Genomic DNA, 50,999 nt, shown 5'->3' with positions numbered 1-50,999 from the left:
GCGGCGCACACCCCGAATTGTCTTTCAAGCTGAAAGGTTATCGGTCAGCCACAACGTGGTGGTGAGTGATTACGGGTTCACGCTTTCCAGCTTCCACGTCGTTGGCGAGCTTTACTCGCCACACCATCTGAGCGACGAGGAGCGCTGCCAGTACCCAACCTGCGAGATGAGCGATCATGGATTCGGCAACGAAGATTAAAGCCATGGCAACCAATGTCGGAAGCAAGTCTTGGAACGCTTTCACAACGTATCCGCCGAAGGACGGCATATCGACGCCATCGGCGTCAGCAACTGACTTGACCATGAAGTTCGGACCATTGCCGATGTACGTCAATGCCCCGCAGAAGACTGCACCCAACGAAATCGGGACCAAGTAGTACTCGGGGACACCCGCGATCAGGGTTCCATCGCCACCCAGCGACTTCGCCATTTCGAAGAAAGTCATGTAGGTCGGGGCGTTATCCAAGATCGAGGACAGGCCGCCCGTGAAGATAAAGAAGGTAACGCGGTTCAGGGGGAGGTGCGGTGCAACCTGCTCCAAGAAGCGCAATGCCGGAGCCATCGTCGAGAAGATGCCGATGAACAGGGCTGCAACCTCAAGGATTGGGGCCCACGTAAAGGCATTGTCCTCGTAGCGGATCTTCTTAGAGCCCGCAAAGTAAGAGATTGTTGCGGCGCTGAGCATGACGATCTCGCGCCACGGCACCAGGTCTGCTCCATGCGCGTGGCCTTCAATGATCTCGTGAGCGTTCCACGAGGGGATCTTGGCAACGGCGACGATGACAATGGCGAAAAGAACCAGGTTGAAAGCACCGCGCAGGCGCAGTGGGGTGATCTGGGTATCGTCCCTGACGATTTGCGCTTGAGGCTCCGACGAGTAAAGCAGACGGTCGAGCGAGTAGTACATACCGAGCATCAGCACAAGTACGAACAACCATTCCTTCCACAGCTGGAATGTCCAGGTGAAGGGGACACCGTTCAAGAAGCCTAGGAATAGTGGCGGGTCGCCGAGAGGTGTCAGTATGCCACCGCAGTTAGCAACGATGAAGATTGTAAACAGCACGGTATGTACGCGGTGGGTACGTTCTTTATTCGTCGCAAGAAGAGGGCGAATCAGGAGCATTGCGGCGCCTGTCGTTCCGATGAAAGAGGCAAGCGCGCCACCGATAGCCAAGAAAACTGTGTTGTTCTTCGGGGTTGCGCGAATATCACCTTCAAGGTGGATACCGCCGGAGATGATGAAGAGCGAAAGAAGCAGAGCAATGAACTGAACGTATTCAACACCGACGTCAATCAGCGCTTCATTTCCGATCATGTACACCATGAATGCCAGCGTGGGTAGGCCTAGAACGAGGGCAACCAGAAGCTGGCTGGAGTTACGTTCCCACCACTTGTGTGTGGCGGGGATGATCGGGAAGAGTGCAATGGATGCAAGCATTGCTACGAACGGCAGAAGAGACCACCATTGGAAGGTCATCGGGATCCTTGTCGTCGATTACTAGGGACAGGCACATATTCGTGCGTACCGTTTCAGCCTAACGTGAAACCGCAGTATCTTGCCGAAGATGTCCGTTTTTGATGATTGTGAACACTTTGCCCTGAATGTTCGTCCAGATGTGATTGGGCACAAAAAGTGCCCCGAACAGGATTCGAACCTGCGACCTTTCGCTCCGGAGGCGAACGCTCTATCCACTGAGCTATCGGGGCTTAACGCATTGAGTCTAGCAAAGGTTGATGGTGGGTGAAGAATGGTGCTTGACTGCTTCACTTTCGTGCATAGGCGAACGCCCTGGTGACGCTGAGGGGTGAGGAGTGTCATACTAGGGGAGTTGATTCGCTGATACCCAAGGAAGGGACACAATGCGCGTTCATATTGGAACAGACCACGCTGGCTACGAGCTGAAGGAAAAGGTCGTCGAGCACCTCAAGGAAAAAGGTTACGACGTTGTTGACCACGGTGCCCATGAGTACGACTCACTGGACGACTACCCGCCGTTCTGCATTGAAGCAGCAGAAGCAGTGGTTGCAGATGCCGGTTCTCTGGGTGTCGTTATCGGTGGCTCCGGAAATGGTGAGCAGATGGCCGCGAACCGTGTGAAGGGTGTGCGCGCTGCGCTGGTGTGGAATGATTCGACCGCACGTCTTGCCCGCGAGCACAACAATGCGAACGTCGTCTCTGTTGGTGCGCGTCAGCACACCGTCGAAGAGTGCCTGGCATTCATCGATGCCTTCCTCGAAACCCCGTTCTCTGAAGATGAACGTCACCAGCGTCGTATTTCCGAAATGGATGATTACGACGAAGCGCATCGAAAGTGAGTGGTGTCGTTAGACGCTGAAACTCAATAGAATGGGGTCCCTCGGTTTTCCGAGGGACCCCATTCGCGTTGTCACAGGGCAAGTAGCTCAGTTGGGCCTGCCCCTAGATGTCGAATCCGAAGTAGGGAGCTAAGGTCAGCGCCACAAGGAAAATGTTGAGTGCCACGATTGCGACGGCAATCAGAGTTCCACAAACCTGCGTGATCGTCGCATTCGAGTGCTCGCCCATAATCGAAGGCTGGCGCGTGTAGCGGATCAAAGGAAGAATCGCGAAGGGAATGCCGAAGGACAGGATGACTTGGGAGACGACCAATGCCCACGTCGGTTCTGCCCCTATGCCGAGGATGATGAGGGCGGGGATTAGCGTGATCAGTCGTCGCACAATCAGCGGGATCCGAATGTGAAGCAATCCGGCCATGATTTCTGAACCGGCGTATGCGCCAACGGATGTCGATGCTAGGCCTGACGCGAGGAGACCAACGGCGAAGATCATGGCAACGACCGGTCCAAGTGCACTGGCGATTGCAGTGTGAGCACCTTCAATGGTGTCTGTTCCGCTGACCCCTGATAGTGCGGATGCTGCGAGAAGAAGCAGACCGATGTTGACGATTCCCGCCAATCCGAGTGCCCACACGATATCAATCCGGGTTGCTCGCAAGTAATGTTTCAGGTCCGCGCGAGGAGCTTTTTCGTCGTGGTCGTTCACCAGCGAGGAATGCAGGTAAATCGCGTGTGGCATCACGGTTGCGCCAAGCATGGACGCTGCGACGAGAACCGAGTCCGTGCCAGCAAATCGGGGGACGAGGCCGGCCACAACTGACGGGCCGTCTGGCGGAGCAATGGCCAGTCCTGCAAGGAATCCGATTGTGATGATGACCAAAAGGCCGATGATGACGCGTTCAAAGATCTTTTGTGTCCCGCTACCTTGCAGGGTTAACAACAATGTTGAAACGACACCGACAATGATTCCGCCAGTAAGAAGCGGGAGCCCGAAAAGGAGGTGAAGTGCTAGAGCTCCGCCGATGACTTCCGCTAAGTCAGTTGCGGCTGCAACGACTTCTGCTTGAAGCCAGTAGCCAATGCGTGCGCGTTTTTTCAAACGTGTGCCGAGAAGAGCGGGCAGTGAAAGTCGCGTGACTAGGCCCAGCTTTGCGCTCAAGTATTGAATGAGCATTGCTGCAAGGTTGGATGCTAGAAGAACCCATACCAGCAGGTAGCTGTAGCGTGCGCCGGCGGTAATGTTTGCTGCAACATTCCCAGGGTCCACGTAGGCGATTGCCGCAACGAATGCAGGACCCAGCAGTGTCGCAAGCGACGGGTGATGGGTCTTTGACGTGCCTGGAGCATGCGACTGCATCTCCGTAGAATCAAGTTTCGGCATACCGGAACCCTAACGCGTTTTTATTGAGATGTCACTCAAGAATGAAAAGCATGAACACGCCAAAGCAACGCTAGACCAGCGTGACCAGGGATCAAGATTCGCTCGAAGCCTCGTCAACCTGATCGGTGGAGAGCACGGGGTAGGTAGCGAGCACGCAGACGTACTGGGCGAAGGCAATCCCGAAGACGACGAACCAGAAAAGCAAACGGATAGCCCACGGCAGTGAAATTGATGCCAGCACAAGCGGTCCAGCCACAACGAGCAACGCCAACAGAGTCCGATGAAGCTTCGCCGCGGATGCCAAAAGCGCAGCGCTGGCCAAACGCGGAAGATCTTTGACGCTTACGCGTCCCCTGTATGCCAAACGGTGAGCAAACATCGGCCAGACCCACACGTGCGTAAACGCTGCAATCAGCACCACAAACACAATCAGCGCACGAACGATCAATGCCATTGAGTGGGAAGCAAGATGCGTCGTCACAGACCACTCCCACAACAGTAGGGAGAAAAGAAGACCTTCAATAAGTGCAAGGAGAATCGCGGGCAACGCTGCCTTGCGGATAACCTGAGCGACGGCCGGGGCAATCGCCGTGGACTCGGAAGCAATCAAACGCAACGAAACCAGGGTCATCACACCAAGACCCACACCGAAAGTGACGACGGGTAGCGAAATGAGCAAACCGACAACGTTCGCCATCACAAGCGCCGCAATCCACGACAGCACCTGAGCGATTGGCGAATCAGGCCCAAAACGTGAGCTCACTTGGCTTCTCCGCTCTGAACCAGGGGAGCAGTCGTGCCACCAGCATGAATCGTGGCGGGAACAAAGACGTGGCGGACCGGTGCGGAATCATTGATCTGCTCGAATAAGACATCGCAGGTCAGGCGAGCGATCTCAAGGGGAGGCTGAACGACAGTCGTCAGTTCAGGTTCGACAAACTGGCCGATCGTAATACCGTCGAAACCAATGATGGACATGTCATCAGGAATCGACAAACCCGCTTCGCGAATTGCGCGCATTGCACCAATCGCGAGAACATCCGCGATGGCAAAAATCGCGGTCACATCGGGACGCTCTTGAAGCAGGCGCTTCGCCAAGTGATATCCGTGTTCGTAGGTGTAGGGGTTCATCTGCTCGCGTGTTTCGAAGCGAATCAGATCGTCATCAAGCGGAATACCGGCATTTGAAAGAGCCTGTCGATAGCCGGTGATGCGCTGGGCGCCAACAGAAGCATCCCCTTCGGGAACGCCAAGGGTGGCAATCGTTGTATGCCCCAAGTCAATCAGGTGTTGGACAGCGCGGGTAGCTTCTTCTTGGTCATCAACGGCTACAGACGAATACGCCGAATCATCAACCTTGGGCAGACGTGACACCGTGGAAAGCACGAAAGGCACGTTGAACTTCTTGAAGACGGATGCTTCGTGGCGGAAAGAGCCGCCAAGGAAAATAGCTCCCGCCATCAGTTCTTCATCAACGATCTTCGTGGCCTCTTCGACTTCGTCAGCCCAGTGGGGGACCTTCACGACGGTCAGAAGATAGTTCTTTTCACGGACGATAGCTTCCAATGGATCGAGAACCTGTTGGAAGAACGGATTATCGATACCCTTGATGATCAGGGCAATCGCAGGATTGTGAGAGAGCTTGAGGAAGCGAGCGTGACGGTTGGGGCGATATCCCATCTGATCGGCGAGCGCCACAATGCGTTCGCGAGTGGAGTCGGAGATATCGGGCTTGTTATTGAGTGCACGAGACACTGTCACCACACCAACACCGGCGACTTTGGCGATGTCTTTAATCGTGGGGCGGGAATTCGAGGCTCGCATGATCGCCTTCGTTTCGCTCTCTAGAAAACGGGGGTTAAACGGTGCTCGCCCCTTATCATGGGCCGTGTCACACCAAGTGTGGTGCGACGCATCTTCAGATAAGGGGCGAGTCCGTCATGAGTATGTTCAGCCCTTGACTGCGCCGGCGACGACGCCTTCAATGATGTGCTTCTGGCTGGACAGGTAGAAGATGATGATCGGAATGATCGCAAGAACGAGCATTGCCATCAACGCGCCCATGTCGTTTGAACCGCGCGAGCCGACCAGCTGCTGAACAACAACAGGGATCGTCTTGTACGGGGTCGACAGGCCAATAACCAAGTAGGGCAGAAGGTAGTCGTTCCAGACCCACATCGCGTTGAGGATCGCGACGGTGATCATTACGGGCTTCAGCATCGGCATAACGATGCGGAAGTAGTTCTGAACCGGACCGCACCCATCAATCATGGAGGCTTCTTCAATCTCCAGAGGAATTGACTTCACGAAGCCGGAGATGATGAAGACCGACAGGGGAGCACCAAAGCCCAGGTACAGCAGGATCATGCCGATTGGGTTGTCGAGGTGCAATATGTCAGCGATCTTGACGGTCGGGAACATGACCATCTGGAAAGGAACGATCATCGAGAAGACGAAGAAGAGGTAAAGCAGGTTCGTCCACCACGTCTTCACACGCGTAATGTAGTACGCGGTCATCGCGCAGAAGAAGACGATCAGAATCAAAGAACCGATCGTGATGAAGAATGACCAGCCTGCGGCGGCCAAGAACCCGGTCTGCTCGAGGCCCGTCACGTAGTTCTGAATACCGGCGAAGTAATCGCCCAGTGGCAGAGCAAACGGGTTATCAGAGATGAACAGACGGCCCTTGAACGAGTTCATCAAGATGAAGAACAGGGGGCCAAGGAACACCAGAGTCAGTGCGATCAAAACGATGTAGAGAATCGCCTTGCCGACGGGGTTAGAGCGTTCTTCCGTGGCAACGATGGGGGCAGCCTTTGTGCTCACGCTTCGACCTCCTTGCTACGGGTTGCGCGCAACTGAATGAATGCGATCACGGAAACGATGAGGAAGAAGATCACGGCCTTGGCTTGACCAACGCCCTCGAAACCGACGCGCGAGTAGAATGTGTTAACGATGTTCAGAGCAACCATCTCGGTCATGTCGAGCGGTTGGCCGTTCGTCAATGCGAGGTTCTGGTCGTAGAGCTTGAACGAGTTGGAAAGCGTCAGGAACAAGCAGATGGTGATCGACGGCATGACCATCGGGATGGTCACGTTACGAAGAATCGTCCACTTTCCTGCGCCATCGATTTCAGCTGCTTCAATGAGTTCCTTCGGAACACCCTGAAGACCGGCGATGTAGATGATCATCATGTAGCCGACCATCTGCCAGTTGATCAGGATGATCAAACCGACGAAGCCGTAGGTGGCATTGGTGACCAGCGTGGTTTGCCAGTGCAGCAAGAGTGCGTTCAGAATTGTCTGCCAGGTGTAGCCCAAGACGATGCCGCCGATCAGGTTCGGCATGAAGAAGACGGTACGGAAGAAGTTCGTACCCTTGAGCTTGCGGGTCAGTGCGTAGGCGATTGCGAATGCAAACACGTTGACCGTAATGATGGAAACAATTGTGATGGCGGCGGTGAAGATCAGAGCGGTAACGAAGCCCTGCTTGTCGCTGAATGCATCAATGTAGTTCTGAACGCCGACAAACGTCGCGTTGGTGACGGTCGTGAACTTCGCGAAGGACAGGTACAAACCGATTGCGAACGGGGCAAGGAACGCCAGCGTGTACGCAAGGAATGTGGGTCCGACGAAGAGCAACCCAAATTTCTTAAGAGCTTTAATCATGAAAAGTTCTTCCTTGAACTATGCGAAGGCGGGTGTGCGGGACCCGGTTGGTTCCCGCACACCCGTATTCGGCAGATTAGTGCGGAGCGTTAAGCTCAGGCGCCCTTTTCAGCTGCCCATCCGGTGGTGAAGGTTTCGACGACCTTGTCCCAATCCATCTGGCCTGCTGCGTACTGCGACAGGGCGGCACCGAAGTCATCCTTGAAGGTCTGGCTCGGGAAGGTGGTGAAGACCCACGGAATCGTGGTCAGCTCGGTGTTGGACAGGTAGGAAACAACTTCCTTTGCTAACGGATCGGCCGGCTGCTCAGCATCGGTGAAGGTGTTGAACGGCGGGATGAAGCCGAGGTCTTCGACCATGTACTTCTTGCCCTTTTCGGAGTTGATCAACCAGTTGACGAAGTCGATCGAAGCCTTCTGCTTGGCCTCGGAAACCTGAGAGTTGATCGAGAAGAAGTTCTCAGTGCCGATGTTCAAGCCCTGGGTTTCTTCGCCCTTGTGTCCGGTGTAGATCGGGAGCATCTTGACATCTTCAGGCTTGACAGTGTTGCCTTCGATGTCAGAAATCTGGCCGTATGCCCAGTTGCCATTCTGAACCATAGCGGCCTTGCCGAGGGCGAACTCAGCCATGGAGTCGTTGACTGCCTTGGAGGAAGCGAGCTTCGGATCAATGGTGGAATTCTGCAGGTAGAGATCGAAGATGTTCTTGAACTCATTGCCGTGCGAGAAGGTCATTTCTGCCTTGTCGTCCACGCCGTCGTCCTGGTACTCGAAGTAGACGGGAAGGTCGGCGAGGTGCGTCTGCCAGCGCCAGTCTTCACCGGGCTTGAGTGAGGTTGAAGCAAAGACGCCGTCGATGCCGAGCTCGTCCTTGCGGGCCTGCATGTCCTCAACAACAGTCTTCAGCGTGGCGAAGTTGTTGATTTCTTCCATCGAGGAAGCCTTCGCGCCGGAGAGGGCGAAGTACTTGTCCATGATGGACTGGTTGTAGATGATGCCATAGCCTTCGACGACGTAAGGAACGCCGTAGACCTTGCCATCTTCACCCTTGACTGCCATTGATGGGTCAAGGAGAGCCTTGTTGAAGTCGGTGTCGGTCAGGTCGGCGGTATAGTCCTGCCAGTTCTTCAGGCCGATGGGGCCGTTGATCTGGAACAGGGTCGGAGCGTCTGACTTGGCGATTTCAGACTTGAGGGTCTGTTCGTAGGTGCCGGAAGCTGCCGTGACGACCTTGACCTCGACGCCGGTTTCCTCGGTGTACGCCTTGGCGATTTCCTGCCAGGTGGCATCGGATTCAGGCTTGAAGTTCAGGTAGTAGACGGAGCCGGTGGTGTCATCGGCTGAATCTGAACCTGACGAGCAAGCTGCCAGAGTAGAAAGGGCGGCGGCTGCTGCAACGGATGCTGCGGCGACCTTCATGAACTTCGACATCGCAGGTGTCCTCCTTTGGACGCTTCGAGTTCGTGACGCTACCTGAAGTGCGTCAAGTTGATGCGATAGCGGGGGGCTACGTCTGAAGAATTGTTATCTCCGTCGGTAACGTTTCCGGTGATAGTGAGCATAGGACGATGAAGGTGTTTGCGTCCACATTTTTAAAAGATTGTCAGGTCACAATTTGGTGACGAAAAAATGGCTTGATTGAGTCATTTAATGGCTGTTGGGTTGTTTTTAAATCATTTACGGATACGTTACCGGTAACGATTCCGTTCCTGACCTGCAGATTTGCTTTCAACTCGTCCTATTTCACCTCGGTGCGCGTAGCTAATCGGGGACGAAAACAACTACCCTAGAAGGCGTGACTCCAGAAGAACTTGCACTTGTTATTCGTCAGGCCATCATCGCTGCTATCGATAATGGTTCGCTTACCCTGAATGCTGAAGACGTTCCCGACCCTGTGAAGGTTGAGCGTCCGCGCAACCGCGACCATGGCGATTGGGCAACCAATATCGCGATGCAACTGGGTAAGAAGGCCGGCATGGCGCCTCGTGACTTCGCGCAGCTTCTCACTTCCGCTCTTGTCTCAGTTGAGGGAATCGACGAGGCCGAGATCGCAGGACCGGGCTTTATTAACATTCGGCTCGGTGCCGCATCTGCTGGTGAACTTGCTCGAACGATCCTCGAAGCTGGCGATGCCTATGGCACCGGAGACAAGCTTGCTGGCAAGCACGTGAACCTCGAATACGTGTCCGCAAACCCGACCGGTCCGGTTCACCTTGGCGGTGCTCGCTGGGCAGCTGTCGGTGACTCGCTTGCTCGTCTGATGGTTGCAGCGGGTGCACAGGTAACCCGCGAGTACTACTTCAACGATCACGGTTCGCAGATTGATCGCTTCGCGCGTTCCCTCTATGCCCGTGCAATGGGTCAAGAAGCACCTGAAGACGGCTACGGTGGCCAGTACATCGCCGATATTGCTGCCCAGGTGCGTGCCGATGCGGCTACGGCCGCTCAGCCTGATCCTGTCACCCTCGAAACTGAAGAGGCTGTTGAAGTCTTCCGCGCTCGTGGCGTAGAGCTGATGTTCGGCGAGATCAAACAGCGCTTATCTGACTTCCGTTCTGAGTTCGATGTCTTCTTCCACGAAGACTCTCTCCACGAATCAGGGGCAGTCGCTCGTGCGATTGAAACCCTGCGCGAACGCGGAGAGGTCTTCGACCAAGATGGCGCCGTGTGGTTGCGCACTACCAAGTACGGTGACGACAAGGATCGTGTCCTCATTAAATCGGATGGTCAGGCCGCCTACTTCGCTGGAGACGTTGCCTACTACTTGGATAAGCGTCAGCGTGGCGCAGACGTCGCAATCTACCTGCTCGGTGCTGACCACCACGGTTACATCGGTCGCATGATGGCAATGTGTGAAGCCTTCGGTGATAAGCCGGGTGAGAACATGCAGATCCTCATCGGTCAGATGGTGAACTTGGTGAAGGATGGCAAGCCGGTTCGTATGTCGAAGCGTGCGGGCACGATCGTGACTCTTGATGACCTTGTTGATGCTGTGGGTGTCGATGCGGCCCGCTACTCGCTGGTCCGCGTTTCGATGGACTCCAACCTCGACATCGACCTTGACCTGCTGTCATCGCACACGAATGAAAACCCCGTCTACTACGTCCAATACGCACATGCTCGTACTCGTAACGTTGCGCGCAATGCCGCCGAACACGGCGTGACGCGCGAAGCTGGATTCGAGCCCTCAGCTCTCGATACGCAGGCGGATTCGGATCTTCTGGGTGTGCTTGCCCAGTTCCCTGCCCAGGTCGCCCAGGCTGCTGAGCTACGTGAACCGCACCGTGTCGCCCGCTACCTCGAGGCTCTCGCTGCTACATACCACACGTGGTACGGCCAGTGCCGCGTCACTCCTCGTGGAGATGATCCAGTCGATGCGGGTCACGTTGCCCGCCTCTGGCTGAATGATGCCGTGGCGCAGGTTCTGCGTACCGGCCTTGGCCTGTTGGGCGTCGCTGCTCCGGAACGGATGTGACGTGGGGGAAGCGCCAGCATCGTTTGACGCCCGCCCCATCGGGGACCTGATTTGCCCAGAGCCCGATCAACGGCCCGACATGTGGCCTTGGTCGGCCAAGCGCCTTGACAATGGTGTTCTAGAAATCGGTGGAGTTTCTTTGACGGACCTTGCCGATGGCTTTGCCACGCCCGCGTTTGTCCTCGATCGCGCTGATCTTGCTGGACGCGCGAATGTCTGGGCGACCGCGATGGCCGAAGAATTCTGGGACGGCTACGGAATGAATGGCGGTGACGCCTTCTACGCCGGCAAGGCATTCCTTTCATCCGACGTAGTCCGTGTCGTCACGGACGCAGGGATGGGAGTCGATACGGCTTCCCTCGGCGAGCTGACAATGGTGTTGCGCTCCGGCGTAAACCCCGCCAAAGTGGGGTTGCACGGGAACAACAAGCTTGATAGCGAAATCGAACGTGCGCTGTTGGCAGGCAACAAAGAAGGTATCGAGCGAATCTTCATCGATTCCCTCTACGAAGTCGGCCAGCTCGAACGCATCGCTCAGAAGCTGGGCGTCGTCGCACGTGTCATGGTGCGCGTGAAGACGGGTGTGCGTGCGGGCGGAAACGAATACATTTCCACCGGGCACGAGGATCAGAAGTTCGGCGTTGGTGCCTTCGATGGTCAGCTTGACGAGGTCGTTGACTCGATTGCCTCCTCGGATCATCTTGAGTTGCGAGGCCTGCACTCGCATATCGGCTCGCAGATCATCGGCATTGACGCATTCGTTGAAGCGGCTACGATTATCTGCCGGCTGGCGAAGCAGATCCAGGAGCGTACCGGCCTGACAATTCCCGATATTGATCTTGGCGGTGGGGCTGGCGTTGCCTACACGGGTGATGACGAAACACCGACTTCGCCTATTGAGATAGCGCGCGCAATTGCGGGTGCAGTGCGTGACGCGTGCGCTGAGCTGGACTTCCCCGTTCCGCACGTTTCAGTTGAGCCTGGGCGTTCGGTTGTTGGACCCGCGATGGTGAGCCTCTATCGCGTTGGGGCCGTAAAAGACGCGACCCTAGGAGATGGCCTGAAGCGTCGCTACATCGCGGTCGATGGGGGGATGGCTGACAATATTCGACCGGCTTTATACGGGGCACGCTACACGGCGACGCTCGCGAATCGTGTTTCCGATGTCGAACCAGTGCGCTCGCGAATCGTGGGCAAGCACTGCGAGAGCGGCGACGTTATCGTCTGGGATGTTGATCTTCCGAGTGATGTGCACGCCGGGGACCTTCTCGTTATCCCGGTGACCGGTGCCTACGGTTATTCGATGGCATCGAACTACAATATGTTGACCAAACCGGGTGTCATTGCTGTTGAAAGCGGTCAGGCGCGTTGGATCATGCGTCCTCAAACCATTGATGACCTGCTGGAACTCGATACTGGACTTGCCAGCCTTGCCACCGCCAACGACACGTAGGGGCGAATTCTTCAGCGTATGTCGTTCATGTTTTTCCTTAAAGAAGATCAGCTCACTGTTGAGTCACGCACGTGAAAAGGAAAGGATGCGCAGTGCGTTCATGATCGGCCTATTCAACGACTGCTACGACGGTTTTCAATCCTGATTTCACCATGTGGTGGTGCGAGTCATGCCTGCGCCTCGTTGAGCACCTTGAGTGGGAATTATCGACGAGGTTTCGCGCGCGATGTCGGCTTCGCGCTCATCGGGTCTTCAGGCCATAGATGCTTGGGATAACGACCCCGTAGCTGGGATCGCACCTGCTGGTAAGGCCCTGCCCAAAAACTTGCGAGGTCTGATGTGACGGCAGTGGGTCTGCCCGCGGGGTCCGTCAAGTGAATAAGAAGGGGAAGACGCCCGTTGGCGAAGGTGGGCGTTACAGTCCAACCGAAGGCTTCCTGTACCCGCAGTGTCACCGTTGGAGTGCCAGTTGACCAGTCGATTTTCCTTCGCTCTCCGGTGGGAATCTTAATGTCGGCGGGAGCCCACTCGTCGAAAGAACCCGCATGCCGCCAAGGGATCAAGCTCCTGATGAGCGACGCAGTGTCAATCCTGGCGATCGATTCGCCCTCTGCCAACGCGGAAATGAAGGGAGCACACCACGAGTCAGCGTCGGCAATCAGCGCATCATCGCTCACGTCGGGCCACATATCGGGCGCTACCGCGTGCAACGCTGAGAGACGAGCGCGCATATGTGTCGCAGACTCAGTCCACTTCAGCATTGAAAGACCGTGGGTGGTGAACTCATTGGTGAGTAGGCGCATGACATCCTCAGGGCTGGGCTTCACATTGCGTGGTTGCCCAAGTGCAATGACGCCAAGCATTGTGGTTGCGGTTGCGCGGATTCTTCCACCGCTGAGCGTGCAGTCCGTGCGCTCCGTGATGAGTGAGTGTCCTAGGGATAGTGCGTCTTCGGCGCTAATCGGAACAGCCGCTCGAATGAGACCATCGGCTCGGCCGACACTGCGCGTCACATCCGTGATTGCCAGCCAATCGCTTCCCGCCAGTGGAGACGAAGGTGGGAGGGAAGCTCCCTGCCCGTCAGCAAAAAGATAGGTTCCGCTTTGTCCACCTCGCGCGCGAGCAATCCACGTTGGGTGAGCAAGCCCAGCAACGAGGCCAATCGCCTCTTCGTCAGAGAGCCTACCGGGGTCGGAATGGGGATCCGCCCAGTGTTCGAGGCGCTGTGAAGACTGACGTACCCGACGGGCAATATCGGCGTGCCCCGCCTTCAATCGTCGAGCAAAATGTGCCAGGTCACCGTTGCCAACTCGAGGATTCTCACCGAGAAGAGCGACAAAGTATGCGGCGCGTTTACTCCCGATCAGTGGTGAAGCGGCAATCAAAGCCTTCCCGAGGAAAGGGGAAACAGGCATTCGAGCAACGCGACGACCAAGTGTCGTCGGAGAATAATTGTCGTCCACAAGGTCTGCGGCGTGGAGGCGCTCGTGGGCACGCTTTAATGCTCCAGGCGGGGCTGGGTCAATAAGCGCCAACGCATCCAAACCACCACTGGTCCAGCAACGCGCTTGAAGCTCAGCGTCTGCAAGATCCGTCGACAGGATTTCCGGGGTGATCTGGTCGGGTCTGCGCGCGAAACTCACCTGATCAAAGCAGCGATACACCGTGCCCGGCCCGAGTCTGGCAGAGCGCCCAGCACGCTGATCACAACTCGCGCGAGGCGCTGGAACTGTTATCAATGAACCTGCATCGCGTTGAACGTCATACGACGGAACGCGTGCAAGACCAGAATCCACAACACATCCAATGCTCGGCACGGTCAAAGACGACTCTGCGATCGACGTTGTAATAATGATCCGTCGGACTTTCTGACTATCGTCGACGCTCAGAATCGCGTCTTGCTGTCCGGGAGCGAGGTGCCCGTGCAGGCCCCGCACATCCATCATGACCCCGCCAACTTCGTGGAGGCCGAACCCTCCTAAAGCCTGGGCGGCCTCGTCGATTTCTTTGGTGCCGGGCACGAAAACGAGGATGTCGGAATTGGTCTGGCTGACCGCTTGGCGCGTGACTGACGCGATGTGCGAGATGAACTCACGCGCGACCACCACATTCCCGCTACTTGTCGTTGCAAGAGGTTGGGTAGACGGCGCCATCCAATGCGTCGTGATCGGATGCAGTGCTCCGGGAACATCAACAACGTTGACCTCATTGAGGACGCCGCCAAGGAACGAAGCCAAACGATCAGCATTCAAAGTTGCTGATGTGAGAGTCAGGTGAAGATCTGGGCGTAGGACGCTCATCGTGTCCACGATGAACGCAAGTGACAGATCCGTTTCAAGATGGCGCTCGTGGAACTCATCGATGACCACGGCGCCAACGCCTTCAAGCTCCGGATCGCCCTGTAGGCGACGAAGCATAATACCGGGCGTGACAAATTCGACCCGAGTACGGTCGGAGACCTTGACGTCGCCTCGTACTCGATATCCGGACGTGTCACCCACCTTTTCGCCGAGGAGCCAAGCAAGACGGCGAGCAGCACTACGCACCGCGATCTGGCGTGGCGCACACACGATCACACGAGTATCGAGGATCGCTTCAAGAAGAGGAGGAAGCAAAGTCGTCTTACCGGAGCCAGGCGGAGAAGAAAGAACTAGGGCATGACCTGGCTTGATTGAAGGTGCAATGCGATCCAAAGCGTTGGCGATAGGCAGGCGCGGTAGGTTAGCCAGAAGGGGATCGCACGCACTCATGGGATAAGTATGACGTGAAGTCGCTAGACTGTGGAATACGAAGAAAGAAAGGGAGCATCAGTGACAGACCCTGACGTTGCGCGAATTGTCGCATCAACCCGTCACATTTCAATCCCTGCTGACCTTGATCCTCTGATGCTGCTTGGTACATCAGATCAGGTGTTGCGCGCTCTGGAACACGGTTTCCCGCGCGTGAACTTCCACGTCATCGGCCGCGATATTTCGCTCACCGGCTTTTCTACGGATCTTGGTGTTGCCGGCGACTTGATCGAAGAACTGATTTCTTTGGCGAAGAAGGGGCAGCCACTGGATGCGCAGGCAGTCGAGCACGCCATCTCACTGCTGACCCGAACATTCGCAACGCCCGCTGTTTCCGACGAAATTCTTTCCGTCCGTGGTCGTTCTATCCGCCCGAAGTCTGCTGGTCAGAAGGCCTATGTTGATGCGATTGATCGGTCGACGATAGTCTTCGGACTCGGCCCGGCGGGTACGGGTAAAACCTATCTTGCGATGGCAGCCGGCGTGCAACGTCTGCTTTCCGGGCAGGTCAAGCGCATTGTGCTGACCCGTCCTGCGGTGGAAGCGGGGGAGAACCTCGGTTTCCTGCCCGGTTCCCTGACCGACAAGATCGACCCGTATCTGCGTCCGCTCTACGATGCGCTGAAAGACATGCTCGATCCCGAGGTCCTGCCGAAACTCATGGCTGCGGGCACAATCGAAGTCGCCCCTCTGGCGTACATGCGCGGTCGCACGCTGAACGACTCCTTCATCATCTTGGATGAGGCGCAGAATACGACGCCGAACCAGATGAAAATGTTTTTGACGAGGCTCGGATTCAACTCTCAGATTGTTGTCACTGGCGACGCGTCTCAGGTGGATTTACCGGGTGCTGGTCAATCCGGTCTTGCGGTCATCTCGAAGATCCTGAGTGACATCGACGGAATTGAATTCTGCTACCTGACCAGCGCAGACGTAGTGCGTCATCAGCTGGTCGGAGTAATCATAGACGCCTACGAGCGTTGGGAAGACCGCCTGATCGCTCAACGCTCCATATCTGGGCGAACACGTACGAATGTTTCGCGCTCACGCGCAGTTCGGACGGGCAGGCTGTCATCTGATCGATCACGCACTGGTCACTACCGAGGAGGAACCGATGACTGAAGTCATCAACGAAACTGATTTCGTCATTGACGGGAGCGAATTCGCAGCTCTTGCTGACCACGTGCTGACGCAGATGCACGTTGCCACCGACGTTGAACTGAACATTCTGTTCATCAATCCAGAGCCGATGGAAGACCTGCATTTGCGCTGGCTTGATCTTCCTGGACCGACCGACGTGATGAGCTTCCCGATGGACGAGCTCCGCCCGGGAAGTGCCGACAACCCGACTCCGTCGGGAACGCTTGGTGATATCTGCATTTGCCCGCAGGTCGCCCAGAAACAGGCACTTGAAGCCGGTCACGCGATGGTTGAAGAAATGCTGATGCTGGCCACCCACGGCATGTTGCATCTGCTCGGCTACGATCATGCAGAAGAAGATGAAAAGAAAGTCATGTTTGACCTGCAACGCAAGCTACTGCTGACTTTCCTGGCAACTCGATGACCTCTTCCACCACCTCACTTCCTCTTCCTGCTCTGATCATCATCGCGGTTGTCGGGCTTTTCTTAGCTGCGATGCTTCAGTCGATCGAGGTTGCGTTTTCTCGTATGTCGATTGCGCGTGCAACGGATCTGGTTGAAGAAGAACGCCAGAATGCTTCCGCACTGTTGGCTCTGCTGAACCATCGCAGGCGGGCGACGCTTGTTTTGCGTGGTTTTCGCACGTTTTTCCAAGTGATTGTTGCCGTCTCATTGACGCTTGCGTTTTCTGCGATGTCGTTGGCGTGGTGGGCGACAGCTCTCGTTGCTTTACTAGCGATCACCTTCGTCCATTTCGTCTTCATTTCGCTTGCTCCCTCCCGTTGGGGACAGCGCAGTCCAGAGAAGATTGCTCTGTCGGGAGCACCGTTGGTCTCCTCCCTTGTTACTTTGACAAGATTCCTCGACCCTCTTGTTGAAGCCATCCGTGGGCGTCTTCCCGCATCTGGCCTGACGGAAGCCGAAGCGCGCGCCGAAATGGCAAATGACCTGCGTGAAATGGTCGACCAGGTGGGTGAAACCGAAGGACTTGAAGACGAAGATCGCGCAATGTTGCGGTCCGTTCTGGACCTGGGGCATACGCTTGTCCGCGAAGTGATGGTTCCCAGAACTGAAATGGTGACCGCCCCGGCGGATCTTCCCGCTCATAAGGCCTTGCGCCTGTTTGTCCGCTCGGGCTTTTCACGTATTCCTGTTGAAGGTGACGATGTCGATGACATTCGTGGCATCCTCTACTTCAAGGATGTTGTTGCCCGCTTGCAGACCTACGGGGCGGACATGGACCAGGTGGCAGAGCAGATGATGCGCCCGGTCGAGTTCACCGTCGAAATGAAGCCCGCAGACGATCTGCTTCGTCTGATGCAAGCAGACCACTTCCATATGGCGATCGTCATCGATGAATACGGTGGAGTAGCGGGGCTGGTGACCCTTGAGGACCTCATTGAAGAAGTCGTCGGTGACCTCACCGACGAACATGACAAGGGAATTATTGAGCCCGAACAACGTGACGACGGATCGTGGCGTGTACCTGCACGCTATCCAATTACCGAGCTTGGCGAGCTTTTCGACCTTGAACTTGAAGATGACGACGTGGACTCTGTCGGTGGTTTGCTTGCAAAGGCATTGGGGCGCGTCCCTCTTCCCGGGGCGCAGGGTGACGCATTAGGCATCCACATGCTCGCCGAAGAAGCACGAGGACGCCGTCGCCAAGTTGGTACGATTGTGTGTTCGCTACTCGTGGCGAGCGATGAATCGACCGAAGAAACCAGTGAGGACGCATAATGCATTTCCCCAGCGACGACGAGCTGATGGCAGGCCCGAACGCGTTCGAAAGCGACGAAGTGTGTGTCGATGACAGTGATATTGATGCTGGCGAACTACGCGCATCGGGGGACGAGGTCGCGCACACCACTGAGTTCGATGACGTTGATGACGCGGATAGCCAGGCCTTCGATGACGTCGATCTCGACGACGCAAGTGACATTGACCCCGAAGACGTGTTTGCTGTCGTTGAGGGAATGAAAGCTCTGCGCGACGAAACGAACGTGGGCACCGGCCTGATGATCCCAGACTTTCCGGAGGACTTCCGCGCGGGATTTGTCTCTATCGTGGGTCGTCCGAACGTAGGTAAATCAACGCTGACAAACGCGCTTGTCGGCCAGAAGATTGCGATCACATCGGGTCGTCCTGAAACGACGCGTCACAATATTCGTGGCATCGTCCACGGTGAAAAGAGCCAGCTGGTTTTAGTTGATACCCCCGGATATCACCGTCCGCGAACGCTTTTGGGTAAGCGCCTGAATGACATGGTTCGCGAGGCGCTCGCGGAAGTTGATGTCGTCGTCTTCTGTTTGCCTGCTGACCAGCGTATTGGTCCTGGCGACAAGTTCATTGCCCGCGAATTGAAGGACGTTCGTCGTCCGATTATTGCTGTTGCGACGAAGTGCGATCTGGTGAGTCGAGAGCGCCTGATGAAACACCTGCTGTCGATTGACAAGATGGGTGATTTCGCGGCGATCGTTCCCGTCAGTGCTTTTGACGGAAATGGCGTTGACCAGTTGCTTGATGTGCTGACGAAGACGGTTCCGCTCTCCCCACCGCTCTACCCAGATGGGGATGTGACCGATGAATCGCGTGACACTCTGATTGCGGAGTTCATTCGCGAAGCTGCACTTGAAGGGGTCCGTGATGAGCTTCCGCACTCGCTTGCAGTTCAGGTTGAAGAGATCGTTGCCAGGCCTCGACGGCAGGGTGATACTCGTCCACCGCTCATGAACGTGCACGTCAACGTTTATGTTGAACGCGATTCTCAGAAGGCCATCATCATTGGTAAGAAGGGATCACGCCTGAAAGAGATTGGCTCAAAGTCGCGTCCTTTGATCGAGGACTTGCTGAAAGCGCGTGTGTATTTGGATCTGCATGTGCGAACGGCGAAAGACTGGCAGTCAGATCCGAAAATGTTGGGACGTCTCGGGTTCTAGATGAAGAGCGATTACTCTTCTAGCTCCGCGACGGTTGTTGCTCTAGGAGGTAATGCTCTAGGGCAGACACCCGACGATCAGTTGCACCTGTTGCGTCAGGCTGCGCCAGTCTTGGTGAGTTTGGCTGATGCGGGCCCTCTTGTGATCGCTCACGGGAATGGACCCCAGGTTGGTCAGATCACGCGTGCGTTTTCACTGGGCGTTGCAGCTGACCCCGGTGTGCCCGACGTTGATCTTCCAGAGATGGTTGCGATGAGCCAAGGCTACATCGGCGAGCACCTGGTGCGTTCAATCGACGAGGCTGGGGCGAGGCGCGGATATTCCGGCAAAGTAGTCGCTCTTCTGACTCGTGTGGAAGTCGATCCCAATGATCCAGCATTTGCTGACCCGACTAAACCGATCGGTCAGTTTCTGACTCGGGAAATGGCAGAACAGCGGATGAAGGAAGAGCCCGGATCCGTGTACCGCGAGGATGCTGGGCGTGGATTTAGGAAGTATGTTGCCTCTCCATTGCCACATCGGATCGTTGAAATTGAGGCGGTTCAAGCTCTGACAAACGCCGGCTTCATCGTCATCGCTTCAGGCGGTGGCGGTATCCCAATTATTCGCACCGACTATGGAATGAAAGCCGTGGACGCGGTTATCGACAAGGATCGAAGCGCAGCTCTCATGGCTGATGAGTTGGGAGCCTCTGCTCTGGTTATTCTGACTGCAGTTCCGGCGGTTGCTGCGGGGTGGGGAACACCAATGCAACACTGGCTTCACCACATTTCTTTGGATGAAGGGCGTGCTCTGATTGAGTCGGGGGAACTTGCTGAAGGTTCCATGCGCCCCAAAGTTGAAGCAATCGTTGACTTCGTATCGAAGGCCCCGGCTGGTACGGTTCGCCGTGGTGTCATTTGCGCGTTGGCGGATGCTGATAGAGCTCTGAGCGGTGAAGTGGGAACAACCATCACCTCGGTGTGACCAATGGTTAAACGCGCGTTGCTACGATGCTCGGGACAATAGAGCCATAACATCTTTGACGATTATTGGTCTTGCTGCGACGATCTTTACACTCTTCTGCACTGTTTCATCTTCTATGTGGAAGCCTTTGCCTGGGAAGGGTCGCCCCCGCGCGTTCATTCTTCGGCGATAGCGCTGAAGAAACGCGAAAGTACGCGTTCTACGCCTACAACCAGGGCACGTTCCCCTTGATTGCGTGGCCGGCCTCGTGATTGGGTTGGCGATCTGAAAGGCGAAAATGTCCACATAACGAAGCGGACGCGTACGCTTACCCCCGTCTGTCATACGCTACGAGGCATGAGCCGAGAATGGATGCTCCTGCTTCTTTGCCGTGACGAGGCCTGAAAGGGTCGAAACCTCGCCACGGCTCAACGTGTTTCGACCCGACGCCCACCGATAACCGGGCGAATCAGGATAGCGAAGAAAGAAACACAATGAAGACGACTGGAAACGTCCCCACTCCTGCTGGCTCGCACATGCCGATTGCGAAGTACAAGCCGTTCCTCGACACGAACCCCGTTGTTCTGGACGACCGCAGGTGGCCCTCGAATCGGATTACTCACGCACCTCGCTGGATGTCGACGGACCTGCGCGACGGTAACCAGGCACTGATTGAGCCGATGGACCCGGTTCGTAAGCGCAAGATGTTCGACCTGTTGGTCAGTCGCGGATACAAGGAGATCGAAATCGGTTTCCCCGCAGCATCGCAGACTGACTTTGATTTCGTGCGATCCCTGATTGACGAAGATGCCGTGCCGGACGATGTGACGATTTCGGTTCTGACCCAGTCTCGCCCTGAAATCATCGAGCGCACCCTTGATGCCCTCGTCGGTTTCCCGCGCGCGACCGTCCACCTGTACAACGCGACGTCGCCACTGTTCCGCGAGCTCGTCTTCGGCAATGACAAGGCACAAACGATCGACTTGGCTGTCTTTGGTGCACGCGAAGTGGTGGCGCAGGCAGAAAAGCGTCTGGGCGATGAAACGATCTTCGGCTTCGAATACTCGCCCGAAATCTTCGTGGATACCGAACTCGACTTTGCTCTCGAAATCTGCGAATCCGTTATGGATATTTGGCAGCCCGAAGACGACCGCGAAATCATCTTGAACCTGCCAGCAACCGTTGAACGTGCAACGCCGAACGTTTATGCCGACCAGATCGAATACATGGCACGCAACCTCAGCCGTCGCGACAACATTGCGATCAGCGTGCACCCGCACAATGACCGTGGAACCGGCGTTGCTGCGGCTGAATTGGCATTGCTCGCCGGTGCAGACCGCGTGGAAGGTTGCTTGCTCGGCCAGGGTGAACGCACCGGTAACGTTGACCTGTTGACCCTGGGGCTCAACCTGTTCAGCCAAGGCATTGACCCGGGTGTTGACCTGACGAATATCGATGAGATCCGTCAGACCGTCGAATACTGCACGTCGATGGAAACGTCACCGCGTGCACCTTACGTGGGTGACCTCGTCTACACTTCTTTCTCCGGATCGCACCAGGATGCGATTAAGAAGGGCTTCGTCGCCCGCAAGAAGAAAGTTGGAGAAGCTGGCGGTGACGAAAATGCAGTGGTGTGGGAGTTGCCCTACTTGCCGATCGACCCGCACGATGTGGGTCGTTCCTACGAGGCCGTTGTCCGCGTGAACTCGCAGTCCGGCAAGGGTGGCGTCGCCTACCTCATGTCGACCACTCACAATCTGGAACTGCCACGTCGTCTGCAGATCGAGTTCTCTCGCATCGTTCAGCGACACACGGACTCCTACGGTGGCGAGATCGACGGCGATACCCTCTGGCAGATCTTCGCCGATGAATACCTGCCGAACTCGGCAGCGAAGAACCTCACCGCCTGGGGTCGCTTCGAACTCGGAGCTTCTCACGTGACGACTAACGCCGACGAGCAGGTTGATCTGAAGGTGACACTGACGGATCAGGGTGAGCCCGTCGAGGTCAAGGCACACGCCGGCGGTCCGATCGAAGCATTCGTCAAGGCACTCGGCCAGTTTGACGTGGATGTCCGCGTCCTCGACTATTCCGAACATGCGATGAGCCAGGGCGGTGACGCGAAGGCAGCGTCCTATGTTGAAGCCGCCGTCAACGACCAAATCCTCTGGGGTGTCGGTATCGATTCGTCGATTACGCGCGCAACCTATAAAGCAGTTATTTCTGCGGTGAACAGGGCTTTGCGCTGACATACAGGGGAGAAACGGGGCGGGTACGACCACTTCGTTCCCGCCCCGGCCATTTTCCAGTCGCCGTTTTCTCTCTGCAATTTCAGCCAGGGACTCGACAGTCGCCTCGTCCCCGCATTACATAACGCGCCATTAATGCACCGAAGTGGGACAATTTCACCGTGATGAGAACGTATCGAGACGAAGCGATCGTGCTTCGCACCCACAAACTGGGGGAGGCCGACAGGATCATCACACTGCTCACCGCGAATAACGGTCTGGTTCGCGCAGTCGGTAAGGGCATACGCAGAACAACGTCGAAGATGGGCGCGCGTCTTGAACCATTCGGCGTGATTGACGTGCAACTTCATCGCGGGAGGAACCTCGACATCATTACCCAAGCTGAAGTCATTACCCAGTACGGTGACGCGTTATCGAAAGATTTTGAGCTGTATGCCCGCGCATGTGTCATGATCGAGATCGCAGAGAAACTGACTGCTGATTCTGATGATGGAGTGCGCTCCCAACATCTTCTGCTGATCGGTGCTCTCTACGCTCTTGCACACGTGCGTCACGACCCCAATCTGGTGCTCGCATCGTATATTCTCCGCGCGCTTGCGATAGCCGGCTGGGCACCTTCGTTCTTCGATTGTGCCGTGTGCGGAGCCCAGGGGCCACACGCTGCTTTCTCCATTCAGGAAGGCGGTGCCGTCTGCGAAAACTGCCGACCCGTCGGAGCGTCAGCTCCCTCTTTCGAAGCAATGGAATTGATGGGGGACCTGCTGTCCGGAGAGTGGGGCCGAGCCGATAACTCGCCGGATTTCGCTCGCATTGAGGCATACGGGCTTGTCAACGCCTATGCTCAATGGCACGTTGAACATCGCATTCGTTCATTGCGGGTCCTTGAAAGGAACAGTTGATGGCACCTGAAGCGAATCTGACACCGATGGATCGAGCCGGTGGGGATCCCAGCGCGCCTCTGACCGGGCCGGGTCAGTGGCATCAGCCTGTTCCCGAATTTACTACTGGGGAAGTGCCCGCGCACGTTGCGCTGATCATGGATGGTAACGGCCGTTGGGCGAATTCACGAGGCCTCGCGCGCACCGAAGGACACCGCGCCGGTGAATATGCGCTGATGGATACGATCGCGGGTGCCATTGATGCGGGAGTCCGCTACCTGTCGGTGTACACGTTCTCCACGGAAAACTGGAAGCGGAGCCCAGCAGAGGTCCGTTTCATCATGAATTACGCGACCGACGTTCTTGCTCGCCGTACCGATCAACTGAATGACTGGGGAGTCCACGTGCGCTGGAGTGGGCGTGAACCCCGCCTATGGAAGTCCGTCGTGAAGGCCCTGTTGAAGGCAGACGAAGCCACGAAAGATAACTCCACACTGGACCTCATCATGTGCGTGAACTATGGCGGGCGTGCAGAGATCGCTGATGCTGCGCGAGATATCGCTAGGCAGGTCGCAGCGGGAAAGCTCCGCCCAGATGGCGTGACAGAAAAGTCATTTGCCCATCACCTGTATCTGCCCGATGTTCCTGACGTTGACCTGATGATTCGCACGTCGGGGGAGAAGCGCATCTCCAACTACCTGCTCTGGCAGATGGCGTACTCGGAAATGATGTTCATTGATACGCCGTGGCCTGCGTTCGATCGTGAAGTGCTGTGGGACTGTCTGCTCGAATACGCAGGGCGTGACCGCCGATTCGGGGGAGCGATTGATCAGGTGGGGTCGGCCTCGTAAAAACGAGTCAGTCGACGCGGACGGTAGCAGGCTCGCTGGAGGTGCGCTTGCGCCATGCAATGACTCCAATGGCAACAGCGGCGACGGCAAGGCCTCCCGTGCGACCCCACCAGGAGCCAGCAACTGTGCCAAGCAATGCCATCCAAATAGCCAGCAGCCCCATGCCGTACAGGATTGCCCATGCGATGCAACCAGGAATCATCGCTAGCGTGTATGTGCGCCACTTCATGGAGACTAAGCCGGCACCGGCGTTTACCGCAGTTTGGATACCAACGGTCAGGAAACACAGGGGAATGATGATCAACCCCCATGTGTCCAACAGCTTCGCACCGCGCTTCGGCGTAGGGCCGTTAAACCAGCGGGCAATCGAACCCCGCACACCATCTTTCCCGGCGCCAGCCAACGCGCCACGCGCGGCACCTCGACCCAACCAATAGGTTCCCTGGGCTCGGCAAAAAACGATCACGAAGAGGGCAATAAAAAGCGTCGAGCCGTGATCGGCCCACGAGGGAATCACTGAGCATCCTTAGACGACTGAGCGCCCGCAGGGCCCTCATCATCTGCCACGCCAGCCGAACACGTCTGGCATAGGCCAAACAACTCAACGGAATGCTCGACAGCCGTAAAACCGTGCGCGGACGCATTATCGCGAATCCACTTCTCGGTCATATCCAGTTCGATCTCTTCAGTATGCCCGCAGGTGCGACAGACCAAATGATGGTGGTGCGTTGATGAATGGCATACGCGGAACAAGGATTCTCCATCGGCGCTACGCAACACGTCCACATCGCGGCCGTCGGCAAGAGCCTGCAGGTTCCTGTAGACGGTCGCAAGACCGACCTTGAGTCCCTGCTTGTGCAGGTCTTCGAAAATCTGCTGGGCGCTACGGAAATCAGGTACCCGAGTCAGCTCGGCAAAAACCGCCTGACGTTGCTTGGTCATGCGTTGCATTTTCGGACCTCCAGTTTTGCGTCGAGTCAATCGGGTGGATGGGTGGCTCAGGGGCACAGCCTGAGCATATCGGTTCGGTTCGTTTCTGTCCGACCGTGATAGTGGCACTGTGTCTGATCACAGCCGGGTACGGGAGCGATTCTGTTGTGTTGAGTGGGTGTCTTGGTGTTCGGGGTGAGCGACGTGGGCGCGCACATTCGCCATTTTTGACGCACGCTGGTGCCTGTCGACCAGTCCCTTGATGATGAATCCGATCGCGTACAGGGCAATCGCGAATACGACGATGGATGCGCCCGGGGACAGATCGATGAAGTATGTGAAAGACAGTCCCGTGATGCAGATGATTGCGCCGAAAACCATGGCCCATGCCATCGTTGATCGAAATGACTGTGCCATCAGTTGTGAGATGGCAACGGGAATGATCATGAGTGCGGACACCAGTAGCGATCCCACAACGCGCATCGCAACAGCTACGGTCAGGGCAGACAGGATGGCAATAATCATCGACAGTGTCTTCGTGGGTAGTCCGGTTGAACGCGCGAAATCTTCATCGTTCGTCACTGAGAAAAGAGCTGGTGCAATACCGACTCCCACTGCCAAGATGAGGATTCCGAGGACTGAAATCAGCGTGATATCAGTCCATGTCACGGTTGCAATCGAGCCGAAGAGGTAAGAATTCAGCTGGGCTGAAGTGCCACCGGCAAGACCGATAAGAAGGACACCGCCGGCAATGCCACCATAGAACAGCATCGCGAGCGCCACGTCAGCAGACGTGCGCCCAGACTGGCGGACTAATTCGATCGTGATAGCTCCCACAAGCGAAATAATCATCGCCCCTGGGATCGCCCACGAATCTTGTGGGTTCGCGTTCGCCATTGTGCCGGCAAGCCAGCCGAGCGCTACGCCGGTCAGCGAAATATGCCCGATTCCGTCACCGAGCATTGCCAGTCGGCGATGCACTAAGTAGGTGCCGACAACGGGTGCTGACAAGCCGACGATGAGAGCGGCAAGAAGTGAGCGTTGCATGAGGGACGAGGTCAGCAGTGAGGTGAGTCCGTCGATAATTGTCGCGATCATCATGCCTGCCAAATATCGTCGACGAGGCCTGGCCCGGCCTGCGGATGTGGATGCCCGTGATGATGGCCGCCACCATCGGAATGCTGTTCATGGTCGTCACTGATGTGAGGTGGCCCGTCGTAGGTGACGTGTCCCCCACCGATGTGGAGTTCCCTATCGAGAAGCGGACCGAGTTCGCCGAGCTCGTGGAGTACGACAAGAATCGTTGTTCCCTCAGCTTTTGCTTCGCTAACGATTCGCGCGAGGCGCTCTCGAGATGTCCGGTCGATGCCGGCCATGGGTTCGTCCATGATCAGCAAATCGGGATTGCGGACGAGTGCTCGAGCGATGAGGACTCGCTGTTGCTGTCCACCCGAAAGAATCGACATCGAGTCTTTGGCGCGGTGTGCCAACCCGACTCTCTTCAGCGCAGCCATTGCCTTCTTTGTATTTCCGGGAAGGCTCCACCACTTCTTTGAGCCAAGAAGACCTGACTTCACAACTTCCAGAGCACTGGACGTGACTGCACCACCAACGCTGATGCGCTGAGGGACATAGCCGATTCGATCCCAGTTGACCGCGCGACGCTGAGTGTTATCAACACCGAAGATGTGAATCGATCCGCGGGTAATCGGAGCGGTACCAAGAATGGCGTGGAGAGTCGTGGACTTTCCTGATCCATTCGCACCCGTCAGGGCAACAGTTTGCCCAGGGTGAACATCGAACTCGATCCCGTGGAGAACGAGGTGAGAATCCCACGCAACGTGGACATTATCCAGTGAAATGACGGGAGCGGATATCCCCACCTCAGGGACATCCGCTTCCGAGTTTTTGGTGTTGCTCACTTGCAGGACAGAGCCGTCTGAAGAGCTGTGATGTTGTCACGCATGACCGCTGCGTAGTCCTTGGATGAATCAACCTGGCTTTCGATCGGATCGAGAACCGCGGTCTGGATTCCAAGATCGTCAGCAAGAGTCTGCTCAACCTTTGGGTCGATGAGAGCTTCAGTGAAGATCGTCGTGATACCTTCCGACTTCACGAGCTTGGAGATTTCTTCCAGGCGCGCCGGCGAGGGCGAGGATTCGGGATCCAGACCCGAGATGCCCACCTGGGTCAGGCCAGTGCGGTCTGCAAGGTAGCCGAATGCGGTGTGAGCAGTGACGAAGGTCTGGTGCTTGCAGGTTGCTGTTGCGTCAACGAGTTCGGTCGACAGATCTTTCATGTTCTTGGTGAGTGTCGCAGCATTGGATGTGTAGGTCTGAGCATTCTGAGGATCAGCCTTGGCCAGAGCCTGACCGATAGCCGTTGCTGCCTGGCCCATGCGTTCCGGATCCAGCCAGAAGTGAGGGTCAGTCGTCATGTCGTGGTGGTGATGGTGCTCAGCTTCTTCACCGGACTCAGCGGTTTCGCTCGAGGCCATGTGATGGCCGTCGTCATGATCTGCTTCATGATCGTGCGAATCAGACTCGGTAGCGTCGCCTTCTTCTTCCGCTTCAGCCGGGTGATTGCCGTCTTCTGCAACATCAACAAGCTGAACAGCCTTAGCGACGTCGATAACCGTTTCCGGGCCGTTGTGCTCAACAGCTTCGTCCACTGCGGACTGGAAGCCCCCTAGATAAACGACAGCATCGGCCTTGCCAAGCTGGTCGACGGTGGCGGGAGAAAGCTCAAGATCGTGCGGTTCGGCACCGTCGGGGGTTAACGAGGTGACCTTAATAAGGTCGCCACCGATTTCTTCGGTCAGATACTTCAGTGGGTAGAAGGACGCCATCACATTCAGAGGTGATGATGAACCAGATGCGGAGGTATCTGACGCCGACTGGGTGGTCGTCGTGCCCGAGCATGCGGCCAAAGCGAAAGAGCCAGCGAGCGCGCTAGCGATAACAACAGAACGAGACAGCTTCATGTTTCAAGTTTCACCCTTAATGGTAATCATTGCCAATAGTGGGAAGGGGGGTGTGCGTCACACTGAGCCTGTCAACGAAGCCGTCGCTAAGTTCGATAGACTCCCACTATCGCAGGCTGCGCCAGCCAGGTGTGGCCGCCAAAACAAGGAGCACAAAGTGGCAGCGCCTTCTCGTCTTGATTCCGTTATCTCCCTAGCCAAGCGTCGCGGATTCGTCTTCCCATGTGGCGATATTTACGGTGGTACTCGCTCAGCGTGGGATTATGGTCCGCTCGGCGTTGAACTGAAGGAAAACATCAAGAAGCAGTGGTGGCAGTACATGGTTCGCTCCCGCGAAGACGTCGTGGGTCTGGACTCCTCCGTCATCCTTCCTCGTCAGACTTGGGTTGCTTCCGGTCACGTCAAGGCATTCACCGATCCGCTCGTTGAGTGCACCTCCTGCCACAAGCGCCTCCGTGCAGATAATCTGCAGGAAGCTCACGCTGCTAAGCACGGCATCGACAACCCGGATGACGTCCCTCTCGGAGACGTCGCATGCCCCAACTGTGGCACCCGCGGTCAGTTCACCGAGCCTCGCGCATTCTCTGGCCTGCTCAAGACCTATCTCGGCCCGGTCGACGACGAGTCCGGTCTGCACTACCTGCGCCCCGAAACCGCTCAGGGTATCTTCATCAACTACGGAAACGTTGCGGCAGCCTCGCGCAAGAAGCCGCCGTTCGGCATCGGCCAGATCGGCAAGTCCTTCCGTAACGAAATCACCCCCGGTAACTTCATCTTCCGTACCCGCGAATTTGAGCAGATGGAACTCGAGTTCTTCTGCGCACCGGGCACCGACGAAGAATGGCACCAGTACTGGATCGACTACCGTCGCGACTGGTATACCGACCTTGGCATCAACCCCGACAACCTGCGCTTCTACGAGCACCCAAAGGAAAAGCTCTCGCACTACTCCAAGCGCACCGTCGACATCGAATACCGCTTCGGATTCCAGGGCTCCGAATGGGGTGAACTCGAAGGCATCGCAAACCGTACCGACTACGACCTGGGTGTCCACTCCGAAGCCTCCGGCTCGAAGCTCGACTACTTCGACCAGACCACCGGCGAACGTTGGACTCCCTACGTCATCGAGCCGTCCGCTGGTCTGACCCGCTCGCTCATGGCATTCCTCATCGAGGCCTACCACGAGGACGAAGCCCCCAACACCAAGGGCGGCGTCGACAAGCGCACCGTTCTGCGCCTCGACTCGCGTCTTGCCCCCGTGAAGGCAGCTGTCCTGCCACTATCGCGTAAGCCCGAGCTCACCGGCCCGGCACGTGAACTTGCAGCAGACCTCCGCTCCATCTGGAATGTCGAATACGACGATGCGGGCGCCGTTGGCCGTCGCTACCGTCGCCAGGACGAAATCGGCACCCCGTACTGCATCACCTACGACTTCGACTCGATTGAAGACAAGGCAGTGACCGTCCGCGACCGCGACTCGATGGTTCAGGAACGTATTCCGCTTGAGAACGTCAAGAAGCTCCTCATCGAAAAGCTCGGAGCTTGCTGATTTGATTCCATCCGAATCAACGCTTGGCCCGACCTTAGCTCTTGAGGTCGGGCCACTGCGCGTATGGTCGCCCATCGTTCTTGCCCCGATGGCGGGAGTAACCGATGTGCCATTTCGGCGTTTATGTCGACAGATGGGCGAAGAAGGACTGCCGGATTGGTTGAATCCTTCCAGCTCGAACGCTCAGGTCACTCCAGAAAAAGGCGTGGACGCACTCGCCGGCCTATACGTCTGCGAAATGGTAACGTCGCGCGCCCTCGTTGAAGGTAATGTGCGCACATTGGAAATGGTGCGCCCAGACCCCGCCGAACGCGTGCGCTCCATCCAGCTCTACGGCGTCGATCCAGCAACGATGGCTCAGGCTACATCGATCCTTATTGACCGCGACCTGGTGGATCACATTGACCTGAACTTTGGGTGCCCGGTTCCGAAAGTGACGAAGAAGGGTGGGGGAGCTGCCCTTCCGTGGAAGCGCGACCTGTTCGACGATCTTGTACACGCGGTTGTTGGTGCTGCGGACAGGGCCGGAGCAGCAGCTGGTCGCGATATTCCCGTCACAGTGAAAATGCGCGTTGGTATCGACGACGATCACATTACGTTCCTCGACGCTGCGAAAGTGGCTGAAAATCGCGGTGTCGCAGCGGTTGCCCTCCACGCGCGCACGCAAACCCAGCACTACGCGGGTCACGCTGACTGGACGCAGATCAAGCGTTTGAAAGACGCGATGCGTATTCCTGTCTTCGGCAACGGCGATATTTTCTCCGGCGCAGATGCGCAGCGAATGATGGATGAAACCGGTTGCGATGCAGTTGTCGTTGGTCGAGGATGCCAGGGGCGCCCCTGGCTGTTTACCGACCTGACTTCGACACTGATGGGTGGTCCTGCCTTTAGCGACCCGAGTCTTTCCGATATCGCGGACATCATCGAAAAGCACGCCGCATGGGTCATTGAAGACCAGGGCGATGAACTGCGGGCCCTCCGCGAAATGCGCAAGCACGTCGGCTGGTATCTGCGAGGCTTCGCGATCGGCGGGCCGACTCGTCACGCGCTCTCAATGGTGTCGACCCTCGAAGAACTCCACGATCTTCTCCACATGCTGGACCTCGATCAGGAGTATCCGCAGGCGGCGCTGGGAGCTCGCGGTCGCGCCGGCGGTGAAAAGACGCCACGCCTACCCGATGGGTGGTTGGACTCTCCCTATCTGAGCGATGCTGAACGCCAGACCCTTCATCTTGCTGAATCCGATGTCAGTGGAGGCTGATATGTCGAATCCCTGCGATGATTGCATCCCAACTGAAGTGACGATTGGTCATGCGTCGACTCCGCGAGGAATGCTCAACATCGGAGGGGGCGCTCCAACGGCCGTCATCTCTTCGCTGATGAGCGCCTCACTGGAATCGCTAACAAGCGAGATCACGGATGTCGCCGGCGCTCAGCCCGACCTGATTGAATGGCGCGTTGACCCACTCCTTGCCTCGGTGCAAGCGAGCGAGCGTGAAGGCCTATTACGCACTGGACTCAAGCTCGTGACGGATCAGAGCCCGCTTCCTCTGTTGGCAACAATTCGCACAGTCGCCGAAGGGGGCCTCGTTGATCTTTCTGACGGTCAATACACGGACTTTCTTGCCATCCTGGCCACCTTCGCCGACGCGATCGACCTTGAAATTTGTCACCCGGGTGCAATCGACATAGTTGAAGAGATTCACGAGGCCGGTAGCATCGCCGTGGCGTCGCACCATGATTTCACCCGAACGCCCCTCACCGTTGACATTGATCGAGTATTCGCATCGATGGCAAAAGCTGGCGCCGACGTGCTCAAAATTGCCTATATGACTCATCGGCCCGAGGACGCACTGAGGATCATGGACGCGCAACTAAGAGCGTCACGAACCTATGCCCTTCCTGTTATCGGCATTGGAATGGGTGAATTCGGTGCGATCACCAGGATCTGCGGTCACACATTCGCCAGCGCGGCAACATTCGCTTCAGCGTCGTCCTCTAGCGCCCCAGGTCAGCTCAGCGTTGAAGAAACCCGGCGTGGCCTCGTCACCCTTCAACGCTGAAAGGCGCGCACGAAAGCGGAAATCGAAACGGTGGTCGTGGATCCGTCAGCCAGAGAACTCGGCGGTCGGTGCCGGCTGGATGCGGGCGACACTTACCCACGCGCACGACCTGGGAGCGACCACACCATGGCTACTCTGGGAACTCGCCACAAGGATCTGGGAACCGGGCGGAAGAGCGAGAGGCTGATCGGCGGTGTTCACAACGATCATCACGTCGGAGTTCAGATAGACAAGAGTGTCGGGGCGCGCCCACTCCAACCCGTGCAGTACGCCCAGCGCGTGCGTTCCCAGCTTGCGTTCGGATCGCAGGGCAAGCGCCGTTCGAATGTACGAGGTCGCACTGACCTGCTCGACCACGTTTTCTTCACGAAGGCGACCGTGGAACACACCCGGCAGACCAAGCGCAAGTAGCGTTAACGCACGATCCGCATCCGACTGGCGATCGGCGGGCAGACAATCAACGTTCCATGGAGCAACCGCACCAATACGATCGCGGATAGACAGCGAATCTGAAACAACCAACTCAAGGCTTGGAGCGTCAAAAGAAGCAGTTCGTAGCGCATCATCGTACAGATGATGGAACCACTCGTCTTCAAGGTGAGACATAATGGCGGGAGTGTCAAAGCCAGACAGGCGTGCCGTCACAATCGGCTGAGAATCAAATGTTGCACACTCTGCTTCAACCTGGCGGACAAGAGCAGTGAAACGCTCTCGCGCAAGCGCCCTGCGGATCGGGGAGTCTTCATACTCTTCGGCGCACACGCCCAAATCAACACCATCCGCGCCAGCGTTGAGGGCACCGCGCGTCCTCAGAAGGAGCGTCGTGACGCGGTTTTCCATATCCGCTCCGCGCGCCCCCAAAGACACGAATGTTTCATTCGGGATACGCACAATCACACGCTGGCGGCGCGCTTTCAACTGATGAATAAACTCTGGCAACGGCGACTTCGGATGAACCAGCAGAATCGGGTCATCAAGAGTGACAAGAACGGTATCAAAACCGGCATTGTGTAAGGTCAGTGCATCAGTGGAAATCTGAGCAGCGTTATCCGCAGACAGAGAAGTAGGGATCGTCGCGAGCGCACAGGAATGCCACCAGGGACTAGGACCGCGCCTGGATCGGTGAACGAGCAGGGTGCGGACGGCGTGTGGGCGAGGCTCGTGGTGTTTCACCCTTTCATCGTGTCACAGATGTGGATAACTCGTCTGCCCATTCCCAAGGGATAGGCTTATATGGTGAATGAAAGCCCTGAAATGACTCGGAGTGCCATGGTGCTCGTGCCCGTGTATTCGTCCCAGGATCAGTCACGTATGTGGCCTGAACCTTCGAAGTCAGCGATGCGGACAGCGTTCGAACGCGACAGGGCTCGAATTGTGCACTCGTCGGGTTTGCGTCGTCTGGGTGAGAAGACTCAGGTGTTAGGCCCGGCCACTGACGACTTTGTTCGTACGCGTCTGACGCACTCTCTTGAGGTTGCGCAGGTTGGTCGTGAACTGGGTAAAGAATTGGGCGCGAATCCTGACGTGGTGGATGCAGCGTGCCTGAGCCACGATCTTGGACACCCGCCGTTTGGGCACAATGGCGAGAGGGTTTTGGATGAGCTTGCCGGCGATTGCGGTGGTTTTGAAGGAAACGCGCAGACTCTGCGTCTAGTGAGCCGACTTGAGCCGAAAGTGCTGACCGATGATGGGCATCCGGCGGGGTTGAATCTGACGAAGGCGACACTGGATGCGATCTGTAAATACCCGTGGGCGAAAGGCCAGGGGCCGGATCCGATGAAGTCAGCAAAGAAGTTCTCCGTCTATTCAGATGATGCTCACGTTTTCGAGTGGATGCGTCAGGGAGCACCCGTTGGTCGACGTTGCTTGGAAGCACAGATCATGGATCTCTCAGACGACATTGCCTACTCCGTGCATGACGTTGAAGATGCCATCGCAACGGGTAAATGCGACGTTGCATCCCTCAGCGATGAATCGACACTGAATGAGATTATTGACTCGACGATCAACTGGTACGGGACAGGTGTTGCCCGCACCGATTTGGAACTGGCGATTGAACGTCTGCTTCGTATGCCCGAATGGCCACGATCCTTTGATGGTTCCTATCGTGCGCTCGCGGAATTGAAAGATTTCACATCCGAACTGATCGGACGTTTCTGTGCCTCTACGGTCAGCGCGACTCGTGTTGAGTTTGGTGCCGGTCCGTTGGGACGATACCGTGCGGATCTGGTTGTTCCTCCCGAGGCTCGTGCAGAGATCCAGATCTTGAAGGGGCTGGCTGTTCACTTCGTGATGAGCCCGCGTGAGAACGAGCCGGTGTATTACCAGCAGCGCACGCTTTTGGCGGACTTGGTGGATGCTCTTTTCGAAGCTGGACCGTCGGCTTTGGAGCCTCTTTTTGCTGAAAACTGGCGTCAAACGAACGATGATAATGAGCGTTTGCGCGTGGTGATTGACCAGGTCGCGTCGCTGACGGATGCGTCCGCATCACGCTGGCACGCCCAGTGGTGTGGCATGCTTTCAACCCAATTGTGAGCGTGCGCTAAACGGTGAACGGATCGGTAGACTAGCGTCTATGGCCGGACGCATTCTTGAAGAAGACAAGGAACGCTTACGACAGGCAATTGATGTTGCTCGTGTCGTAGGTGAACACGTCACTTTGCGTAGCGGCGGAATGAACTCTTTGAAGGGGTTGTGCCCTTTTCACGATGAGCGCACTCCGAGTTTCACCGTTAATCCGACGACGGGTCTCTGGCATTGCTTCGGGTGTGGAGAAGGCGGGGACATCTTCGCTTTTGTTCAGAAGATCAATAATTTTTCCTTCCCAGAGACTCTTGAATACCTGTCTCAAATGACGGGTGTCCCTCTTCGGTACGAAGAGGGAAGCTCTCAGACGGTGCGTGAACAGCCCGGCAGGCGCCAGCGTCTGATCGACATGCATCGAATTGCTGAAGAGTTCTATCAACAACAGCTTGAAACTCCAGAGGCCTTGCCTGCCCGTAAGTTCTTAGGCAACCGCGGGTTCGGACCTGCAGAGTGCCGGCATTTTGGCGTCGGTTACTCAGCCGATTCCTGGGACACTCTGACGCGCATGCTTCGCTCACGTGGTTTTACCGATGAAGAGATTGAAAAGTCCGGTTTGGCGTCGCGTGGGCAGCGAGGTCTGATTGATCGTTTCCGCGGTCGCGTCATGTGGCCGATCCGGGATATCACGGGAACAACCGTTGGTTTTGGCGCCAGGCGTTTGAACGACGAAGACAAGCAGAGCCCGAAGTACTTGAATACCCCCGAAACTCCGCTGTATAAGAAGTCCACGTTGCTGTATGGGCTGGATTTGGCGAAGAAAGAGATTTCCAAGAACCGTAAGGTCGTCATTGTCGAGGGATACACGGACGTGATGGCTGCTCATATGGCCGGTGTGACCTGCGCGGTTGCTACCTGCGGTACGGCTTTCGGATCCGAGCACGTTCGCGTTGTCCGCCGACTGCTGGGCGACTCAGCGGATTCTGCTGCCGGGGTTGTCCTATCCAGTGGGCAGGCACGAGGTTCCGAAGTGATCTTTACCTTTGACGGTGACGAGGCGGGCCAAAAGGCTGCTCTTCGCGCGTTTAAAGAAGACCAGAACTTTGCGTCTCAAACGTTTGTTGCAGTTGATCCTCAGGGGATGGATCCGTGCGACATCATGATTAATCGTGGGAAGAACGCGGTTGTTGAATTGATTCGCTCGCGTATTCCACTGTTTGAATTCGTCTTGCGTTCGATCCTTCGCCAATCGAACCTCAATTTCCCCGAAGGACGCGTTCGGGCTTTGGAAGCTTCTGCTCCCATCGTTGCTGACATTAAAGATCGCGCATTACGGATGGAGTACGAACGCCTGCTAGCCGGCTGGCTTGGCATGGATCCTCGTTTCGTGCAAAACCAGATTCGTTCACTATCACGCGGGAGATACCAGCGTTTCGACAGTGCGCAGAATAACCACATGGCTGGAGCTGGTCGCCCGCAACCTCAAGCGCGCCCCGAACCCGAAGATCTCGTCTCGCGCGTGGAACGCCAGGCGTTGGAAGCAGTTTTGCAACAGCCGATTTATTTCATTGGCACGCAGTTCGATTCCATCGATGGTGCGACGTTTACTCATCCAACGCGCAGAGCCGTATTCGATGCGGTTAAAGCGGTTGGTGGCGTCGATGCGTTTGCTCGTCAGCTGAAGAAAGCACAGGACGAAACAGGCGATAGTGTCTATGCGCAAGAGGTGGCGACACGTCGTTTCGTGGATGATATTCGCCAAGAAGCAGGCGAATTGATTGAACCGATTATCACCAAACTTGCAGTCGTCGAACTTCCTCAGGATCGCGAAGACGAAATGCGTTCCTACTGCAAGGGAGTTGTGAACGCACTGGTTCGACTGGACCTGAATCGCAAAACAGCCGACATTCGCTCTCAGCTTCAGCGTATGAATGAAGACGACCCGAAGTATCAAGAAACATTCGAATACCTGGTCACTCTTGAACAGCGACGACGTTCTTTGCGTGAACGCGACTAGATTGTTGATCGTTTCTCGCACTGGCTTCCCCGGTGCCGTGCTACCGACATGTTTGACCCCAAGGAGGCCACCATGGCTGAAGTTGAGAGCTTCGCGCTGGATCACACTGCAGTGAAAGCACCCTATGTTCGCCTGATTGCCGTTGAACACGGCCCGAGGGGGGATGCGATTTCTAACTTTGATCTGCGTTTCGTCCAGCCGAATGAAAACGCGATCCCAACCGGTGGTCTGCACACGATCGAACACCTGATGGCATCCCTTCTGCGCGACCGCATGGATGGAGTGATTGACTGCTCGCCGTTCGGTTGCCGAACCGGTTTCCACCTGATTACGTGGGGCACCCCAAGCATTGAAGAAGTCACACGAGCCGTTGTCTCCAGCCTTGAAGCAATCGCTGACCAGATCACTTGGGATGAGGTTCCCGGCACCGACATCGTGTCCTGCGGTAACTACCGTGATCACTCACTGTTCTCCGCCAAAGAATGGGCGCGAGCCATCCTGGATAAGAAGTTCTCCATTGATCCTTTTGTGCGCACTCTGCTGGACGACTAGAGGCGCGTTGTAGCGACTGAAAAACGTGTCGGCGAGGTCACAGACTTCGCCGACACGTGTATTACTGGGGAATAGACCTAATCGAGGCCCACGCTCTCACGCAAATCGCGTTCGAAGGCATCTGCTTCCTTCTGGGAAGCCTCGTCAAGCGGGCCAAGCGCAATCAGAACAGAAAACAGCTTTCCGTCTTCCGCGCGCCGAATCCATGCCGCTACTTGCGTTCCATTCGACACCTTCAAGGCCTTGTGAATCACGATCGAATGATTGACGCGGTCACTGATGGTCCGCATCAGAACGTGCGGATCTTCAGACACTGTCGTCAGCGTCCAATCCGGGCGTTGAGGATCAACCCAGGTGACCGACAACTGACGAGTTTCAGCCTCCCATTGAGCGGTCGCGGCCTCGTACCACATTGCGGAGTCGATGATCGCGGTGGCGGAAGTCAGGATCAGCGCATGAGCGCCGGCGACAACCCAAAGGTCATCGCCTACTTGCTCAGCGACGGGGTTGCGATCACTATCGGGGAGTAGGCCAAGAGCGGACGCGGGCAGAACGGTAGTCATGGGCTCATTGTAAGCAAACGCCATCTGCCCGGCTGGGCGAGGTGGCGTCCTGCGAAAAGCGGGCTTCCAAGACGGACAGTTAGTTGCTCTGTCCGGATTCGGTGCGAGCAACGGATTGAGATGACGGGGAGTCGTCAGTGCCCTCGGCGGGAACGGGGGTCGGCAATGGAAGAGAGCTCATCGTGGCAACACCCATCCATGAGCGAATATCATCGAGGGCTGCCTGAATGCCGATTGTCCGCAGGCTTTCGTCAGACGTATTCACCAAGTGAAGGTCGGCTTCAATCAGAGTCAAGAAAATAGCGTCAGCGCTGGACGTATCGATTGAACACCTCATGGCGCGCGTGTCCGTTGCACCATTCTTTAATGTTTCATCGACGCGGCTGAATAGTTCATCGGCTTTGATGCTGGCATCAGAAATGACTTGGTTCTTTAACTGAGCAGTCGGCAGTGACTGAGCAACACAATCCCAGCGTGCGACAGAATCGGAGAGCTCCGTGGAAGCTGCAAGCTTTTCACCTGTTTCGTCGCTTATTTCGAGCGTGGTCAACATCGTGCCATTCTCAAGGGGTTCCTGGTCAATTCCCCATGTTGACAGCGCCGCGAGCTCCCTATTGTCTGTTTTCATGCTGAAGCGAGAGTTGAGAGTCTGGAGGCTCTGACTCTGCATGCGTGTACCAATCCCGTACGTCAGAGCAAGCCCCTGAGTATCGGCGTAGCGACTCAAAGCCACTTGAGTGAGGGCAACGGCTTGTCCGCCGTCAAGAGCCTCGGGATTTGATGCGGTTGCAAGATCTCGAAGAGCAGTTGTTTCGTTCCACGCGATGAATTCGTCAATCGAAAGTGGCGCGTCGGCAATATCCGGAACGTTCTTGGCATTGTCTGGCACCTGAGTTCCCCACGGCTGCCAGACCCCACCCAAGGAATCTGCGCGTCCCTGAGCCTGCGTAGAAAAAGTTGAAAGCGCAGTGGCACATGACTCACACGATGAAGCAAGGGAAGCGAACCCCTGAGCGCGAATCGCTGCTGCCTGATCAGCGCGCGCAGCGCGATCGCGAATGATGTCGGTGTCAGACATTGACGGGATCTGAAGTGTTCGCGTCAAAAATGGGATATTCGTTGACGTGCAGGCGCTGAGGATCAGGGCAGAAGCGATACTGATGCTCACCGAGGTGGCGATTCGGCGACGCCGAAGTGGTCGCGACGAAGTGGCTCGGTCAGTCTGAGTGTGATGATCAACAAGATGCACCTTCAAATCATGTCATGTTTCAAGGCGGGTACGATGGGGAGCTAATGCCGTGTTGGACACGTAGGAGGAATGGTGGCGAAGCCACAACATCACTTTGAGGCGCTTGAAGAACGCTTAGCGCCTATCGCTTCAGGGTTCGGACTCGAACTCGATTCCGTTATTGGAGTCAAAGAATCCGGAATGCAGATTGTTAGAGTGATCGTCGAAGCAATCGAGCCCGGCGCCAGCGTCGATTCGGAAGCTCTTGCCGATATGTCACGTGCAGTCAGCCCGATTATGGACGAAGTCGATCCCGTCGATGGCGAATACTTCCTTGAGGTGTCAACACCGGGAGCTGAGCGTGAACTGGTCACCCCTCGTCATTGGGGGCGCCAAATTGGGCGCCTTGTCGCCGTCAAACTCAAAGACGCTACGAAGCTGGTCGGACGTGTCGAATCCGCCACTGATTTCCATGCTGTGCTGAACGTCGATGGAACGCCTACTACCATTGAATACACCCAGGTTAAGAAGGCGCGTCCGCGCGTCGAATTCGTTTCGGAGGAATGAGACGCATGGAAATCGATATGACAGCACTGCGCATGGTCGAGCAGGAAAAGGGCGTGTCCCTAGACCGGCTCGTCGATGCCATTGAAGAAGCCCTTCTCAAGGCCTACCACAATCTTCCCGGCGCCATCTCTCAGGCTCGAATCGAAATCGATAAGAAGACCGGTAGCGTCGCAGTGATCGCCACCGAAGAAGACGAAGAGGGCAACCCGATCGGCGAATTCGACGACACCCCGAAGAACTTTGGTCGTATCGCCCAGACGACCGCTCGTTCGATCATCATTGCGCGCCTGCGTGATGCAGACGATCAGAAGGTTCTCGGCGACTTTGCTTCCCAGAAGGGACAGGTCGTCACCGGCGTCGTTGACCAGTCGCGCGACGGGCGCATCACCATCGTCAAGGTCGGCGATGACTTCGAAGCAGTTCTTCCCGACTCGGAAAAGGCTCCCGGCGAAACCTACCGTCACGGAGACCGCATTCGCGCGTTCGTCGTCAACGTTGAACGCACCGAAAAAGGCGCACGCATCACGCTTTCGCGCACTCACCCTGGCCTCGTTTCCGGTCTCTTCGAGCGCGAGGTCCCCGAAATTCAGCAGGGCTTGGTCAAGATCAAGTCGATCGCACGCGAAGCCGGACACCGTACGAAGATCGCCGTTGCACCGACTCGTGACGGCATTAACGCCAAGGGCGCATGCATCGGTCCGATGGGTGCACGTGTGCGCGCGGTCATGAACGAACTCGGTGGCGAAAAGATCGATATTGTCGACTGGTCGGCAGATCCGGCACGCTACGTCGCAAACGCTCTGTCGCCTGCACGCGTTGCCCGCGTTGTCGTTCACTCGATCGACAATCGCACTGCAACCGCGATCGTCCCGGACTTCCAGCTATCGCTGGCGATCGGTAAGGAAGGTCAGAATGCTCGCCTAGCCGCGCGTCTGACCGAATTCCATATCGACATTCATTCTGATACGGAAAACGGTGAAGAAGCAGACGTTTCGCGCACCTCAATGCCTGATGACGTGACCAGTCGCTCATGCGTGGACGACGAGGAATAAGCCCAGCTCGATTAAACTGATCATGTGTCGCATCCTGCGCTGAACCAGATTACCGTGCCACAAGGCGCGGTAATGGTGCGTACGTGTGTGGGATGTTCACGTCGAGCGTTACGCGCGGATCTCATTCGCGTTGTTGTTTCGAAAAATGGGGTGTGCACCGTAGACCCCACAAGCGCGCAACCCGGTCGAGGTGCGTGGATTCACCCGGATCCAACGTGTATCGAAACCGCCCGCAAGCGTCGGGCATTTCAACGCGCACTCTCATGCGAGGGCGACATTGACGCCCACATGTGGGACCAGCTTGGCCAGGTTGCCTCATCACGAGCACACAGTGCTCTCGTCGAGTAATGAAAGCGGGTTGGAAGCCGATGGGCACCCGATGAGTACCCAGCGATGAGCTGCCAGCAATACAAGTAACGCGTCTCCGTCCGGAGGCGCTTCCGGACAGGAGAAAAGTGGCAAAGTTGCGTGTCCACGAGCTCGCCAAAGAGCTCGGAATCACCAGCAAGGAACTTTTGACGTACCTCAACGACCACGGTGAGTTCGTCAAAGCCTCAAGCTCAGCATTGGAATCGCCAGTTGTGCGTTCCGTGCGCGAGCACTACGGATCGAAGGGCCCGGCTGAAGCCCCTTCAACGAAGAAGACCGCTACCAAGAGCGAAAAGAAGCCCGCCGAAAAGAAGACTGCCGAAAAGAAGACTGCGGCATCGAAGGCTTCTTCTTCGCAATCTTCCGCTCCGAAGCCTGCCTCACCGAAGGCAACAAAGAGCGCTGAGAAGACCTCGGCCCCCAAGCCGGGTGCTCCCAAGCCTGCAGCCCCCAAGCCGGCAGGCCCCAAGCCGGCAGGCAAGCAAAAAGCTGAAAGTAAGGACGACGCTAGCGCGCCACGTCCTTCTGCACCTCGTCCCGGCCCTCGTTCGGGTGGCCCGCGTCCGGGTAACAACCCGTATGCGTCCAGCCAGGGCATGCCTCGGCCGGGTGGTACCGGTGGCCCGCGCCCCGGTCCTCGTCCGGGCCCGCGCCCCGGTGGCAGCCGTCCGCAGGGTGGTAATGATCGCCCGACACGCGGCAATTCCAACCGTTCCGGTAGCCCTCGTCCGAGTGGTAACCGTTCCGGTGGTGCCAATCGCCCGAACCCCGGCATGATGCCAGGACAAGCAAACTTTGCTCGCAACGCTTCCGGCGCCGCCCCCGCAAATGATCGCCCCGCACGTAACGGTGGTGGCCGTGGTCGTGGTGGCGCACGTCCCGCTGGTGGTCGCTCTGCGGGCGGTCCCGGCGCAAACGCCGGTGGCGGTTTCGGAGGTGCTCCCCGCGGTGGTGGACGTGGTGGACGCGGCTCAACTCCGGGCGCATTCGGTCGCGGAGGCGGTCGCAATCAGCGCGGACGCAAGTCGAAGCGCGCAAAACGTCAAGAGTTCGAACAGCAGAATGCACCCGTCATTGGTGGCGTTCAGATTCCTCGCGGAAACGGCAAGGTTATCCGTATCCGCCAGGGTGCATCCCTCGCAGACTTCGCCGAGAAGATCGAGGTCAATCCCGCAGCACTGGTCACCGTTCTGTTCCACCTTGGTGAAATGGCAACCGCAACCCAGTCGCTCGACCAGGACACCTTTGAAACACTCGGTGCAGAACTCGGTTACGACGTCAAGGTCGTTTCTCCCGAAGAAGAAGACCGCGAACTACTGGAGTCCTTCGATATTGACCTCGAGGCCGAAGAACTCGACGACGTCGAAAACCTCATGCCTCGTCCGCCGGTCGTTACCGTCATGGGTCACGTCGACCACGGCAAGACCAAGCTGCTTGACGCGATCCGTCACACCGATGTGGTCGATACCGAGCACGGTGGCATCACGCAGCACATCGGCGCCTACCAGGTCAACGTTGAACATGAAGGTCGCAAGCGTCCGATCACATTCATTGATACCCCCGGTCACGAAGCATTCACCGCTATGCGTGCCCGCGGTGCTCAGGTCACTGACATCGCGATCCTGGTTGTCGCAGCCGACGACGGAGTCATGCCACAGACGGTTGAAGCAATCAACCACGCTCAGGCAGCAAACGTTCCGATCGTTGTCGCGGTCAACAAGGTCGATAAGGAAGGCGCAAGCCCGGACAAGATCCGTGGCCAGCTGACCGAATACGGTCTGGTTGCCGAGGAATACGGTGGCGACATCATGTTCGTCGACATCTCGGCAAAGCAGCGTACCGGTATCCGCGAACTGCTCGAAGCGGTTCTGTTGACCGCAGACGCTGCTCTGACCCTGGAAGCTAACCCCAATACCGCAGCACGTGGCGTTGCCATTGAAGCGAACCTCGATAAGGGTCGTGGCGCCGTTGCAACCATGCTGGTTCAGCGTGGCACCCTGCGCATCGGTGACGCACTGGTCGTCGGTTCCTCCTACGGTCGCGTCCGCGCCATGTTTGATGACACGGGGGATGACGTTTCTGAAGCCGGTCCGTCGCGTCCGGTTGCTGTCCTTGGTCTGACCTCCGTTCCGCGTGCAGGCGACTCCTTCTTGGTTGCCTCCGATGACCGTACTGCTCGCCAGATTGCTGGCAAGCGTGAGGCAGCAGAACGTCAGGCAATGCTTGCCAAGCGCCGTAAGCGTGTCTCCCTTGAAGACTTCGATAAGGTCCTCAAGGAAGGCGAGGTCGATACTCTCAACCTCATCATCAAGGGCGACGTTTCCGGTGCCGTCGAGGCCCTGGAAGATTCACTCCTCAGCATCGATGTGGGCGAAGAGGTCGCACTGCGCATCATCCACCGCGGTGTTGGTGCAATCACGCAGAACGACGTCAACCTGGCAACGGTCGACAACGCCGTCATCATCGGCTTCAACGTTCGCCCCGCAGAACGCGTGGCAGAACTGGCCGACTCCGAAGGCGTCGAGATCAAGTACTACAACGTCATCTACTCGGCGATCGACGACATTGAGGCCGCTCTTAAGGGCATGCTCAAGCCGATCTACGAAGAGGTCGCACTCGGTAGCGCAGAGATCCGTCAGGTCTTCCGCTCCGGCAAGTTCGGCAACATCGCAGGTTCGATCATCCGCTCTGGCACGATCAAGCGTGGAACCAAGGCTCGTTTGGTTCGCGACGGCGTGGTTGTCGCAGACAACCTCGAAATCGCGTCGCTACGTCGCGAGAAGGACGATGTCACCGAGGTCCGCGAAGGCTACGAATGTGGTATCACGCTGGGCTACAAGGACATCGCCGAAGGCGACATCATCGAAACCTGGGAAATGCGCGAAAAGCCGCGTGACTGAGGCCGTGATGGTCCGCTTGTAGGACATACGTAGTGTCGGGTGGAAGCGAGTTTCGTTTCCACCCGACCTGTGTGTTCCAAGCAGCTAACGCGTTTGGAGAGGTGCGTTGAACGTGAGGTATCCACCAGCATTCAGCCGATGAGGGGTAGAGCCTCTACGATGGGATACCAGCAAGTACGCCAGTTCGACTGAAATCATGAGCCACTGAACGGGTGACAGAAGAAAAAAGGGGAGTGCCATGGCAGACGAAGCACGCCAGCGCAAAGTTCAAGACCGTATTCACCAGACCGTCGCGCGTATGCTCGGCCGTCGAATCAAGGATCCACGTCTCAGCTTCGTCACGATCACCGACGTGCGAGTGACCGGCGACCTTCAGCATGCTTCGATCTTCTACACAGTCCTCGGCGATAATGCTGACCGCGCAGGCGCCGGTCGCGCATTCGAATCTGCAAAGGGCATTATTCGCTCCGAAGTGGGTAAGGCTCTAGGCATTCGCCTGACCCCGACCCTTGAATTCATCCTGGATGGCCTGCCCGAGTCTGCGGCAGCTCTCGAAGACGCGCTGGCAGCAGCGAAGAAGCGCGATGAAGAGATCGCGGCCTCGTCGATCGGGGCTACCTACGCTGGAGATGCAGATCCCTACCGTCGCGACGATGACGATGAAGGTAGCGAGGAAGCCGACGGCTTCGACGAAAATGAGCAGGACCTCGCCTGAGATGGCGAAAAAGCCTGACACTTCCATCCCAGGCATCGTTATTATCGATAAGCCAGCTGGGATGACCAGCCACGATGTCGTGTCGAAGATGCGACGCGTGGCGCATACTCGCAAGGTCGGCCACGGAGGAACCCTTGATCCGATGGCGACCGGCGTTTTGGTAATCGGCATCGGTCAAGCAACGCGACTGCTGACCTACATTACCGCCGGTTCGAAGGCTTATGATGCGACGATTCGTTTCGGCGTTGCAATGACCACGGATGATGCCCAAGGCCAGCCGATTTCGATTGCTGGATGCGAACAGCTGGACCGAGAAGCGCTCGAATCTGCAATGGCAAGCCTGCGCGGTGAGATCATGCAGGTTCCTGCAACGGTCTCGGCGATCAAGGTCGATGGTAAGCGAGCCTACGCGTTAGCACGTGAAGGCCGCTCTGTTGAACTGAAAGCGCGTCCGATTACAATCCACGCCTTCGAACGACTGGGCGATCCGCGCATTCAAATGGCGGAGTATGCGATTGCTACAGATGATGATTCGGCTGAAATGACGGCTATTCCAGTCAGTGTCGTTGATGTTGACGTTCACGTCGATTGCTCGTCTGGCACGTATATTCGTTCCCTCGCCCGCGACCTCGGGCAGATGCTGGGGTGCGGCGCACACCTGACGGCGTTGCGTCGTACGCGTGTTGCCTCGTTCACCCTTTCGGGCGCCCACCAGCTGGCTGATCTGCAAGCGGAAACTGAAGCGCGAGGGGAGTTTTCGCCAGGCGCGCCCTCGTTGCCGTCTCCCGGCCTGATTCCGATTGCCGAGGCCGCGACCTCGTTGTTCCCCTCCATTGTTCTGAGCGCGGAAGAAGAACAGCGTTTCTCCCATGGTCAGGCACCGACGCGTGACGCGCAGGAAGTCATGGCATTAGGGAACCCCGGCGATGTCATTGCAGCATGCAATACATCTGGAGTGCTCTGTGGGGTGCTGGCCATTAAGAATCATTCTTTGAAGACTCTCAACGTATTTTCTGGAGAAACACAATGAAGGTCTGGACCGACCTGTCTGAGATTCCCGGCGACGAAAAGTCGGTGGTCACCATCGGTAACTTTGACGGTATGCACAATGGGCACCGCCGAGTCGTTGCCTCGTGCGTTGAGCGCGCACGCAAACGCGGTGTGGATGCCGTGGCGATTACTTTCGACCCGCATCCGACCCAGGTGCATCGCCCGGAAGTAAACCTCCAGCTGATTTCGCCGTTGCGGGATCGACTTGATGCCATGGCCTCGTGCGGACTGGATGCGACACTTGTGGAGCACTATGACCAAAGCGTGTACACGCTGGAACCCGAAGATTTCGTCACCGAGTTCCTCGTTGACCGCTTGGGTGCGGTTGAAGTTGTTGTCGGTGAAGACTTCCGTTTTGGTGCCCACAACTTAGGCACAATCGATACGCTTCGGGCGCTGGGACGCACCTACGGTTTTGATGTTGTGATGGTCACCGATATTCAGGCTCCCGAAGGGCGTCGCTGGTCCTCATCGTGGGTGCGTGAACTGCTCACTGAAGGCGATGTCGCTGGCGCTGCCCGGGTTTTGGGGCATTTGCACCGAATCCGTGGCACGGTCGAACACGGTTTTAAACGAGGCCGTTCTCTGGGATTTCCGACCGCCAATTTGCGGGGCGGAATTGAAGGCGTTGTGCCTGCTGATGGCGTGTATGCCGGCTGGGTTGTGCGTACCGTTCCGGGAACGCAGTCCGCAGAATTCTTGCCCGCAGCGATCTCGGTGGGAACGAACCCACAGTTCGATGGGGTAGAGCGCACTGTTGAAGCTCACGTGCTGGGGCGATCCGACCTGAACCTCTACGGCGAGAAAATCGCGGTCACCTTCGTGTCACGCATTCGCGAAATGATGACCTTCGATTCTCTCGATGAACTACTTTTCCAGATGGATAATGACCTGCTGAAGACCGCGTCCGTGCTCGGAATCGCCGTGGCGAATCGCGTGGATCCCGATTCGGTGACCGCCGTCTGAAAGCAACGGGTTTCCCTCGGGTGTGATTGTCCTTTCACAAGGTGAGTCTGCCCACGTAGATACGGGGAAAAGCCCGCATCATGCTAACCTTGAAAAGCCGTCAAACGGCCGCGGATCCGATGCTGTAAAGGAAAGCTTTACAGCTCCGCGCAACGAATGAAGCAAAGGAGACGCCTGTGCCGCTGAGCAAGGACGTTAAAGACCAGATCATCGCCGAGTACGCGACCCACGAGGGCGACACCGGTTCCCCCGAGGTTCAGATTGCACTGCTGACCCAGCGCATCAAGGATCTGACCGAGCACTTCAAGTACCACACGCACGATCACCACTCACGTCGCGGCCTTTTGCTGCTCGTTGGTCGTCGTCGTCGCCTCCTTGGCTACTTGGCTTCGGTCGACATCGAACGCTACCGTTCGCTCATCGAGCGTCTCGGCCTGCGTCGCTGAACTTGTGCCGGCCCGATCCCGTATGGGACCGGGCCGGTTCACTACGTGTGGCGTTTTCACCCACACACCCACACACCCAATAGGAAAGAACCACGAACGCGTCGCCGGTTTTCGACAGTGGTTCACGGACCCCCGCTTGTTTGTCGGGTGCGACGCCGTGGACTTCGATCGAAGGCCGAAGCGTGACGTGAGTTCTTCAGTTGAGAATCACAAAGGAGAATCCCCATCATGATGGAAGGTTCAGACATCACCGCCGCAGAGGCGATTATTGATAACGGCCGTTTCGGCAAGCGCACCGTGCGCTTCGAAACGGGTCGCCTTGCCAAGCAGGCCGCCGGCTCCGCTCTGGCATACCTGGACGACGAGACCACCGTCCTGTCGGCCACCACTGTCGGCAAGTCGCCTCGCGATCAGTTCGACTTCTTCCCGCTGACTGTCGACGTTGAAGAACGTTCGTACGCTGCGGGTCGTATCCCCGGATCGTTCTTCCGTCGCGAAGGTCGCGCGGGCACCGAGGCAATCCTCGCAGCCCGCCTGATTGACCGCCCGCTGCGCCCCGGCTTCGTCAAGGGCCTGCGCAACGAGGTCCAGGTTGTCGAGACTGTCCTGACCGTTCACCCGGATGACGCTTACGACGTTCTGGCAATCAACGCAGCATCCATGTCTACCCAGATCGCGGGTCTGCCCTTCACCGGCCCGATCGGTGGCACCCGTCTTGCTCTGATCGACGGCCAGTGGGTGGCATTCCCGCGTTGGTCTGAGCTCGAGCGCTCCGTCTTCAACATCGTTGTTGCCGGTCGTATCGTGACCGCTGAAGACGGCACCGAAGACGTCGCAATCATGATGGTTGAGGCCGGTGGCGGAAAGAACCAGTGGGAACTCATCCAGGCCGGTGCCATTGCTCCGACCGAAGATGTTGTTGCCGATGGTCTTGAAGCAGCAAAGCCCTTCATCAAGGTCCTCTGCGAGGCCCAGATTGAGGTCGCCAAGACCGCTTCGAAGGAAACTGCAGAGTTCCCGCTCTTCATCGACTACACCGATGAAGAATACGCAGTAGTCGAGGAATGGGTTGGCGACAAGCTTGCCAAGGCGCTCCTGACCGAAGGCAAGCTGGCACGCGACGAAGCCGTTGATGCTGTTAAGGCCGAGATGCTCGAGGCACTGCTTGCGCGCTTCGAACATGAAGACGCTGAGAAGGAACTGAAGGCAGCCTTCCGTTCGCTCGAAAAGTACACGATCCGTCAGCGCACGCTGCGTGAAGAAATCCGCATGGATGGTCGTACCCCGCGCCAGATCCGCTCCCTCTCCGCAGAGGTCGAGGTTCTGCCTCGCGTCCACGGTTCCGCCATCTTCCAGCGTGGCGAAACCCAGATCCTGGGCGTCACCACACTGGCAATGCTTCGCATGGAACAGCAGCTCGACAACCTGAGCCCCGTCACCGCGAAGCGCTACATGCACCAGTACAACTTCGCTCCCTTCTCGACCGGTGAAACCGGCCGAGTGGGTGCCCCGAAGCGCCGCGAAATCGGCCACGGTGACCTTGCAGAGCGCGCTCTGATCCCGGTTCTGCCGTCGCGCGAAGAGTTCCCCTACGCAATCCGCCAGGTCTCCGAGACCATGGGCTCCAACGGCTCGTCCTCGATGGGCTCCGTCTGCGCATCGACTCTGTCGCTACTCCAGGCTGGCGTCCCGTTGCGCGCACCCGTCGCCGGTATCGCCATGGGCCTCATGACCGGTGAAGTTGATGGCGTTCAGAAGGCTGTCACCCTGACCGACATTCTCGGTGCCGAAGACGGCTTCGGCGACATGGACTTCAAGGTAGCCGGCACCAAGGACTTCATCACCGCCCTCCAGCTCGACACCAAACTCGACGGTATTGATTCCCAGGTCCTGCGTGGCGCCCTTGCTCAGGCCCGCGACGCTCGCCTGACCATCCTTGATCTGATCAACCAGGCTATTGACGGCCCTGATGAAATGAGCCCGAACGCTCCTCGCATCATCACCGTCCAGGTTCCCGTGGATAAGATCGGTGAGGTCATTGGCCCGAAGGGCAAGATGATCAACCAGATCCAGGAAGATACCGGCGCAGATCTGACGATCGAAGATGACGGCACCGTCTACATTGCTGCCGCTGCCGGCGAAGCCGCTGAAGCTGCACGCCAGATGGTCAACCAGATTGCTAACCCGCAGATGCCTGAGGTCGGCGAACGCTTCATCGGCACGGTCGTCAAGACCACGTCGTTCGGTGCATTCATTTCCCTGACCCCGGGTAAGGATGGCCTGCTCCACATTTCCCAGGTTCGTCGCCTGGTCGGTGGCAAGCGCATCGAGTCTGTCGATGACGTTCTGCAGGTTGGCCAGCAGCTTGAGGTCGAGATCGCTGAAATCGGCGATCGTGGCAAGCTCTCCCTGCACGCTGTCCTTGATGACGAAGCTACAGCCGCTGAAGCTGCCAATGCTTCCAACTCCGAGTCCGAAGGTCGCCCCGAGCGTCGCGAACGCCGTGACCGCTCCGAGCGTCGTGAGCGTCGTCCGCGCACCCGCACGCGTCGCAAGCGTGAGGACGAGGGTGAAGCAACCCAGGCTCCGTCTGAAGACTGATAGTTCTTCATCACCTCGTTGGGCCGGTGGCAGAGCCACCGGCCCAACAGTATTTTTCAGTCAATACTGCTCTGCCTGAACGTCTCCAACCGGTTGAGCATTGAGCAAGTAGACTCACACACGTGGACGTTTTGAACCTCCGCCTGAACAATCGGGGGAACATCGCGTTAACGGCCAGAAGAAAAGGAAATGGAAGACTCGTGAGCGAACCGATCGAACTGACACTCGATGCGATCGACAATCAGTTACTGGATGACACTGATGGCGATCTGCGACGGACAGTGACTTCGTTTGGTACGCGTATCATCACCCAGCACATTCCTGCCACGCATTCTGCTGGAGTCAGCATGTGGGTTCCTGTGGGATCTCGCGATGAAACCCCCGAAGTCGCAGGTTCGACCCACTTCCTTGAACATCTGTTGTTTAAAGGGACGGATACTCGCTCCGCTTTTGACATCGCCGAAAGTTTCGACCGTGTGGGCGGAGAAACGAATGCGGAAACCGCGAAGGAACACACTGCATACTGGGCTCGCGTCGTTTCGACCGATCTCACAATGGCGGTGGGGACGATCGCTGACATGTTGACCAACTCGCTCTTGGATCCGGCAGAGTTTGAAATGGAACGAGGGGTCATCCTCGATGAGCTCGCGATGTCAAAAGACTCTCCGACCGAGAACGTCCACGAAGCATTCCAGCAGGCAATTCACGGTGATACTCCGCTTGGTCGCCCGGTGGGTGGCACCCCTGACATTATTAGCGCTGTCAGTCGTGACAAGGTGTTTGAGCACTATCACCGCCACTATGCGCCGAACAACTTGATCGTTGCGGTTGCCGGCGATATTGAGCATGAAGCAGTCGTGAACATGGTGACCGATGCTCTGTCGGCGTCCAATTGGGCGTCACAGCTGAAATCATCCAGCCGGCCTCGTCAGCGCCGCTCGAAGCTCGCAACCAACGAAGGCGTTCAGTCGGCGGAAATAGTGAGGCGTCGCGATGTTGAACAAGCTCACGTTGTGATCGGCACCAGGGGGTTTCGCGCACTCGCTGATGAACTCCCGACCTTTAACGTTTTGCTCAATGTGCTGGGCGGGTCGATGTCGTCGCGCTTGTTCCAGGAAGTTCGCGAGAAACGAGGCTTGGCCTACACGACCTACGCTTTCGGTTCGTCCTACGCGGAAACCGGTAGCTTCGGCATGTACGCGGGCACATCGCCGGCGAAGGTAGACGAGGTCGAAAAACTCATGCGGAGCCAATTGGAGTTGCTCGCAAGCGAAGGCCCGACCGCCTCAGAGATGGAGCGCGTACGAGGCCAAGTGCGAGGCTCCGTCGTGCTGAGCCAAGAAGATAACTGGTCGCGCATGATGCTTATTGGTCGCGCTGAAGTGTCTGGCCGATACAAGTCCATCGAACAAGCAATTGACGCGATCAACCAGGTGAGCGCTGAAGACGTGAAGGCCATGGCCACCGACCTTGCACGCCGTAATTTCTCTCGTGCTCTCGTCCTTCCGAACAACGCCTAAAGACAAGAAGAGGAACTCATCATGATTCACGTAGCAGTCATTGGCGCTCAAGGCCGTATGGGCGCGACCGTCGTTGAAGCAGTGAACGGTGCAGACGACATGGAGTTCGTCGCTGGTCTTGATGCTTCGGATCAGATCACAGCCAGTAACCTTGGTGGCGCCGAGGTTGCCGTCGATTTCTCAACGCCGTCTGTTACCGAAGCAAATGTCCACGCACTGCTGGACGCTGGGGTGAACGTCGTTGTGGGCACAACGGGGTGGAGTGATGAATCCTATGAGCGTGTGCGCGTCCACGCTGAAGAATCTGGCCGTTGCGTCCTGA

General features: G+C 57.1%; 44 protein-coding genes and 1 tRNA gene (1 of these 45 running past the window's edge). 28 read left to right on the top strand and 17 right to left on the bottom strand.

Features of this window, described 5'->3' with window-relative positions; genetic code table 11:
* Positions 1–37: 37 nt before the first annotated feature.
* Complete coding sequence (locus QP381_RS03870; protein ID WP_006681763.1) at positions 38–1,477, bottom strand: sodium:proton antiporter; 1,440 nt, start codon at positions 1,475–1,477, stop codon at positions 38–40.
* Positions 1,478–1,634: 157 nt separating this feature from the next.
* Positions 1,635–1,707 (bottom strand) — tRNA-Arg (locus QP381_RS03865).
* 153 nt (positions 1,708–1,860) lie between these two features.
* Here QP381_RS03865 and QP381_RS03860 point away from each other — a divergent pair.
* A complete protein-coding gene (locus QP381_RS03860) occupies positions 1,861–2,316 on the top strand; it encodes a ribose-5-phosphate isomerase (protein WP_006681762.1) in 456 nt (151 codons plus the stop codon).
* Between the two features lie 103 nt (positions 2,317–2,419).
* Here the strand turns inward: QP381_RS03860 and QP381_RS03855 are convergent, their stop codons facing one another.
* The 6 genes from QP381_RS03855 to QP381_RS03830 all read right to left on the bottom strand — a co-directional run bounded on the left by QP381_RS03855 (position 2,420) and on the right by QP381_RS03830 (position 8,795).
* Positions 2,420–3,673 carry an Nramp family divalent metal transporter gene (locus QP381_RS03855; protein ID WP_219585858.1) on the bottom strand — a complete coding sequence of 418 codons (1,254 nt, stop codon included), beginning with the start codon at positions 3,671–3,673 and terminating at the stop codon, positions 2,420–2,422.
* Positions 3,674–3,788: 115 nt separating this feature from the next.
* On the bottom strand, positions 3,789–4,460 hold the full coding sequence (locus QP381_RS03850; RefSeq protein ID WP_219585743.1) for a hypothetical protein: 672 nt from the start codon (positions 4,458–4,460) through the stop codon (positions 3,789–3,791).
* Positions 4,457–5,521: a LacI family DNA-binding transcriptional regulator gene (locus QP381_RS03845; protein WP_285067860.1), complete on the bottom strand. Its 1,065-nt coding sequence runs from the start codon at positions 5,519–5,521 to the stop codon at positions 4,457–4,459. Before QP381_RS03845 ends, QP381_RS03850 begins: the two co-directional genes overlap by 4 nt.
* A gap of 126 nt (positions 5,522–5,647) precedes the next feature.
* On the bottom strand, positions 5,648–6,523 hold the full coding sequence (locus QP381_RS03840) for a carbohydrate ABC transporter permease (RefSeq protein WP_006681758.1): 876 nt from the start codon (positions 6,521–6,523) through the stop codon (positions 5,648–5,650).
* Positions 6,520–7,365, bottom strand: a complete 846-nt coding sequence (locus QP381_RS03835; RefSeq protein WP_006681757.1) for a carbohydrate ABC transporter permease — start codon at positions 7,363–7,365, stop codon at positions 6,520–6,522. Before QP381_RS03835 ends, QP381_RS03840 begins: the two co-directional genes overlap by 4 nt.
* Positions 7,366–7,460: 95 nt before the next feature.
* Positions 7,461–8,795, bottom strand: a complete 1,335-nt coding sequence (locus QP381_RS03830) for an ABC transporter substrate-binding protein (protein ID WP_006681756.1) — start codon at positions 8,793–8,795, stop codon at positions 7,461–7,463.
* A 364-nt stretch (positions 8,796–9,159) separates the two neighbouring features.
* On the opposite strand from QP381_RS03830, the gene argS reads away from it, so the two are divergent.
* Entirely contained in the window at positions 9,160–10,839 is a 1,680-nt protein-coding gene (gene argS / locus QP381_RS03825) for an arginine--tRNA ligase (protein ID WP_006681755.1), read from the top strand.
* Positions 10,840–10,918: 79 nt separating this feature from the next.
* The gene (lysA, locus tag QP381_RS03820) at positions 10,919–12,292 is read left to right on the top strand and encodes a diaminopimelate decarboxylase (protein ID WP_243440796.1); all 1,374 of its coding nucleotides are present in this window, start codon (positions 10,919–10,921) and stop codon (positions 12,290–12,292) included.
* Between the two features lie 203 nt (positions 12,293–12,495).
* On the opposite strand, the gene hrpB is transcribed toward lysA, so the two are convergent.
* Positions 12,496–15,042 carry an ATP-dependent helicase HrpB gene (gene hrpB, locus QP381_RS03815; protein ID WP_285067859.1) on the bottom strand — a complete coding sequence of 849 codons (2,547 nt, stop codon included), beginning with the start codon at positions 15,040–15,042 and terminating at the stop codon, positions 12,496–12,498.
* Between the two features lie 135 nt (positions 15,043–15,177).
* On the opposite strand from hrpB, the gene QP381_RS03810 reads away from it, so the two are divergent.
* The 8 genes from QP381_RS03810 (at position 15,178) to QP381_RS03775 (ending at position 24,083) form a co-directional block, all read left to right on the top strand.
* Positions 15,178–16,203, top strand: a complete 1,026-nt coding sequence (locus tag QP381_RS03810) for a PhoH family protein (protein WP_285067873.1) — start codon at positions 15,178–15,180, stop codon at positions 16,201–16,203.
* Complete coding sequence (gene ybeY, locus QP381_RS03805) at positions 16,196–16,645, top strand: rRNA maturation RNase YbeY (RefSeq protein ID WP_006681751.1); 450 nt, start codon at positions 16,196–16,198, stop codon at positions 16,643–16,645. Before QP381_RS03810 ends, ybeY begins: the two co-directional genes overlap by 8 nt.
* Positions 16,642–17,961 (top strand): hemolysin family protein, encoded by a 1,320-nt coding sequence (locus QP381_RS03800; protein WP_103633531.1) that lies wholly within the window; start codon positions 16,642–16,644, stop codon positions 17,959–17,961. The genes ybeY and QP381_RS03800 overlap by 4 nt, the downstream gene beginning before the upstream one ends.
* Positions 17,961–19,160 carry a GTPase Era gene (era, locus tag QP381_RS03795; protein WP_006681749.1) on the top strand — a complete coding sequence of 400 codons (1,200 nt, stop codon included), beginning with the start codon at positions 17,961–17,963 and terminating at the stop codon, positions 19,158–19,160. The genes QP381_RS03800 and era overlap by 1 nt, the downstream gene beginning before the upstream one ends.
* A complete protein-coding gene (locus QP381_RS03790) occupies positions 19,161–20,126 on the top strand; it encodes an amino acid kinase family protein (RefSeq protein ID WP_006681748.1) in 966 nt (321 codons plus the stop codon). It begins immediately after the preceding gene.
* 473 nt (positions 20,127–20,599) lie between these two features.
* Positions 20,600–22,354, top strand: coding sequence for a 2-isopropylmalate synthase (gene leuA / locus QP381_RS03785; RefSeq protein WP_006681747.1), 1,755 nt, complete (start codon positions 20,600–20,602; stop codon positions 22,352–22,354).
* A 164-nt stretch (positions 22,355–22,518) separates the two neighbouring features.
* Positions 22,519–23,253, top strand: a complete 735-nt coding sequence (recO, locus tag QP381_RS03780) for a DNA repair protein RecO (RefSeq protein ID WP_040318689.1) — start codon at positions 22,519–22,521, stop codon at positions 23,251–23,253.
* The gene (locus QP381_RS03775) at positions 23,253–24,083 is read left to right on the top strand and encodes an isoprenyl transferase (protein WP_006681745.1); all 831 of its coding nucleotides are present in this window, start codon (positions 23,253–23,255) and stop codon (positions 24,081–24,083) included. The genes recO and QP381_RS03775 overlap by 1 nt, the downstream gene beginning before the upstream one ends.
* A gap of 7 nt (positions 24,084–24,090) precedes the next feature.
* On the opposite strand, the gene QP381_RS03770 is transcribed toward QP381_RS03775, so the two are convergent.
* The 5 genes from QP381_RS03770 to QP381_RS03750 form a co-directional block, all read right to left on the bottom strand.
* A complete protein-coding gene (locus QP381_RS03770) occupies positions 24,091–24,600 on the bottom strand; it encodes a VTT domain-containing protein (RefSeq protein WP_006681744.1) in 510 nt (169 codons plus the stop codon).
* Positions 24,597–25,034, bottom strand: a complete 438-nt coding sequence (locus tag QP381_RS03765) for a Fur family transcriptional regulator (protein WP_006681743.1) — start codon at positions 25,032–25,034, stop codon at positions 24,597–24,599. Before QP381_RS03765 ends, QP381_RS03770 begins: the two co-directional genes overlap by 4 nt.
* A gap of 117 nt (positions 25,035–25,151) precedes the next feature.
* The gene (locus QP381_RS03760; protein ID WP_006681742.1) at positions 25,152–26,114 is read right to left on the bottom strand and encodes a metal ABC transporter permease; all 963 of its coding nucleotides are present in this window, start codon (positions 26,112–26,114) and stop codon (positions 25,152–25,154) included.
* On the bottom strand, positions 26,111–26,935 hold the full coding sequence (locus QP381_RS03755) for a metal ABC transporter ATP-binding protein (RefSeq protein WP_006681741.1): 825 nt from the start codon (positions 26,933–26,935) through the stop codon (positions 26,111–26,113). The genes QP381_RS03760 and QP381_RS03755 overlap by 4 nt, the downstream gene beginning before the upstream one ends.
* Positions 26,932–27,996 (bottom strand): metal ABC transporter substrate-binding protein, encoded by a 1,065-nt coding sequence (locus QP381_RS03750; RefSeq protein ID WP_006681740.1) that lies wholly within the window; start codon positions 27,994–27,996, stop codon positions 26,932–26,934. Before QP381_RS03750 ends, QP381_RS03755 begins: the two co-directional genes overlap by 4 nt.
* A 157-nt stretch (positions 27,997–28,153) precedes the next feature.
* Here QP381_RS03750 and QP381_RS03745 point away from each other — a divergent pair, with 157 nt between their 5' ends.
* The 3 genes from QP381_RS03745 to aroD all read left to right on the top strand — a co-directional run bounded on the left by QP381_RS03745 (position 28,154) and on the right by aroD (position 31,608).
* On the top strand, positions 28,154–29,545 hold the full coding sequence (locus QP381_RS03745; RefSeq protein WP_006681739.1) for a glycine--tRNA ligase: 1,392 nt from the start codon (positions 28,154–28,156) through the stop codon (positions 29,543–29,545).
* 88 nt (positions 29,546–29,633) lie between these two features.
* On the top strand, positions 29,634–30,806 hold the full coding sequence (dusB, locus tag QP381_RS03740; RefSeq protein WP_040318728.1) for a tRNA dihydrouridine synthase DusB: 1,173 nt from the start codon (positions 29,634–29,636) through the stop codon (positions 30,804–30,806).
* 1 nt (position 30,807) lies between these two features.
* On the top strand, positions 30,808–31,608 hold the full coding sequence (gene aroD, locus QP381_RS03735; protein ID WP_006681737.1) for a type I 3-dehydroquinate dehydratase: 801 nt from the start codon (positions 30,808–30,810) through the stop codon (positions 31,606–31,608).
* Positions 31,609–31,653: 45 nt separating this feature from the next.
* Here aroD and QP381_RS03730 read toward each other — a convergent pair whose 3' ends face one another.
* Entirely contained in the window at positions 31,654–32,781 is a 1,128-nt protein-coding gene (locus QP381_RS03730; protein ID WP_141089661.1) for a hypothetical protein, read from the bottom strand.
* Between the two features lie 96 nt (positions 32,782–32,877).
* Between QP381_RS03730 and QP381_RS03725 the strand changes: the two genes are divergently transcribed.
* The 3 genes from QP381_RS03725 to QP381_RS03715 all read left to right on the top strand — a co-directional run bounded on the left by QP381_RS03725 (position 32,878) and on the right by QP381_RS03715 (position 36,700).
* Entirely contained in the window at positions 32,878–34,143 is a 1,266-nt protein-coding gene (locus QP381_RS03725; RefSeq protein WP_006681735.1) for a deoxyguanosinetriphosphate triphosphohydrolase, read from the top strand.
* Between the two features lie 40 nt (positions 34,144–34,183).
* Positions 34,184–36,148, top strand: a complete 1,965-nt coding sequence (dnaG, locus tag QP381_RS03720) for a DNA primase (RefSeq protein WP_006681734.1) — start codon at positions 34,184–34,186, stop codon at positions 36,146–36,148.
* 72 nt (positions 36,149–36,220) lie between these two features.
* The gene (locus QP381_RS03715) at positions 36,221–36,700 is read left to right on the top strand and encodes an S-ribosylhomocysteine lyase (RefSeq protein ID WP_006681733.1); all 480 of its coding nucleotides are present in this window, start codon (positions 36,221–36,223) and stop codon (positions 36,698–36,700) included.
* Positions 36,701–36,777: 77 nt separating this feature from the next.
* Here the strand turns inward: QP381_RS03715 and QP381_RS03710 are convergent, their stop codons facing one another.
* Together QP381_RS03710 and QP381_RS03705 are read right to left on the bottom strand one after the other, a co-directional pair.
* The gene (locus QP381_RS03710) at positions 36,778–37,263 is read right to left on the bottom strand and encodes a hypothetical protein (protein WP_040318687.1); all 486 of its coding nucleotides are present in this window, start codon (positions 37,261–37,263) and stop codon (positions 36,778–36,780) included.
* A gap of 79 nt (positions 37,264–37,342) precedes the next feature.
* A complete protein-coding gene (locus QP381_RS03705; protein ID WP_285067851.1) occupies positions 37,343–38,431 on the bottom strand; it encodes a hypothetical protein in 1,089 nt (362 codons plus the stop codon).
* Between the two features lie 153 nt (positions 38,432–38,584).
* On the opposite strand from QP381_RS03705, the gene rimP reads away from it, so the two are divergent.
* From rimP to dapB, 11 genes are all read left to right on the top strand, one after another.
* Positions 38,585–39,058, top strand: a complete 474-nt coding sequence (gene rimP / locus QP381_RS03700; RefSeq protein WP_285067849.1) for a ribosome maturation factor RimP — start codon at positions 38,585–38,587, stop codon at positions 39,056–39,058.
* 5 nt (positions 39,059–39,063) lie between these two features.
* The gene (gene nusA, locus QP381_RS03695; RefSeq protein ID WP_006681729.1) at positions 39,064–40,110 is read left to right on the top strand and encodes a transcription termination factor NusA; all 1,047 of its coding nucleotides are present in this window, start codon (positions 39,064–39,066) and stop codon (positions 40,108–40,110) included.
* 24 nt (positions 40,111–40,134) lie between these two features.
* On the top strand, positions 40,135–40,458 hold the full coding sequence (locus QP381_RS03690) for a YlxR family protein (protein WP_207326483.1): 324 nt from the start codon (positions 40,135–40,137) through the stop codon (positions 40,456–40,458).
* A 107-nt stretch (positions 40,459–40,565) separates the two neighbouring features.
* The gene (infB, locus tag QP381_RS03685) at positions 40,566–43,379 is read left to right on the top strand and encodes a translation initiation factor IF-2 (protein ID WP_219585761.1); all 2,814 of its coding nucleotides are present in this window, start codon (positions 40,566–40,568) and stop codon (positions 43,377–43,379) included.
* A 238-nt stretch (positions 43,380–43,617) separates the two neighbouring features.
* Positions 43,618–44,094: a 30S ribosome-binding factor RbfA gene (rbfA, locus tag QP381_RS03680; protein ID WP_006681727.1), complete on the top strand. Its 477-nt coding sequence runs from the start codon at positions 43,618–43,620 to the stop codon at positions 44,092–44,094.
* Position 44,095: 1 nt separating this feature from the next.
* Positions 44,096–45,124, top strand: coding sequence for a tRNA pseudouridine(55) synthase TruB (gene truB / locus QP381_RS03675; protein WP_006681726.1), 1,029 nt, complete (start codon positions 44,096–44,098; stop codon positions 45,122–45,124).
* Positions 45,121–46,110, top strand: coding sequence for a bifunctional riboflavin kinase/FAD synthetase (locus QP381_RS03670; protein ID WP_006681725.1), 990 nt, complete (start codon positions 45,121–45,123; stop codon positions 46,108–46,110). The genes truB and QP381_RS03670 overlap by 4 nt, the downstream gene beginning before the upstream one ends.
* 176 nt (positions 46,111–46,286) lie before the next feature.
* On the top strand, positions 46,287–46,556 hold the full coding sequence (gene rpsO / locus QP381_RS03665) for a 30S ribosomal protein S15 (RefSeq protein ID WP_006681724.1): 270 nt from the start codon (positions 46,287–46,289) through the stop codon (positions 46,554–46,556).
* Between the two features lie 228 nt (positions 46,557–46,784).
* Positions 46,785–49,157 (top strand): polyribonucleotide nucleotidyltransferase, encoded by a 2,373-nt coding sequence (locus QP381_RS03660; protein ID WP_006681723.1) that lies wholly within the window; start codon positions 46,785–46,787, stop codon positions 49,155–49,157.
* 200 nt (positions 49,158–49,357) lie between these two features.
* Complete coding sequence (locus tag QP381_RS03655; RefSeq protein ID WP_006681722.1) at positions 49,358–50,677, top strand: M16 family metallopeptidase; 1,320 nt, start codon at positions 49,358–49,360, stop codon at positions 50,675–50,677.
* Positions 50,678–50,698: 21 nt separating this feature from the next.
* A protein-coding gene (dapB, locus tag QP381_RS03650) for a 4-hydroxy-tetrahydrodipicolinate reductase (RefSeq protein ID WP_103633544.1) crosses the window boundary here: on the top strand, positions 50,699–50,999 show its 5' end (the start). It continues 452 nt past the right edge of the window; the window shows 301 of its 753 coding nt (coding positions 1–301); the start codon lies at positions 50,699–50,701; its stop codon lies off the right edge, out of view.

Source organism: Pauljensenia sp. UMB6358 (assembly GCF_030216865.1).
Taxonomy (GTDB): Bacteria; Actinomycetota; Actinomycetes; order Actinomycetales; family Actinomycetaceae; genus Pauljensenia; species Pauljensenia turicensis_A.
The sequence above is the reverse complement of the archived record's forward strand: the minus strand, read 5'-3'. Positions and strand labels throughout refer to the sequence as shown.

Excerpts from the sequence above, each read along its gene's own strand:
- recO (WP_040318689.1), top strand. The coding sequence starts at position 22,519 with ATGAGAACGTATCGAGACGAAGCGATCGTGCTTCGCACCCACAAACTG.
- QP381_RS03775 (WP_006681745.1), top strand. The coding sequence starts at position 23,253 with ATGGCACCTGAAGCGAATCTGACACCGATGGATCGAGCCGGTGGGGAT.
- QP381_RS03800 (WP_103633531.1), top strand. The coding sequence starts at position 16,642 with ATGACCTCTTCCACCACCTCACTTCCTCTTCCTGCTCTGATCATCATC.
- truB (WP_006681726.1), top strand. The coding sequence starts at position 44,096 with ATGGCGAAAAAGCCTGACACTTCCATCCCAGGCATCGTTATTATCGAT.
- nusA (WP_006681729.1), top strand. The coding sequence starts at position 39,064 with ATGGAAATCGATATGACAGCACTGCGCATGGTCGAGCAGGAAAAGGGC.
- QP381_RS03855 (WP_219585858.1), bottom strand. The coding sequence starts at position 3,673 with ATGCAGTCGCATGCTCCAGGCACGTCAAAGACCCATCACCCGTCGCTT.
- QP381_RS03790 (WP_006681748.1), top strand. The coding sequence starts at position 19,161 with ATGAAGAGCGATTACTCTTCTAGCTCCGCGACGGTTGTTGCTCTAGGA.
- aroD (WP_006681737.1), top strand. The coding sequence starts at position 30,808 with ATGTCGAATCCCTGCGATGATTGCATCCCAACTGAAGTGACGATTGGT.
- QP381_RS03670 (WP_006681725.1), top strand. The coding sequence starts at position 45,121 with ATGAAGGTCTGGACCGACCTGTCTGAGATTCCCGGCGACGAAAAGTCG.
- QP381_RS03845 (WP_285067860.1), bottom strand. The coding sequence starts at position 5,521 with ATGCGAGCCTCGAATTCCCGCCCCACGATTAAAGACATCGCCAAAGTC.
- QP381_RS03830 (WP_006681756.1), bottom strand. The coding sequence starts at position 8,795 with ATGTCGAAGTTCATGAAGGTCGCCGCAGCATCCGTTGCAGCAGCCGCC.
- era (WP_006681749.1), top strand. The coding sequence starts at position 17,961 with ATGCATTTCCCCAGCGACGACGAGCTGATGGCAGGCCCGAACGCGTTC.
- QP381_RS03760 (WP_006681742.1), bottom strand. The coding sequence starts at position 26,114 with ATGATGATCGCGACAATTATCGACGGACTCACCTCACTGCTGACCTCG.
- QP381_RS03810 (WP_285067873.1), top strand. The coding sequence starts at position 15,178 with ATGCTGCTTGGTACATCAGATCAGGTGTTGCGCGCTCTGGAACACGGT.
- ybeY (WP_006681751.1), top strand. The coding sequence starts at position 16,196 with ATGACTGAAGTCATCAACGAAACTGATTTCGTCATTGACGGGAGCGAA.
- hrpB (WP_285067859.1), bottom strand. The coding sequence starts at position 15,042 with ATGAGTGCGTGCGATCCCCTTCTGGCTAACCTACCGCGCCTGCCTATC.
- QP381_RS03750 (WP_006681740.1), bottom strand. The coding sequence starts at position 27,996 with ATGAAGCTGTCTCGTTCTGTTGTTATCGCTAGCGCGCTCGCTGGCTCT.
- rbfA (WP_006681727.1), top strand. The coding sequence starts at position 43,618 with ATGGCAGACGAAGCACGCCAGCGCAAAGTTCAAGACCGTATTCACCAG.
- QP381_RS03710 (WP_040318687.1), bottom strand. The coding sequence starts at position 37,263 with ATGACTACCGTTCTGCCCGCGTCCGCTCTTGGCCTACTCCCCGATAGT.
- QP381_RS03835 (WP_006681757.1), bottom strand. The coding sequence starts at position 7,365 with ATGATTAAAGCTCTTAAGAAATTTGGGTTGCTCTTCGTCGGACCCACA.
- dnaG (WP_006681734.1), top strand. The coding sequence starts at position 34,184 with ATGGCCGGACGCATTCTTGAAGAAGACAAGGAACGCTTACGACAGGCA.
- dusB (WP_040318728.1), top strand. The coding sequence starts at position 29,634 with ATGGCGGGAGTAACCGATGTGCCATTTCGGCGTTTATGTCGACAGATG.
- leuA (WP_006681747.1), top strand. The coding sequence starts at position 20,600 with ATGAAGACGACTGGAAACGTCCCCACTCCTGCTGGCTCGCACATGCCG.
- QP381_RS03715 (WP_006681733.1), top strand. The coding sequence starts at position 36,221 with ATGGCTGAAGTTGAGAGCTTCGCGCTGGATCACACTGCAGTGAAAGCA.
- QP381_RS03765 (WP_006681743.1), bottom strand. The coding sequence starts at position 25,034 with ATGCAACGCATGACCAAGCAACGTCAGGCGGTTTTTGCCGAGCTGACT.
- lysA (WP_243440796.1), top strand. The coding sequence starts at position 10,919 with ATGTGGCCTTGGTCGGCCAAGCGCCTTGACAATGGTGTTCTAGAAATC.
- QP381_RS03725 (WP_006681735.1), top strand. The coding sequence starts at position 32,878 with ATGGTGCTCGTGCCCGTGTATTCGTCCCAGGATCAGTCACGTATGTGG.
- QP381_RS03870 (WP_006681763.1), bottom strand. The coding sequence starts at position 1,477 with ATGACCTTCCAATGGTGGTCTCTTCTGCCGTTCGTAGCAATGCTTGCA.
- QP381_RS03660 (WP_006681723.1), top strand. The coding sequence starts at position 46,785 with ATGATGGAAGGTTCAGACATCACCGCCGCAGAGGCGATTATTGATAAC.
- QP381_RS03860 (WP_006681762.1), top strand. The coding sequence starts at position 1,861 with ATGCGCGTTCATATTGGAACAGACCACGCTGGCTACGAGCTGAAGGAA.